Below are 56,289 nucleotides of genomic sequence, written 5' to 3'. Positions count from 1 at the left end.
AAGCGTTGGAGCCGAGGCGCAGCGTGCCCGAGCGGCCGGGATGGTACCAGGACGGCGCATCCGCCGTGACCTGGAGGTTCGCCACCGGCGCGCCGCAGGCGGCGAGCGCGGCGAAGGCGTCGGCCTTGGCGTCGAACGCGTCCACCGCGCCCGCCGCCCCGGCCCAGAAGCGGCCGGCGCCGCCGGGCTTGGCGGTGCCGCGGCGGATGCCGGAGGCGGACTGGCGCTGGTCGCCCGGCCCGTCGCCGAGGAACACCTGGCCCACCTCGAACAGCGCCACATCGGCAAAGCCGCGGTCGGCGTTAGCCTGGGCCGCGCGGATCAGGCCCGGCAGCAGGCTCGGGCGCATGTCGGAGAGATCGGCGGCGATCGGGTTGGAGAGCGCCAGCTCCGGCTTGCCGCCGCCGAACGCCTCGGCCGCGCCCTTGGAGACGAACGACCAGGTGACCGCCTCCACGAGGCCGCGTGCGGCGAGCGCGCGCCGCGCCTTGCGGGTGCGCAGCTGGAGCGCGGTCAGGACCGGCTTCCGGGCATCGGCGTCGCGCGGGAACTCGGTCGCGGGCACCCGCTCCAGGCCGAGGATGCGCACCACTTCCTCCACCAGGTCCGCCTTGCCCTCGATGTCGCCGCGCCAGGAGGGCGGCACCACGTCGAGCACCGGCGTCGAACCGGAGACCGCGAAGCCGAGCTTTTCCAGCACGTCGCGGATTTCCGCTTCCGAGGCGTCGAGACCGGAGAGGCGCTTCACCTCGGCGAGCGGGAAGGCGATGGTGCGGGCGGTATCCGGGATCGCGCCGGCGAGCACGACCTGCGACGGCTCGCCGCCGCACATCTCCAGGATCAGGTGGGTGGCAAGGTCCAGCCCCGGCAACGTGAAGGCGGGGTCGATGCCCCGCTCGAAGCGGAAGCGGGCGTCGGAATTGATGCCGAGCCTGCGCCCGGTCTGGGCGATGTTGATGGGCTCCCAGAGCGCGCTCTCGATCACCACGTCGACGGTCGCCGCGTCGCAGCCGCTCTCCTCGCCGCCCATGATGCCGGCGAGGCTCTCGACGCCCTTCTCGTCAGCGATCACGCACATGCTCTCGTCGAGCGTGTAGGTCTTGCCGTCGAGCGCCAGCAGCGTCTCGCCCGTCTTCGCGCGGCGCACCACCAGGTCGCCCGCGACCTTCTTCAGGTCGAAGACGTGGAGCGGGCGGTTGCGGTCGAAGGTCATGAAGTTTGTGACGTCCACCAGCGCGTTGATGGGGCGCAGGCCGATGGCGCGCAGGCGATCCTGCAGCCATTGGGGGGAGGGGCCGTTCTTCACGCCCTTCACCACGCGCAGCGCGAAGGCCGGGCAGAGGGACGGCGTGTCGCCGAACTCCAGCGTCACCTTCAGCGGGGCGGGGAAGGTGCCTTCGACGGGCTTCACCCGCGGCGCCATCAGCTCGCCGAGGCCGGCGGCGGCGAGGTCGCGGGCGACGCCGGAGACGCCGAGGCAGTCGGCGCGGTTCGGCGTGACGGCGATCTCGATCACCGGATCGTTCAGCCCCAGCACCTCGGCGAACGGCGCGCCCACGGGCGCGTCTTCCGGCAGCTCGATGATGCCCTCATGTTCCTCGGACAGGCCCATCTCGCGCGCCGAGCACAGCATGCCGCGGCTCTCCACGTCGCGGATCTTGCCGATCTTCAGCTCGGTGCCGGTGGCGGGGATGACCGTGCCGGGGGCGGCAAACACGGTCTTGAGGCCGGCGCGCGCGTTCGGCGCGCCGCACACCACCTGGATGGGATCGCCCTTGCCGATGGAGACGGTGCAGACCTTGAGCTTGTCCGCGTTGGGATGCTTCTGCGCAGTCAGCACCTCGCCCACCACGAAGGGCGCAAGCTGCTTCGCCTTGTCCTCGACGCCCTCGACCTCCAGGCCGATGAGGGAGAGGCGCTCCACGATCTGGTCGAAGCTGGCGGTGGGCTCGAGGTGATCCTTAAGCCAGGAGTAGGTGAATTTCATCGTCCACTGACTGTGTTCGAGGGGAGGTGTCCTCAGCGGCGGGAGCGCAGGATGAGGCTGGTGGCGATTTCCAATTTCACTTCGGGCGGAAGGCCCGAGACCGCATCGATTCCGAGCCGGGCCATTTTGATGCAGGACCCGCTGGCGCCGTCTTCGTAGGCGCCGTGAGGATCGTAGTCCGCGTCGTGCCGAAACTGCTGCAGGGCGACAAAGACCTCGCTGAGCAGCGTGACGGCATCGTCATTGGACCGGCGGGCCAGTTCCAGCAAAGCGGACTTTGCAAATCCATGTTCCAAGGCGCGATAGGTTCGCTGCCAGGCCGGCGTTTCCGATTTGCGTGCGCCGACGAGCGTGTCGGCGCACATGCCGGCCAGGCGGTGGAATAGCGCATAATAGGCGGTGCTGATGGCGCGCCGGCGGTAGACCTGCTTCAGCTTTCCCCGTGCGGGATGCTCGGCAAGCGAGACGGCCACGTCGAGCAGCTCGGAGGGGTTCAATTGACCGTCTCGCGACGCAGCTGCGCGCCGAAGCGCAGATAGGGAAGGCGGGGATCCCCCTTCTCCCGCAGGCGCTCGCGAATCCGGCTGGTGCTCTCGATCACCGCCGAAGCGTCGATCTCCCGCGATGCCCCGAAATGCGCGATGATGAACAGCGCGGGATCGCCGTCGTGATCCTCGCCCGTTTCAAGATCGAAGCTCTCGAAGCCGGAGCGCGCAAGCTGCTTGCGCAGGATCGGGCCGATGAGCTGCTTCAGTTCCGCATCGCCGAGCATGGTGATCGCTCCTTGATCGCAATATAGCGCGTCATCAACCGCGCGCCATCGCCGCTACGCGCTCAGGCCCCCCGCCAGCGTCGGGAAATCCAGCGGGCGGAAGCCGTAGTGGGAGAGCCAGCGCACGTCGGCCTCGAAGAAGGCGCGCAGGTCGCTCATGCCGTACTTGAGCATGGCGATGCGGTCGATGCCCATGCCCCAGGCGAAGCCCTGGTACTCGTCCGGGTCGATCCCGCAATTCCTCAGCACGTTGGGATGCACCATCCCGCAGCCGAGGATCTCCAGCCAGTCATTGCCCTCGCCGAAGCGGATCTCGCCGGGGCGGGAGCGGTCGCACTGGATGTCCACTTCCATCGAGGGCTCGGTGAAGGGGAAGAAGGAGGGGCGGAAGCGCATCTTCACGCCCTCCACCTCGAAGAAGGACTTGCAGAACTCTTCGAGAATCCACTTCAGGTGGCCGAGATGAGCGTGTCTGTCGATCACCAGCCCCTCCACCTGATGGAACATGGGCGTGTGGGTCTGGTCCGAATCGCAGCGATAGGTGCGGCCGGGGCAGATGACGCGGATCGGCGGCTTCTTCGCCTGCATGGTGCGCACCTGCACCGGCGAGGTGTGGGTGCGCAGCACCTTGCGCTCGCCGTCCGCGCCGGGGGGCAGGAAGAAGGTGTCGTGCATCTCCCGAGCCGGGTGGCCGGCGGGGAAGTTCAGCGCGGTGAAATTGTGGAAGTCGTCCTCGATGTCGGGGCCTTCCGCCACCGAGAAGCCCATGTCGGCGAAGATGGCGGTCAGTTCCTCCATCACCTGCGAGATGGGGTGCACGCGGCCGATCTCGGCGGGCGCCTCGCGCACCGGCAGCGTCACGTCCACCTTCTCCGTGGCGAGGCGGGCTTCCAGCGCTGCCGCCTTCAGCGTCTCGCGGCGCGCGGCCATGAGCCCCTGGATGCGGTCGCGCAGGCCGTTGATGGCGGGACCCATCACCTTGCGCTCGTCCGGGCTCATGGCGCCGAGCGACTTCAGGAGTTCCGACACCGAGCCCTTCTTGCCGAGCGCGGAGATGCGCACCTGCTCCAGGGCCGCCTCGTCGGCGCTCGCGAGGATGGCGCTCGCGATCTCGCGCTCCAGGGCGTCGAGGGCGGGGTGGTCGGTCAGGACGAGGTCGGACATGGTCGAAGCCTTCGGATTCCAGCCGGCTGAAAGAAGCCGTCATCCCCGGGCTTGGCCTGGGGATCCACGCCGAACCGCCAGCGCGGCGCCCGGATCGCGTGGATGGCCGGGGCAGGCCCGGCCATGACGACACGTGGTGTTTCGGCGCCGCTTATAGACGCGGGCCCCCGAAAGGCAAAAGCCCCGCACGGCAAGCCGTCGGGGCTGATGGGGTCTCGGAAAAGACGGGAGGGAAGCGGCCGCGCCCGGTGGGCACAGCCGTACGGCCTCGGCCGCTCTCAGGCGAGAGCTGCCTTGGCCTTCTCCACCAGGGCCTTGAACGCGTCGGGCTCGTGGATGGCGATGTCCGAGAGCACCTTGCGGTCGACCTCGATCCCGGCCTTGCCGAGACCGTCGATAAATCGCGAATAGGTCAGGTCCAGATCGAGCGCGCGCACGCCGGCATTGATGCGCTGGATCCAGAGCGCGCGGAAGTTGCGCTTCTTCACCTTGCGATCGCGGTAGGCATACTGCATCGACCGTTCGACGGCCGACTTCGCAGCGCGGATGGTGTTCTTGCGGCGGCCGTAAAAGCCCTTGGCGGCTTTGAAGACCTTCTTGTGCTTGGCGTGGGAAGTAACGCCACGTTTCACGCGGGCCATGGAAAAGCTCCTTCAGATCGCGGTGCGGCGTCAGCCGTTCGGCAGGAACGACTTGCGGATGACCCGCCCGTCGCACTCGGCGAGGATGGTCGTGCCGCGCTGGTTGCGGATCTGGTTGTTGGTCCGCTTGATCATGCCATGGCGCTTGCCCGCCTGGCCGGCGATCACTTTTCCCGTACCCGTGAGGCGGAAGCGTTTCTTCGCTCCCGACTTGGTCTTCATCTTGGGCATTTGGCTCTCCGTGGCACGGGTCAAGGTCGCCTTGCGGCGCCGACCCCCAGCCTCTTGTTGCTGTTGAGCGGTATGAGAAGGCGCGGCAGCCCGATTGGCCGGCTCTCTCGAAGGCGGCAGTCGTTACAGGAGCCGAGGCCGAAAGGCAAGGCCCCAGCCACTGCCCAGCCGTTTCCCGGCCCAGCGACGGCGCAGCCCCCCGTTTCCCGGCCAAGCGACGGCGCAGCCGGAGCGCCGAGCCGGGACCCAGCGCAAAAGTCCTGCGACAGCAGGCAATGCCTCTGCCGCTACCAGACTATAAAGCCGCCTTCGGCGTACCCCTTGCGCTGGGCCCCGGCTCTCCTTCCTCTGCGCTGAGGGTCCGTTGCTGTCGGCCGGGGGACGGGCGGGCTTGGCTTGCCCCTCGCGGCGGCGGCTGCTAAGAGCCGCCATCCCGCGCGCCTGCGCGGTTTCCTTATCCAAGCAACAGACAGGACGGTCCCCTATGGCGATCGAGCGCACCTTCTCGATCATCAAGCCCGACGCCACGCGTCGCAACCTCACCGGTGCCGTGAATGCGGTGATCGAAAAGGCCGGCCTGCGCATCGTCGCGCAGAAGCGCGTGCTGATGACCAAGGCCCAGGCCGAGACCTTCTATGCCGTGCACAAGGAGCGCCCGTTCTTCGGCGACCTGGTCGCCTTCATGACCTCCGGCCCGGTGGTGGTGCAGGTGCTCGAAGGCGAGGACGCGGTGGCCAAGTATCGCGACGTGATGGGCGCCACCAACCCGGCGAACGCCGCCGAGGGCACCATCCGCAAGCTGTTCGCGGAATCCATCGAGGCGAATTCCGCCCACGGCTCCGACAGCGTCGACAATGCCAAGGTGGAGATCGCCCAGTTCTTCGCCGGCAACGAGATCGTCGGCTGACGTAGCGTCAAGCGACAGTTTCGGGGGCGCGCCTGCGCATCCCGATACTGTCGCGTCCGCGCCCGATGCATGCGCCGCGGCCCGGCTGCGGCGCATTTGTGCAGTGCGCAACTGAATTTGCGCACCGCGAAGTCCAGTTTTGGTTGAGACGGCCTGTCCCTTTGGGTAACGTCCGAGCGCCGAAATTCAGAATACGGCGCACCAGACGCCAAATACCAGGCTCTCCAATATCGGGCTCTCAAGCCGAGCCTTCCCAACGGGGTGGAAACCATGTCGCTCGACTCGCCGGTCCTGTGGCTCGCGCTGCTGCAGATCATCTGGATCAACATCCTGCTGTCCGGCGACAACGCCGTGGTCATCGCCATGGCGTGCCGCTCGCTGCCCGAGAAGGCCCGCAAGTGGGGCATCATCCTCGGCGCCGGCGTCGCGGTGGCCCTGCGCATTCTCTTCACCGGCATCGTCGCCACGCTTCTGGGCCTGCCCTGGCTGAAGCTCGTGGGCTCGCTGGCGCTCATGTGGATCGCGGTGGACCTCGCGGTGCCGAGCGAAGGCAATGACGAGGCGGTGGAGGCCAGCGACAGCCTGTGGAAGGCGGTCGGCACCGTCGCCCTCGCCGACATCGTCATGAGCCTCGACAACGTGGTCGCGGTGGCGGCCATCGCCAAGGACAACTGGTATCTCCTGGTGTTCGGCCTCGCCATCTCGATCCCGCTCATCATCGCCGGCTCGTCCATCGTCATGGCCCTGCTCGACCGCTTCCCGATCCTGGTGTGGGCCGGCGCGGGCCTGCTCGGCTGGGTCGCCGGCGAGATGCTGCTGGGCGATCCGGCCATCACCGAGCGCGTCAGCCACGAACTGGTGGAGAACCTGCATTATGTCGCGCCGGCGGTCGGTGCGGCGCTGGTGCTGGTGATCGCCTTCGGCATGCGCCGATGGAAGGCGCGCCACGCGGAGGTGGCCGGCGGCCACTGACCCGGCAGCCCCGCCGCAAGCGCGAGCGGGGCACGAAAGGGGGCGCCCATCGCCCCCTTTTTTCTTGCCATCGACATGACCTAGGGTAAATTTTACCTTAGGAAATATGACGTTAGGGCAACAAGGCCCGCACAACGAAAAAGCCAAACCACGCAGCAGGGGTAGACGATGGACTTTGCTTCACCGACCTTCTGGGTCTCGCTGCTTCAGATCATCTGGATCGATCTTCTGTTGTCGGGCGACAACGCGGTGGTGATCGCGCTCGCCTGCCGCTCGCTGCCGCCCAATCAGCGCAAATGGGGCATCCTGCTCGGCGCCGGCGCGGCGGTCGGCCTGCGCATCATCTTCGCGCTGATGGTGTCCTACCTGCTCGGGATCCCGTTCCTGAAGGTGGTCGGCGGCCTGCTCCTGCTGTGGATCGCGGTCAAGCTCATCACCGACAATGAGGGCGAGGCGCACCACGTCGAATCGTCCGACAGCCTGTGGAAGGCGGTGCGCACCATCGCCATCGCCGATGCGGTCATGAGCCTCGACAATGTGGTGGCGATCGCCGCGGCCGCGCGCGGGCACTGGGAGCTGTTCGTGTTCGGCCTGCTGCTGACCATCCCGCTCATCATCTTCGGCTCGCAGCTCGTGCTGTCGCTGCTCACCCGCTTCCCGGCGCTCATCTGGGCCGGCGCGGCGCTGCTCGGCTGGATCGCGGGAGAGATGCTGGTGGGCGACGTGGTGTCGCTGCAGTACCTCCAGCAGTTCAACCCCGCCTTCGTGGTGCCCGATGCGGACTCGCCCATCGGCATCAAGACCGCGGCGATGCCCCATTACGTCGCCAGCGTGATCGGCGCCCTGGTGGTGCTCGCCATCGGCTACGTGCTGCGCGGCCGGCGCAGCGCCGAGAAGGCCGAGCACCACGCCTGACGGCGCGCTGACCGCCGATCGCAGGAACCAGTGAAAAGGGGGCGACGGCATCCGTCGCCCCCTTTAAGTTCGGGCCATGAACACCCACGTCGCCCCGCTCAGCCCGCAGCTGCCGCGCACGGACGTCAAGGTCCGCGCCTCCGTCTGCCCCCATGACTGCCCCTCCACCTGCGCCCTGGAGGTGGAGGTGGGCGCCGACGGCCGCATCGGCCGGGTGCGCGGCGCCAGGGACCACAGCTACACGGCCGGGGTCATCTGCGCGAAGGTGGCGCGCTATGCCGAGCGGGCGCACCATCCCGACCGGCTGACCCGGCCGCTGGTCCGCACCGGCCCCAAGGGCTCGGGCCAGTTCGCCCCGGTCTCCTGGGACGAGGCGCTCGACCGGGTGGCGGACGGCCTCGCGGACGCCGAGCGGCGCCACGGCGCCGAGGCGGTGTGGCCCTATTATTATGCCGGCACCATGGGCCTCGTGATGCGCGACGGCATCAACCGGCTGACCCACGCCAAGAAATACTCCCGCTTCTTCTCCTCCATCTGCGTCAACCCGGCCTGGAGCGGCTACCTCGCCGGCGCGGGGCGGCTCTCCGGCGCCGACCCGCGGGAGATGGCGCAGTCCGACCTCGTGACCCTGTGGGGCACCAACGCCGTCTCCACCCAGGTCAACGTGATGACCCATGCGGTGCAGGCGCGCAAAGCGCGCGGGGCGAAGATCGCGGTGGTCGACGTCTATCGCACCCCCACCATGGAGCAGGCGGACATCCCGCTGCTGATCCGCCCCGGCACCGACGGCGCGCTCGCCTGCGCGGTGATGCACGTGCTGTTCCGCGACGACCTCGCCGACCGGGACTATCTTGCCCGCTTCGCCCGCGACGCGGACGAACTGGAGGCCCACCTTTCCACCCGCTCGCCCCAGTGGGCGGCCGCAATCACCGGCCTTCCGGCGGAGGAGATCGAGGCCTATGCGCGCCTCGTCGGCACCGTGCCGCGCGCCTATTTCCGCATCGGCTACGGCTTCACGCGCTCGCGCAACGGGGCGGTGGCCATGCATTCGGTGGCCTCCATCCCGGTGGTGTCGGGCGCCTGGCAGCATGTGGGCGGCGGCGCCGCGCACTCGCTCTCCGGCATCTATGGCTGGCACAAGCGGATGATCGAGGGCCTCGATCTGCGCGACCCCCGGACGCGGGCGCTCGACCAGTCGCGCATCGGCCCGATCCTGGTGGGCGAGGAGGACGCGCTCGCCGGCGGGCCGCCGGTGCACGCGCTGTTCATCCAGAACACCAACCCGGTGGCGGTGGCGCCGGAGCAGGACAAGGTGCGCGCCGGCTTCGCCCGCGAGGACCTGTTCGTGGCGGTGCACGAGCACTTCATGACCGACACCGCGCGCATGGCGGACGTGGTGCTGCCGGCCACCATGTTCACCGAGCACGACGACCTCTACCAGGCCGGCGGGCACCCCCACATCCAGTTCGGGCCGAAGCTGGTCGAGCCGCCGGGCGAATGCCGCTCCAACCACGACGTGGTGTGCGCGCTCGCCGCCCGGCTCGGCGCCGCGCATCCCGGCTTTGACATGAGCGCGCGCGAGATCATCGACTGGACGCTGCGCGAGACCCGCCGCGGCACGCTCGACGAACTGGAGGCGGCGCGCTTCATCGACATCGCGCCGCCGTTCGAGGAGGCGCATTTCCTCACCGGCTTCGGCCACCGCGACAAGCGCTTCCACTTCGCGCCCGACTGGAGCGCCACCGGCCTCCCGGCGCCCGGTCTGTTCGGCCCGTGGCAGGAGATGCCGGCGCTGCCGGACCACTGGGCGGTGATCGAGGAGGCGAATGCGGACTATCCGTTCCGCCTGGTGACGGCGCCGGCGCGCTCGTTCCTCAACACCACCTTCACCGAGACCGCCACCTCCGCCGAGCGCGAGGGGCCGCCGGCGCTGATGATCCATCCCGACGACGCGGCCGGCCTCGGCCTCGCGGCGGGCGACGGCGCACGGGTGGAAAGCGCGCGCGGCGCGGTGGTGCTCAAGGTGCGGCTGTTCGACGGGCTCCGGCGCGGCGTGGTGGTGTCGGAGCAGATCCAGCCCAACCGCGCCCATGCCGGCGGGCGCGGCATCAACACGCTGACCGGCGCCGATCCGGTCGCGCCGGTGGGCGGCGCGGCGTTCCACGACAACCGGGTGCGCATCGCGAAGGCGTGAGGCGCAGCGCGCCTCAGACCGCCGGCGCCACCAGCGTCGGCAGGCCGCCGCGCGCCCCGGCGATGGCGACGCGCTCGTCCTCCACCGCGAGACGGCCGGCGGCGAGCAGCTCCAGGCCCTTGGGGTAGATCACGTGCTCCTGCACCAGGACCCGGGCGGCGAGCGTGTCAGGCGTGTCGTCGTCTTCCACCGGCACCGCCGCCTGGAGGATGATCGGCCCCTCGTCCATCTCGGCGCGCACGAAATGCACCGTGCAGCCGTGAAACCGCACCCCCAGCGCCAAAGCGCGGGCGTGGGTGTCGAGCCCCTTGAAGGCCGGCAGCAGCGAGGGGTGGACGTTGATCATCCGGTCGCGCCAGCGCTCCACCAGCCAGGGCGTGAGCAGGCGCATGAAGCCGGCGAGGCAGATGATGTCGATGCCGGTGACGCGCAGTTGCGCGTCGAGCGCGGCGTCGAAGGCGAGGCGGTCGGCATAGTTCTTGTGGCTCAGCACCACGGTCTCGATGCCGCGCTCGGCGGCGAAGGCGAGGCCCGCCGCATCCGCCCGGTTGGACAGGACGAGCGAGATCTCGGCCGGGAAGTCCGGCCGCTCCGCCGCCTTCACCAGCGCCGCCATGTTGGAGCCGCGCCCGGAGATGAGCACGGCGACGCGCTTCTTGGTCATGCCGGGAACCCGAAATCGGCGGCGCCGTCATAGGCGACATGGGCGACATGGGCGACATGGGCCGCGCCCGCGCCGGGCTCGATGACGCCGAGGCGGATCACGCTCTCGCCCTGATTGGCGAAGGCGTCGGCCACCTCCTCCGCGCGCGCGGCGTCCGCCACCACGGCCATGCCGACGCCGCAGTTGAAGGCGCGCAGCATCTCCTCGCTCGCCACGGCCCCGGTGGCGGCGAGCCAGCGGAACACCGGCGGCACGATCAGGTTGGAAAGGTCGATGCGGGCGATGGTGCCCGCGGGCAGCACGCGCGGCAGGTTCTCGGTGATGCCGCCGCCGGTGATGTGGGCGAGCGCCTTCACCGCGCCGGTGGCGCGGATCACGCTGAGCGTGCTCTTCACATAGAGCCGGGTCGGGGTGAGCAACGCCGCGCCGAGGCGCTCGCCCGGCGCGAACGGCGCCGGGTCGCCCCACACGAGGCCGGAGCGCTCGACGATGCGGCGCACCAGCGAATAGCCGTTGGAATGCACCCCCGCCGAGGCGAGGCCGAGGATCACGTCACCCGGACCCACATCGGCGCGCGGCAGCAGGCCCGCGCGCTCCACGGCGCCCACCGAGAAGCCGGCGAGGTCGTAGTCGCCGTCCTGGTACATGCCGGGCATCTCGGCGGTCTCGCCGCCCACCAGCGCGCAGCCGGCCTCCTTGCAGGCCCGCGCGATGCCCGCGACGATGTGCGCGCCGACCTCGGGCGCGAGCCGCCCGGTGGCGAAATAGTCGAGGAAGAACAGCGGCTCGGCGCCCTGGACCACGAGGTCGTTGACGCACATGGCGACGAGGTCGATGCCGATGGTGTCGTGCACCCCGGTCTCGATGGCGATCTTGAGCTTGGTGCCGACGCCGTCGGTGGTGGCGACCAGCAGCGGATCGTTGAAACCCGCCGCCTTGAGGTCGAACACGCCGCCGAAGCCGCCGATGTCCGCGCCCGCGCCCGGCCGGGCGGTGGCCTTCACCAGCGGCTTGATGAGATCGACGAGCCGGTTGCCGGCGTCGATGTCGACGCCGGCGTCCCGATAGGAAAGTCCGTCCTCAGCCATGGGCTCCTCGCGCTCGGGCCGCTTGGAGCCGGCCGGCTGCACAGAAGACGGCGCTCTAGCCGCGAATGAAGGGCAAGGCAAGGCGGGAGGGGTGCGCGCCGGGCGCAGGGCACCGCGCAGCCAGTGTCGTTCCCCGGCCAAGCGACGGCGTGAGCCGGAGCGCCGAGCCGGGGTCCAGGGGAGACTTCCGCGCAGCGGGCAAAACCCAAGGCGCCCCGCCTGCGGCGGGAGATGCCGCCTTCGGCGACCTTTTGCGCTGGGCCCCGGCTCTCCTTCCGCTGCGCTGACGCTCCGCTCCAGTCGGCCGGGCACGAGGGTGGTTTCCCGGCCCAGCGACGGCAGAGCCGTCGTTCCCCGGACAAGCGACGGCGCAGCCGGAGCGCTGAGCCGGGGTCCAGGGGAGACTCCCGCGCAGCGGGCAAAACAGGCGGCGCACCGCCTGCGCCGGAAAATGGCCTACCCGCCTGCCTCCTCCAGCTCGGCGCTGGCGGCGAGCCAGGCCTCTTCCGCGCGGCCCAGGGCGGCCACCGCCTCCTCGCGCGCCTTGGCGAAGCGGGCGGCGTCGAAGGGCTTCCTGGCGTGCATGCCGGGCTCGGAGAGCTTGAGATCGATCTCGGCGATCTCCTTCTCCAGCTTGTCCACCTGGCCTTCCAGCTCGCGGATGCGCTTCTTGATGGGGCCTGTGGCGGTGCGCCGCTTCGCCCCGCCCTCCGCCGCCCGCGCCTCGGCGCGGTCGCGGCGGCCGTCGCCGGTCATGCGGTCGCCGTCGGACTTGGAGAGCACCTCGCGGCGATACTGGTCGAGGTCGCCGTCATAGGGCTTCACGGTGCCGCCGGCGACGCGCCACAGCCGCTCGGCGCACGCCTCCAGCAGATGCCGGTCGTGGGAGATCAGGATCACCGCGCCGGGAAAGTCATTCAGCGCCTCGATCAGCGCCGAGCGCGCCTCGATGTCGAGATGGTTGGTCGGCTCGTCGAGGATCAGCAGATGCGGGCCGTTGAAGCAGGCGAGGCCGAGCAGCAGGCGCGCCTTCTCGCCGCCCGAGAGGGCGGAGACCTTGGTGTCGGCGGCGCCACCGGAAAAGCCCATCTCGGCGGCGCGCCCGCGCACCCGCGATTCGGGCGCGTCCTTCATCAGGCGCCGCACATGCTGGGCCGGGCTCTCGTCCGCGTGCAACTCGTCGAGCTGGTGCTGGGCGAGATAGGCCACTTCCAGCTTGTCGGCGCGCACCACGTTGCCGCTGTCCGCCTTCAGGCGGTCGGCCAGGAGCTTGGCGAAGGTGGACTTGCCGTTGCCGTTCGGCCCGAGCAGGGCGATGCGGTCGTCCTCGTCGATGCGCAGATCGAGCCCGCGCAGCACCGGCTTGCCCGGCACGTAGCCCACCGCCACGTGGTCGAGCACCACGATGGGCGGGGAGAGCAGCCGCTCGGGATGGCGGATGGAGATGGAGGCCGCCTCGTCGGACACCTCGGCCGAGAGCGGCTCCATCTTGGCCAGCGCCTTGAGGCGCGACTGGGCCTGCTTGGCCTTGGTCGCCTTGGCGCGGAACCGGGCGACGAAGGATTCCATGTGGGCGCGCTTGGCGTCCTGCTTCTTGCGCGCCTTCTGGTCGAGCAGCAGCCGCTCGCGCCGCTGGCGGTCGAAGCCGGTGAAGCCGCCCTTGTAGAGGGTGAGCTTCTGGTTCGCGAGGTGGAGGATATGGTCCACCGAGGTGTCGAGCAGATCGCGGTCGTGGCTGATGAGGATGACCGTGCGCGGATAGTTCGCGAGGTAGTCCTGCAGCCAGAGCGTGCCTTCGAGGTCGAGATAGTTGGTGGGCTCGTCGAGCAGCAGCAGGTCCGGCTCGGTGAACAGCAGCGCGGCGAGCGCGACGCGCATGCGCCAGCCGCCGGAGAATTCCGCGCACGGGCGCGACTGCGCGCTCTCGTCGAAGCCGAGGCCGGCCAGGATGGTGGCGGCGCGCGCCGGGGCGGAATGGGCGTCGATGTCGATCAGGCGGGTCTCGATCTCCGCCATGCGGGTGCCGTCGGTGGCGCTCTCGCGCTCGGCCATCAGCGCCGCGCGCTCGGTGTCGGCGGCCAGCACCCGCTCCAGCAGGCTGTCGGGGCCGGCGGGCGCCTCCTGGGCGACGCGGCCGATGCGGGTGCGGCTCGGCAGGCGGATGGCGCCGCTCTCCAGCTCCAGCTCGCCCACCAGGGCCTTGAACAGCGTGGTCTTGCCCGAGCCGTTGCGGCCGACCACGCCCACGCGCGCACCCTCGGGGATGGCCACGGAGGCATGGTCGATGAGCAGGCGCCCCGCGAGGCGCAGCGAGATTTCGTCGAGAACGATCATGGGCGCGCCTTTTCGCAGGTGCGCCCGGCCTCCGCAAGGCTCGGCGGTCCGGCGGGGTGGGTCAGGACCGCGCAGTTCCGCGCGTGCCCGCGGTTTCTCCCCCCGTCATGCCCGGCCTCGTGCCGGGCATCCACGCCATGCCGCGCGCGCCGCGTCCGATGGAGAGCGCCCGGCCGCGGGGCGTGGATGGCCGGGACAAGCCCGGCCATGACCGGTCTGGAGACGGTGTTTCAAGGAGGCGCAGCCCGCCTCAGGCGGCGTCGAGCACCTTGCCCACCTCGGCGACCAGGTCGCGCAGGTGGAACGGCTTGGACAGCACCTTGGCCTCGGTGGGCGCGTGCGCGTCCGCGTTCAGCGCCACGGCGGCGAAGCCGGTGATGAACATGACCTTCAGGTCGGGATCGAGCTCGGTGGCGCGGCGCGCCAGCTCGATGCCGTCCATCTCGGGCATGACGATGTCGGTGAGCAGAAGCTCGAACGGCTCCTCGCGCATGCGCTCATAGGCGGACTTGCCGTTGTCGTAGGACGCCACGGAATAGCCCGCATTCTGCAGCGCCTTCACGAGAAAGCGGCGCATGTCGTTGTCGTCTTCCGCGAGCAGGATCTTGGCCACGCCCCGTTCCCCTCAAATTCAGTGTGCCGGCCGTCCCGGATCGGCGGGGACGCATGGGCCTTCTTCGCGCCAACGGGTAAATTCGAGGTGAAAGCCGCCGGGGGTCATCGCCCTCCGGCTCGCGCCCGAAGCCCGGCAGCGCTCGCGCTTGGCCCACGCTAACCCTGCGGGACGCAATATGCCATCTGGCCTTTCCAGCCGCGCGAGGCGCCGTTAAGGTCTTCTTTCCCAAGTATCGAAGGAGCCGCCGGCGCGCGATGACTGCCTGCCTCGCCGACACCATCGACCCCGCCTTCGAGATCCTGGCGCCGGACGAGGCTGCAACGCCGCTCGTCTTCAACTCCCCCCATTCGGGGCGCATCTATCCGCGCGCCTTCGTCGAGCAGGCCAAGCTCGACTTCCCGACCCTGCGCCGCTCCGAGGACAGCTTCGTGGACGAGCTGTTCCTGCCGGCGGTGGAGGCGGGGGCGCCGCTGATGCGGGCGCTGTTTCCCCGCGCCTTCCTCGACCTCAACCGCGAGCCCTACGAGCTCGACCCGCGCATGTTCGAGGGCCGCCTGCCGCCGTTCGCCAACACGCGCTCGATCCGCGTTTCCGGCGGGCTCGGCACCATCGCCCGCGTGGTGGGCGACGCACAGGAGATCTATCCGCGCCGGCTCGCCGTGGCCGAGGGGCTGGAGCGCATCGAGGCCTATTACAAGCCCTATCACCAGGCGCTGCGCCGGCTGGTGGCGCGCACCCAGCGGCGCTTCGGCGTCTGCGTGCTGGTGGACTGCCATTCCATGCCCTCGGTCTCCACCCGCGACGACGCCGCGCGCGCCGACTTCGTGATCGGCGACCGCTACGGCACGAGCTGCGCCGAGGCGGTGACGGATGCGCTGGAGCGCGAGCTCTTGGCCCTCGGCTATCGGGTGGTGCGCAACAAGCCCTATGCGGGCGGCTACATCACCGAGCATTACGGCAACCCCTCCGCCGGCCTGCACGCGGTGCAGATCGAGATCAACCGCGGCCTCTACATGGAAGAGGCGATCTATGAGCGCAGCGCCGGCTTCGGCGCCCTGCGCACCGACATCGGCACGCTGGTTCCGCGCCTGATGGCGGCGGTTTCCGAAGCGCTGGAGCCGCCCCGCGCCGCCGCGGAATAGGTCTGTCGGAAATTCGTCAAAAAGGTGCCTTGCGTTTTTCGAATGGCAGATATACCAATTTGCCGTGGACCGACGAGGGCACCTGCTTGCCCCGTGATTGCCGGCAAATGACCGGGTCTCCGCGCCAGGGGAGACGTTCCAGAAGGACAGGGCCATCTGCTTCCGCGAAGGCCGCAGTGCGACACCCGCTCTCTTGGAGCGGCGGTTGGCGTCCTTTGCGTCGGGGAGGTCCCAGAGGGGAGAGCAGCCCTCGTCTGCGCGGGCTGAACAACAGGCAGAAGCTGAAGAACGGCTCAAGTCTAGGGATGGATGCCAAGTCGAAGGCCGGCAAGGTCTGGGGCAGGTAAAGTCTGGGGCGGGCAAGGTCCGGGCCGGCCATGTCCGGAAATGGACGGCAGGCCTCATTTGGACGCCAAGTTTAAGAACAGACGTCAAGTCTAAGCATGGGCGCCAAGTCTAGGGAAAAAACGCAAAAGGCCAGGCAGCAGACGCGGGATCGGCGGTTCCAGAACCGTCAGACCTTCACAGCGACCCGCATGACAGCGATTTGACAGGGGAGCCGGCCGCAAGAGCCGAGCCGGCGGAAAGCCGGGAGCCGGGGTGAACACCGGTCTTGAAAAAGAAAGGGGCCGTCCGCGCGAGCGAACGGCCCAAGTCTAGGGAGGAAACGCCCAAGGAGGGCAGCGACACAGCGACGCCAATCGCCATGTCGCAGTGCAGCAATAGCCCATTGCGCTGCCAGAAAGCAAGTGTCTGGATGTCGCACGGGCGGGATTTTTTGCAATCGCTTGATCCCATGAGAAGAATTTCCGCGCCGCCCAGGCAGCGGAACGCTGCTGCACCGCCCGCCGGGGCGCTTTGAGTCGAAATCGGGGCGTGCACCGCGGGATACCGGCTCGACGGCCGGTAGCGCCCCGCCGTTTTGCGTTGGCGGGCCCGATGATCTGAGGGCACCGGCCGCCGGCCGGGCGTTCGGGCTTCCGATCGGTCGCGCTTGGGTTATGGGTCGGCCGAGGTGCAGTCGCGCTCAGGATGCCCTCCCTTGGTGTGCGCGCCTGCGGATCGCGTCTTCCAAGCCCTCTCCCATCCGCACGCCGCGAAACGGCCAAGCTGAAGCCTGCGAGCCTCGTCTCCGAATCGGAGCGGGGCACCCGAACGAGATTCCTCCCCCGAGCGCCTCCCCTCCGAATCGGATCGGAGAGCTCGAACCCGACTCCCTCTCTCGCATGCGGGGGAGCAGGGGCAGGGAGCACCGAGGAGAATGGGGAGAGGGCACGGAGGAGGATGGGCGAGGGGTGCATGTCGCCTCTTGATACCTCCCTCTGGGAGCGAATCGTGCCGTGCCCTTGCTGCCCCCGACCGGGACCGGCGTGACCAGGGAAACCGGGACCGGACTCGGCGAGATTCGCGTCGGATCGCGCGGGATTCAGGTGGATTTCGCAGAATTCTCCGGGACCGGCGGGCCGCGGCCCGACGCGCAGCCTCGGCCCGCTCCAGACCCCCAAAAAGAAAGGGGCCGCTCACGAAATCGGAGCGGCCCAAGTCTAGGGAGGAAACGCCCAAGGAGGGCAGCGGCACTGCAACAAGCAATGCCGCGCCGCACTAATATGCGGTTTCCCCCCTTGTGCCGCAAGATCACCCAGCGGTGATTGTTTAGGCAGCTTTGGGCATAAATAAAACCATTTAAATCAAAACCTTGAGCGCATTCTGCCTGCCGGACGGGCGGTGCCGGTGCGTGCGCCTGCCCGCGTTTGAGCCAGTGCCCCCGGCGGCGGGGGGTCCCGCTTGGCCGGCGGCTGAGGCTTTGAAATCAATGGGCATTCATCTTTAGTCGTAGCCGCCGTGCCGTCTCCCGCACCTGCGAACGATCCCGCCCCCGAAATCGTCTTCCGCCCCCGCCCCCCACTTGGCACAGCCCCCCTCCCGCGCTTACGTGCCGCCGCTGGCAACCGGCGCACGCAATCTTCCGACCCCGAGGTGGACCTTCATGACGGCCGTGGCTTTCGATACCTTCGTCCATCAGCTGGCCACCGTCTCGGGGGAGGCGATCCTGCCCTTCTTCCGCACCGCGCTCAGCATCGAGGACAAGAGCCGCGGCCGCGCCTTCGACCCGGTCACCGAGGCCGACCGCGCCGCCGAGCAGGCCATGCGCCAGCTCATCACAACGACCTTTCCGGACCACGGGATCATCGGCGAGGAGTTCGACAACCTGAACCCCGACGCCCCCTACGTCTGGGCGCTCGACCCCATCGACGGCACCAAGTCGTTCATCGCCGGCCTGCCCGCCTGGGGCACGCTGATCGGCCTCCTGAAGGAAAGCGCGGCGGTCTACGGCATGATGCACCAGCCCTTCATCGGCGAGCGCTTCTTCGGCGACGGCCGGAGCGCGCGCTATCAAGGCCCGGCCGGCGAGCGCGCGCTGTTCACCCGCGACTGCGAGCGCCTTGAGGACGCGGTGCTCTACACCACCAGCCCGCGCCTCATGGACGAGGCCGACCGCGCCGCCTTCGAGCGGGTCGAGGCCAGGGTCCGCCTTTCGCGCTATGGCGGCGACTGCTACGCCTATTGCATGGTAGCGGCCGGGCTGATCGACCTCGTGATCGAGACCAATCTGCAGGACCACGACGTGATCGCCTTGGTGCCGATCATCGAGGGGGCGGGCGGCGTCGTGACCAATTGGGAGGGCGGCTCAGCCGTGGCCGGCGGGCGCGTGGTCGCAGCCGGCAGCCGCAAGGCCCACGCGGCGGCGCTGAAGGCGCTCGGCGCCTGAGCCTGCGGCCCGCCGCCGGCTGTTCGGAGCACGCGCCGATCAGCTTGTACGGCAAGCTGATCGGATAACGCGTTCTCTGCCAATGATTCAGAGCGGCGTTCCGGGAATGAAGGCGTCGAAGGCGGCCCAGAACTGGGCGCGGAACAGCTCGCGCTCCATCAGGATCTCGTGCCGGCTCGCCGGCACCACCACGTGGGCGCCGGCGATCAGCCGCGCCGAGAGCTTCTCGATGGCGTCGTTGGTCACCAGCCGGTCGGCACCGGCCACCACCATCAGCAGCGGCTGGCGGATGCCGACCACGGTCTCGGGGTGGGCCAGCCGACCCATGCTCTCATAGGCCGCCGCGAGCCAGCCGATGGTGGGTGATCCCAGGCCCAGCTCCGGGTGGGCGCGCACGATCTCGGCGGTGCGGGTGTAGCGCGCGGCGTCGGAGGTGAGGATGTTGTTCTGGAACGGCATCTCGGTGACGGCGGCGGATCCGCCGCCGGGCACATAGGCGCGCGCGAAGCCGACCAGCGAGAGGCCGCGCGCCAAAGGGCGCACCAGGCCCTCCATGGGCACCACCTCCAGCCCGAGCATCGGCGCGCACAGCACCATGCGGTCGAACCAGCGCCGCCCGGCCACCACCGCCTCCAAGAGGATCGTCCCGCCCATGGAATGGCCGAGCGCGAAGTGCGGCGCCGGGCAGTCGGGCAGAAGCACCTGCTTGGCGAAGGCGTCGAGGTCGGCGAGATAGTCGGAGAAGCGCCGCACATGGCCCTTGCGCGGGTTGCCGGCGAGGCGCTGCGAGCCGCCCTGGCTGCGCCAGTCCAGCACCGCCACCGCGAAGCCGCGCGCCTGGAGGTCGCGCACCACCTCGAAATACTTCTCGATGAATTCGGTGCGCCCGGGCAGCACCGCCACCGTGCCGCGCAGCGTGTCCTGCGCCGGAAAGCGCGCGAACCTCAGGCGCACGCCGTCCGAGGTGGTGATGTCGCCCGTGACGGCGCCTTCCGGGACGGGATTGCTCGGGGTCGGATGAAGGGTCATGAAGGCTCGACGGCGTGCGAGGCGGGGCGGGCGCGATCCCGCGCCCACCGTTACATAAGGATGGCGCCGGCGACAACGCGGCCCTGCCGCAGCCGGGGACCCTGGATCAGGCTCCGCCATCGCTCGGCCGGGAGAGGGCCCCGCCTTGCCGGCGCGGGGCGGGCCATCGCCGCCCCGCGCCCGGCGGATCACGCCTCGCGGATGTCGTTCGCCGCGCGGGCGAGGATCTCGACGATGCGGGTCTCGGCGCCGCGATTGGCGGCGAGGCGCTGCTGGGCGACATCGCGCAGGTTTTCCAGCGCGGCCTCCACGAGGCGCGGCAGCTCGGCGCCGTGGCTCGGGCCGTCCTCGCTCCAGCCCATCCACTTGCGCACGCGGCCCATCTTGAGGCCGATCTCCGACAGGCGCCCGGTGATGGCGTCGGCGAAGTCGCGGTTCTGCGCGAGATAGGCGCGGCCTTCCTCGGTGATGGCGTAGCGCTTCTTCGCGCCGTCCGCCTCGGCGGTGACGTAGCCCGCCTCCTCCAGGAAGGTAAGGGTCGGATAGACCACGCCGGGGCTCGGCGAATACCAGCCGGCGGTCTTCTCCTCGACCAGCTTGATGATCTCGTAGCCGTGCCGCGGCTGCTCGGCGATGAGCGACAAAGCGAGCAGCTTGAGGTCGCCCTGGGCGAGCATCCGGCCGAGGCGGAACATGTCGCCCCCGCCGCCGCGCCCATGGCGTCCGCCGCCACCGCCGCCGCGATGGCCCCAATCGCCGCGGCCGGGGCCGCCGGCGAAGCGCTCGGGATTCCAGCTGGACCTGCATCCGAACATGATTTCGTCTCCTGAGATATGTCGAAAGATATGACTGCGGATTTTATATCGTAAGATATATCTGGAATGCAAGAGGCTGAGCGGGACGCGCGAACGCAGACCGGCCGGATCGCAAGCGCGATCCGGCCGGTCTGGTCTCGACGGATGAAAGACGGGGACGGTGGGCGATCAGTGCCCCAGCGCGGCCATGCCGGCGGGCGCATAGCGCGGGCCCGCCACCTTGTCCGGCGCGAACAGGGTATCGAGCGCGGCGATCTCCGCGCCCGAGAGGCGGATCGTGGTCGCTGCGATGTTTTCCCTGAGGTACTTCTCCCGCCGCGTGCCGGGGATGGGCACCACGTGGTCCTGCTTGTTCAGGATCCAGGCGAGGGCGATCTGCGCGCTGGTCACGCCCTTTTGCGCGGCGAAGTCTGCGAGCGCCTCCACGAGGCGGCGGTTCTGCACCAGCGCCTCGCCCTGGAAGCGCGGATTGGCGCGGCGGAAGTCGCCCTCCGCCAGATTGTCCGTGCTCGCCACCGCGCCGGTCAGGAACGAGCGCCCGAGCGGACTGTAGGCGACGAAGGCGGCGCCGATCTCCTGGGAGGCCGCCAGCATCCCACCCTCGTGATCGCGGGTCCACAGCGAGTACTCGCACTGCACCGCGGTGATGGGATGGACCTTGTGCGCGCGCTTCAGGGTCTCCACGGCGCATTCGGACAGGCCGAGGAAGCGCACCTTGCCGGCCTCCACCAGGCCCTTCATGGCGCCCACCGTGTCCTCGATGGGTGTCTTGGGATCGACCCGATGCAGGTAATAGAGGTCGATGGTGTCGACGCCCAGCCGGGCGAGGCTGGCGTCGCAGGCCGACCGCACATAGTCCGGCGCGCCGCTGACGCCGAGGCGCTCGCCGTTCGGCCCACGCACGAGGCCGAACTTGGTGGCGAGAACCACCTTGTCGCGCCGCCCTTTCAGGAAGCGCGAAAGCAGGCGCTCATTCTGACCGGAGCCGTACATGTCGGCGGTATCGAAGAAATTTATGCCGAGATCGAGCGCCGCTGCTAGGGTTGCGAGCGACTGCTCATCGTCGCTGGGGCCGTAGAATTCGGACATGCCCATGCAGCCGAGGCCGATGGCGGACACGGAAAGACCCGAGCGACCGAGGGGGCGGTGGTCCATGGGGGACCTCCTGGAGATTGGATGGATGAAAGGCCCGGCTGGGGAATTCGGCCGGGCTGGTCAAAAAGTACACCGAATAGTTTACATAAGTCAATGAGCGACGCGCCTGCATCTCCCGCCGCCCCCGGCATCGGCCTGCGCGCGGCCCGCCGCCGCGACCCGCGCGGCACCGGCGCGCGCATCCTTTCCGCCGCGCGCGTCCTGTTCCTGGAGAAGGGCTACGGCGCCACCTCCATGGATGCGGTGGCCGCCGCCGCGCCGGTCTCCAAGCGCACGCTCTACCAGCACTTCGAGAGCAAGGCGGACCTGTTCGCGGCGGTGATCGACGAAGCCTGGTCCCACCTCACCCGCGCCCCGCCGCTGCCGGCGGAGACCGCCGGCTGCCCGCGCGCTGTGCTGCGCGCCTATGTGGATGGGCTGAAGGACCACTGGGACCGGCCGGACGTGATCCCGCTGCTGCGCCTCGTCATCGCCGAGGCGCCGCGCTTCCCGGAACTGTCGCAGGCCTATTTCGCCGCCGGCAAGGAGCCTGTGGTCAAGGCGCTGCACGGCTATTTCTCGACGCTCGCGCAGGAGGGCCGCCTCGCGCCGGGCGCCGATCCCGAATTGGCCGCGGCCCAGTTCCTCGGCGCCATCAAGGAGCCGCTGTTCTGGCCCCGCGTGCTCGGCGTGCCCGTGGCGTTTGACGCCGACGCCACGGTCGAGCGCGCCATCACGGCGACGCTGAAGCCCTGAGGGGCGCATGCGGAGCATGACGCCTTCACGCGGGCAGCGGCGTCATCCGGCCGGCTTGTCCTGCGCCATCCCCGCCTGCGCCGCCTCCACCAGCCGGAACAGGCGCTCGGGCGTCGCCGGCAGGGTGTCGATCTCGATGCCGAGGGGGGAGAGCGCATCCGAGATCGCGTTGGCGATCGCCGCCGGCGCGCCGATGGTGCCGCCCTCGCCCATGCCGCGGAAGCCGCCGAGATTGTTCGGCAGATCGGCCTCGATATGGACGATGCCGATGTCCGGCATGTTGGTGGCCACCGGCACGAGGTAGTCGGCAAGGCTCGCGGTGAGCAACTGCCCGGTCTCGTCGTGCACCACCTCTTCCAGCAGCGCCGCGCCGATGCCCTGCGCCACCGCTCCGTGCACCTGCCCCTCGACGATCAGCGGGTTGATGATGCGTCCGCAATCCTCCGCCACCACGAAATGGGTGACGGTGACGCCGAACGTGTCGCGGTCCACCTCCACCATGGCGAGGTGGGTGGAGGCGCAGGCCGTGCCGAGATAGGGGTCGTAGGTCTCCTCGGCGACGAGGTCCTCGCGCTGGTCGTAGGGGATGCGGCCCATCTGCGAATAGACCGCCCGCGCCACCTCCTTGAAGGTCATGGTGGCGTTGGAGGAGCGGGCGCGGATGAGGCCGTTCCCGGCCTCCAGCTCCTCCATCGGCACGTCCATGAGGTGGGCGGCGGCCTTCAGCACCTTGGTCTTCACCACGCGGGCGCTCTTGGTGGCGGCGCCGCCGCCGAGCACCGCCGAGCGGCTGGCATAGGTGCCGGTGCCCATGGGCACGAGGGCGCTGTCGCCGTGCAGGATCTCCACGTCCTCGAACCGGCAGCCCAATTCGTCCGCGACGATCTGGGCAAGCGTCGTCTCCAGGCCCTGGCCATGGGAGGAGATGCCGAACGCGGCCGTCACCGCGCCGGTGGCGTCGATGCGGATGGCTGCGGTCTCGGTGCCGGTGTTGATCGGCATGCCCGGCGCCACCGCGATGCGCGAGCCGATGCCGGTCAGCTCCGCATAGCTCGCAAGGCCGATGCCCACCCAGCGCCCCTCGGCGCGAGCGGCGTCGCGCGCCTTCACCAGCGCCGGATAGTCCGCGCATGCGCCTTCCAGGCACTCCTGGAACGCGGACTTGTCCCAGATGATGCCGGAGCCGGTGCGGTAGGGAAATTCTTCCGCCGTCACGAGGTTGCGCCGGCGCATCTCCGCCGGGTCCAGGCCGAGCTTCCGCGCGGCCATGTCGATCAGGCGTTCCATGGCGAAGGTGGAGGAGGGCCGCCCGACGCCGCGATAGGGGCCGGTCGGCGGCTTCGGCGTGAGCACGCCGCGCACCCGTCCGCGATAGTGCTGCATGCGGTAGGGGCCGGGCAGGAAGCTGACCACCTGCACCGGCTCCAGCGCCCCGGTCCAGGGATAGACGGAATAGGCGCCGATATCGCCGATCACGTCCGCGCGCAGGCCGATGAGCCGGCCCTCCGCGTCCACCGCCAGCTCGGCGTCGATCAGCTCGTCGAACGCCTGGCTCATGGCGGTGAGGTCCTCCATGCGGTCGGCGGTGAACTTCACCGGACGCTCCAGCTTCTTCGCCAGCACGCAGACCAGCATCTCCTCGTGGTTCAGCGAGCCCTTGCCGCCGAAGCTGCCGCCCACGTCCGGCGCCACCACCCGCAGGCGGTTGCCGGGCAGATCGAGGCAGTCGGCGAGCACGTCGCGCACGATTCCTGGGATGTTGGAGGAGGTGTGGAGCGTGAGCGCGCGCTTCCTCTTGTCCCAGTCGGCGAGATAGGAGCGGTTCTCCATCGGCACCGGGGTCTTGCGCGTCATGCGGAAGCGCCTGCGCACGGTGACCGGCGCCGCGGCGATGGCCGCGTCCACGTCGCCACGCTGGAACTGGCGGGCGATGATGACGTTGCTGCCCGCCTCCTCGTGCAGCAGCGGCGCGCCGGGCTCCACCGCGTCCACCTGCCGGATCGCGAAGGGCAAAGGCTCGTAGGCGATGGCGATCTGATCCAGCGCGTCCTCGGCGGCATAGCGGCTCTCCGCCACGACCGCCACCACCGGCTCGCCGGTGTAGCGCACCTTGTCCTGCGCCAGCGGGCGGATCGGCGTCGCGTAATAGCCGTCCATGCGCGAGGTGGGGATGGCGGGGCGGATGTCGCCGGCAATGTCACGCGCGTCGAAGATGGCGACCACGCCGGGGATGGCGAACGCATCGCCCACGTCGATGGAGAGGATGCGCGCATGCGGCTGGTCCGAGCGGCGCACCGCCACGTGCAGCATGCCGGGCAGCGCGATGTCGTCCACATAGCGCCCGGAGCCGGTCAGCAAACGCGGGTCCTCGGTGCGCCTGATGCGCTGGCCGACGAGCTTGGGGCGCAGCTCGACCGAGGCGTCGGCGGTCCTGGGAGCGTCGGTCACTTGAGCGGCCCCCGCTCGCGGGCGAGTTCGCGCACCGCGTTCACGATGTGCTCGTAGCCGGTGCAGCGGCAGACATTGCCGGAGAGCGCCTCCCGGATCTCGGCGTCGCTTTCCAGCGGGTGGTGCCGCAGCATGTCGGTGATGGTCATGAGGAAGCCCGGCGTGCAGAAGCCGCACTGCAGCGCGTGGTGGGCGCGGAACGCCTCCTGGACGCGGCCGAGCCGGTCCATGGCGCCGAGGCTCTCCACGGTCTCGATGGCGGCGCCGTCGAGCTGCACCGCCAGAAGCAGGCAGGAGCGGGCGCTGCGCCCGTCGAGCAATATGGTGCAGGCGCCGCACACGCCGTGCTCGCAGCCCACATGCGTGCCGGTGAGGCCGATCTCCTGCCGCAGGAAGTCGGACAGCAGCAGGCGCGGGTCGACCGCGCGGGTGTAGGCGATGCCGTTGACGGTGACGGTGATCTCGGCGCGGGCGCTCACTGGGCCGTCTCCGTGGCGCGGGACCATGCGTCGGCGAGCGCGCGGCGGGCGAGCGCGCCGACCAGGTGCCGGCGGTAGTCGGCCGAGGCGTTGAGGTCCGAATTGGGCGCAACCGCCGCCCGCAGCAGGTCCACCGCGCCGTCGAGCGCGCGGTCGTCCATGGCCGAGCCTTCGAGGGCGGCTTCCACCGTGTCCATGCGCGCCGGCATCTCGCCCACGCCCATGGTGGCGACGCGCACGTTGCGGGCGTGGCCGCCCTGGCGTTCCAGCACGACGGCGACGCTGGCGAGCGCGTAGTCGCCGTGGCGCCGCGCGAACTCCTCGAAGCCCCAGCCGGCGCCGGGGGGCAAAGCGTCGATCTCGATGGCGGTGACCATCTCGTGCGGCTCCAAGGCGGTGACGAGCGAGCCGACGAAGAAGTCGCGCGCCGCGACCGCCCGCGTTCCCCGCGACGAGGCGGTGTGCATCAGCCCGTCGAGCAGCAGGGTCATCATGGGCATCTCGGCGGCGGGATCGGCATGGCAGACGCTGCCGCAGAAGGTGCCGCGGTTGCGCACGGTGAGATGCGCCACGTGCTTCATGGCGTGATGGAGCACAGGGACGTGCGCCTTCACCAGTCCGTCCTCCGCCGTCATGCGGTGCCGCACCAGCGCGCCGAGCCTGAGGCGGCCGCCATCGAGCGCGATCGTGTCGAGCCCGGCGATGTGGTTGATGTCCACCAGCACCGTGGGCTTGACCAAGCGGAAGTTGATCATGGGCATGAGGCTCTGCCCGCCGGCCAGCACCTTGCCGTCGCCCCCGGCCGCCGCCAAAATCTCGCCCGCATGGGCGACGGTTTCGGCGCGGACATAGTCGAACCGGGCGGGCTTCATGCGTCGAGTTCCGGCATCTGCGCTTTCATTCCAGAGTTACTTGCATTATTGAACTATGTTAGAGGGTGTCAAGCCGCCGCGCCGATCAGCGCGACCGGGCGGCATGCGGAATCCACGGAGGAATTCGCCGCAATGAAGATCAAAGCCGCCGTCCTGCGCCAGATGGGCGCGGAGCATCCCTACGCCAAGAGCGAGCCCCTCAAGATCGAGGAACTGGAGCTGGACCGGCCCGGCGCCGGCGAGGTGCTGGTGAAGATCGGCGCCGCCGGCCTGTGCCATTCCGACCTCTCGGTCATCAACGGCTCGCGCCCGCGGCCCATGCCCATGGCCATCGGCCACGAGGCGGCGGGCACCGTGGTGGAGGTGGGCGCGGGCGTCGAGGACCTGGTGCCCGGCGACCATGTGGTGATGGTGTTCATGCCGAGCTGCGGCCACTGCCTGCCCTGCGCCGAAGGCCGCCCGGCCTTGTGCGAGCCGGGCGCGGTGGCGAACGGCAAGGGGCGTCTGCTCACCGGCGCCATCCGCCTGCACATGTGCGGCCACGACCATTCCGACGTGCACCACCATCTCGGCTGCTCCGCCTTCGCCGACCATGCGGTGGTCTCGCGCCGCTCGCTGGTGAAGATCGACCGCGACATCCCGCTGCCCATCGCCGCTCTGTTCGGCTGCGCGGTGCTCACCGGCGTCGGCGCGGTCATCAACACCGCGCGGGTGCAGCCGGGCGAGAGCGTCGCGGTAATCGGCCTCGGCGGCGTCGGCCTTGCCGCCGTGCTCGGCGCCATCGCCGCCGGCGCCACCAAGGTGGTGGCGGTGGACCTTTCGCCGGAGAAGCTCGAACTCGCCAAGGCGCTCGGCGCCACGGCCGTGGTGGATGCCCGCGCCCCCGACGCGGTGGAACAGGTCCGTGCTCATGCGGGCGGCGCCGGGGCGGACTTCGCCTTCGAGTTCGCCGGCTCCGCGCGGGCGCTGGAGAACGCCTACAAGATGACCAAGCGCGGCGGAACCACGGTCACCGCCGGCCTGCCGCCGCCCGAAGCGACGCTGCCGGTGAACATCGTCAGCCTGGTGGCGGAGGAGCGCACGGTGAAGGGCAGCTATATCGGCACCTGCGTTCCGGTGCGCGATCTGCCGCGCTATGTGGACCTCTACAAGTCCGGCCGCCTGCCGGTGGACAAGCTGATGAGCGGCGCGATCCCGCTTGACGAGATCAACGCTGGCTTCGACCGGCTGCACGACGGCTCGGTGGTGCGCCTCGTGGTGGATTTCGGCGGCTAGAGCGCGATCCGATCAAATTGAACCAATTTGATCGGTGAATCGCCTTCTCATTTGATGATAGAGCACGCGCCGAACGGGAGACGACTTCATGGACATGACCGGCGAGCAGCGCATTCCCGCCCCGCGGGACGCGGTGTGGCGGGCGCTGAACGACCCCGAGGTGTTGAAAGCCTGCATTCCCGGCTGCCAGGAGCTGAACAAGCTCTCCGACACCGAGATGACCGCGACCGTGGTGCTGAAGGTCGGCCCCGTCAGCGCGCGCTTCTCCGGCGCGGTGACGCTGCTCGACCTCGACCCGCCGAAGAGCTACCGCATCTCGGGCGAGGGCCAGGGCGGCGTCGCCGGCTTCGCCAAGGGCGATGCCAAGGTGAGCCTGGAGGAGGACGGCGCCGAGACCATCCTGCGCTACGAGGTGGAGGCGCAGGTGGGCGGCAAGCTCGCCCAGTTGGGCGCGCGCCTCATCGACGCCACGGCGAAGCAGATGTCCGGCGCCTTCTTCAAGCGCTTCGCGCAGGAGGTGCTGGCCCGGCAGGCCCAGGACGCCGCGCCTGCGCCGCAGGAATCCCCGCAGGAGCCTGCTTCGGCAGCCGCCGCCCCTGCCGGCACGCCCGCTCCGGCAGCGACCGCATCCGAGCCGCCGCCCGCCATCGCACCGGCGCAGGCTCCGCGCGCCGCCGCGCCGGCCGCTCCTCCGGCCGCGCCGGAGACCGGCGCGCTGCGGCCGCTGGCGCTCGGCGTGCTCATGGGCGTCTTCGCCATCGCCGGCTTCGTCTTCGGCGGCATGTCGCAGTCGGCGGGCGGGGGGCTGCCGGTCTCAGGCGCGTTCCTGCTCGCGGTCCTGCTGATCGTCGTCGCCGCCATCGGCTACCTGTTCGGGCGGCTCGACGGCCGGCGCGCCTGAGCCGCGCGCCGGCCCTACCTGAACCAGGCGCCGGAGCGCACCGCGGCGAGGATGGTCAGTCCGTACGCGACCAGCGCTACGGCGAGCGCCGCGAACAGAGCCAGGAGCGAGCCGGTGAGCGCGAGGGCGAGCCAGCCCCCGCCCAGCGCCAGCGCGACGCGCAGGAAGCCGCTTGCCAGCGGCCAGAACAGCCGCCCCGCGCCCTGCGAGGCGAAATAGAGCGACAGGCCGAGGCCGAAGAAGCCGTAGGCCGGCCCGACGATCCGCAGATATTGGCTGCCGGCGGCGATCATGGCCGGGTCGTCGCTGAACAGCGACAGCCACGCGTGCGGCCACAGCGCCGCGGCGATGCCGATCGCCTCGGTGACCAGGAAGGCGAGCCCGCCGCCGAGCAGCGCGATGGAGAGCGCCCGGTCGCCGCGCCCGGCGCCGATATTGGTGCCCACCAGCGCCACCAGCGGCGCGCCGATGCCGAAGATGAGAGGGATCAGCAGGTATTCGAGCCGCGCGCCGGTGCCGAACCCCGCCACCGCCTCGACGCCGGCCGCCGCCGCCACGAGCGCAGTCGCCCCGGCGATGGTGAGGTTGGTCTGGATGGAGGCGATGGCCGAGACCGCGCCGACCTTCAGGATGCCCTTCATGAGCGCCCAGCGCAGGCGCACCCAGCGGAAGCGTGCGGGGTTGCGCCCGGAGGCGACGCGCCACGCCATGGCGAGCGTGCCGACCGCGTAGAACAGCGTCAGCGCCACCCCGCCGCCGGCCACGCCGAGGCCGGGAATGGGGCCGAGCCCGAAGATCAGCACCGGCGAGGCCGGCACCAGAAACACGACGCCCACGCAGATGACGATGGCGGGGAACAGCATGTCGCCCGTACCGCGGATCACGCTCGCCAGCGCATTCATGAGCCACACGAAGACGATGCCCGCGAACACCATGTTGGAATAGACGAGCGCCGCCTCCAGGGCGCCTCCGGTGCCGCCGAGCGCGGTGTAGATGGGCCGCCCGAACAGGAGGAAGACGAGCGAGAAGGCGATGCCCAAAGCGGCGTTGATGACCAGCGCGTGCAGCACCAGCGCATCCGCCTCGTCGCGCCGTCCGGCGCCCAGCGCCCGGGCGACGGCGGAGGAGATGCCGCCGCCCATGGCGCCGGCGGAAATCATGGTCATCAGCATCACCGGCGGAAACACCAGCGCCATGCCGGCGAGCGCGTCGGTGCCGAGGTGCGCGATCCACCAGGTCTCGATCAGCCCGGTGGCCGCCTGCGCCACCATGATGAGCATGTTGGGCCATGCCATGGAGAGCAGCAGCGGCAGCATGGGCGCTTCCACCAGGCGGCGGGTGCGGCCTTCGAGCGACGGAGCGCCGGGGGCGGGCGGAGAGACGGTCGCGTCGGTCATCTTCGGCCTTTCGTGGCGGCTCAGGCGGTTTCGAGGGCGAGGGCGATGCCCTGGCCGCCGCCGATGCACAGCGTGACCATGCCTCGGCGGATGCCGTCGCGGCGCATGCCGTGGAGCAGCCGCGTCACCAGCACGGCGCCGGTGGCGCCGATGGGATGGCCGTGCGCCACCGCGCCGCCCTCCACGTTGACGATGTTTTCCGGCAGGCCGAGCGTGCGCGCCACGGCCAGCGGCACGGCGGCGAACGCCTCGTTGATCTCGATCCGCTCGATATCGCCCAGCGACCAGCCGGCGCGGTCCAGCGCCTTGCGCACGGCCGGCACCGGGCCGAGGCCGAACAGCCCCGGCTCCACCGCCGCGACGCCGTGGCCGGCCAAGCGGCCGAGCGGCGCGAGGCCGTTGGCATCGGCGAAGCCGCGGCGCGACACCACCATGGCCGCCGCGCCGCTGTTGAGCCCCGGCGCGTTGCCGGCGGTGATGGTGCCGTCGGGCCGGAAGGCGGGCTTCAGCCGGGCGAGGATGTCCCGGGTGGTCTCCGGGCGTGGCGCCTCGTCGGTGTCGAAGCGCTCCGGACCCTTGCGGCCCTTCACCTCCACGGCGACGATCTCATCCGTGAAGCAGCCCGCCGCCTGGGCTGCGGCGAAGCGCTCCTGCGAGCGTGCGGCGAAGGCGTCCTGGTCGGCGCGGCTGATCTGCATCTGCGCCACGAGGTCCTCGGTGTGCCAGCCGGAATGCGCGCCGGAGAAGGCGTCGTTGAGGCCGTCCGTCAGCATGCTGTCGAGGATGGTCGCCGGACCCATGCGGTAGCCCCAGCGCCCGCCGTCCATCAGGTAGGGCGCGCGGTCCATGTTCTCCATGCCGCCGGCCACCGCGGCCTCGATGTCTCCGGCACCGATCTCCTGGGCCGCGGTGAGGATCGCCTGCGCCCCGGAGCCGCACACGCGGTTGACGGTCATGGCCGGCACCGAAACCGGGAGGCCGCCTCCGATCGCCGCCTGGCGGGCCGGGTTCATGCGGTTTCCGGCCTGGATCACGTTGCCCATGATGACCGAGCCGATGCGGTCCGGAGCGAGGCCGGCACGGCGCAGGGTCTCGCGCACCACCACGGCGCCGAGCTCGGTGGCGGGGGTGCCCTTCAGCGCCCCGTTATAGGCGCCGATGGCGGTGCGCACCGGCTGGGTGATGAGGATGTCGGCTGAGGTTGTCATCGGAAGTTCTCCTTCGGTCGCGCGAGCAGGGCTCAGGCGACGGGAACCGCGCCGGCCGGCGGGCGGTCCGCGAATTGGGGGGCAACCTCCGGCAGGAACGATCCCTCAAGCGTGCTCGCGGCGTCGAGACGGGAGAGCTCGTCGCCGGAGAGCGCAAGCGACAGCGCGGCGAGGTTGCTCTTCAGCTGGTCGAGCGTCCGCGGCCCGATCATGGGCACGCTCGGATGGCTCGCGGCCCACGCGATCGCCACCTGGTCGGGCGGCACGCCGCGGGCGCCGGCGATGTCGAGCACGGTGTCGACGACCGCCGAGCGCTGCGCCGAGTTCTCGGCCTGGAACACGCGCCCGCCCAATGCTTCGGCACGGCCGGTCTCGCCGCGCCGGTACTTTCCGGTGAGCACGCCGCCGCCGAGCGGAGACCAGGTGACGATCCCCATCCCGAGTGCGCGCGCGGCGGGAAACAGGTCAGCCTCGGGGGCGCGATGGACCAGGGAATGCTCGAACTGGGCCGCGGCGATGGGCGCCGCGCGGCTCATCTCGGCGAGCGTCGCCGCACGGGCGAGGCGCCAGGCGGGAAAGTTCGACAGGCCGCCGAACAGGATCTTGCCGGCGCGGGCCAGGTCGTCGAGCCCGCGCACGATCTCCTCGGCCGGCGTCACGCCGTCGGGATGGTGCACCCAGAACAGGTCGACGCGATCCGTCCTGAGGCGCTTGAGGCTCGCTTCGAGCGAGGCGACCATGGCCTTGCGGCTATTGCCGGTGACAAGCCGGTCCGCGCCCGCTTTGTCGCCGTTCGCGAACTTGGTGGCGAGCACGAACCGCTCCCGGCGGCCGTCGAGCAGACCGCCGAGCATCTCCTCGGACTGGCCGAACTGGTAGACGTCGGCCGTGTCTATGAAGTTTCCGCCCGCCTCGTCATAGGCGTTGAAGATGGCGGCGCCGGTCGCGGCGTCGGCGCCATAGCCCCAGCCGGTACCGAAGGTCGCGGTGCCGAGGGCGATCTTCGAGACCATCAGGCCGGTGCGTCCGAAGGGGATATAGTCCATGTGTCTGTTCACCATGCGGGGTGCGGCGGGGCAGCAACCCAGGGGGATGAGGAAATGCCTGCCCGGCCTGAGGCCGCGCAGGGACGAGCGATTTGCGGGCATATACCTGCAAAAGGGCGAAAAACGAGCGGTCAGAGGGCTTCGAGGGCCTCCTGCAGCAGCTTCAGATTGTCCGGGCCGAAACGGTCCTCCACCTCCTTCTGGCAGGCCTGCCAGAGCGGTGTCGCAGCGGCGAGCGTCGCCGATCCGGTCTCGGTGAGCCTAACGACCGCCTCCCTCTGGTCCTTGCCGCGGCCCGACTTCACCAGCTTCATGCGCTCCAGCACCCGCACGTTCCGGCCGATGGTGGAGCGGTCGAGCCCGGAAAGGGCGCCGAGTTCCGTAAGGCTGATGCCCTCGGTGCGGGCAATCCGGCGCAGCAGCCCGTACTGGGCGACGTTGATGCCGGAGGGCGCCAGGCCCTCGTCATAGCGCGCCGAGATCTTCCGGGCCGCCATCCTCAGATTGGCACAATAGCAGGGAGACGTCATGAATGTGGGTATATGCCCGGAAGCGCCCTTTGTCCAGCCCGCCTGTGCCGCCTCCGCCGGAAGCGGCGCCGGGCCGCGCCTCAGCCTGGGCGGGCCGAGAGCAGCCGCAGTGCGTTGAGCGTCACCAGCACGGTAGCCCCGGTATCGGCGAGGATGGCCGGCCACAAGCCGGTGATGCCGGCGATGGTGGTCACCAGGAACACCGCCTTCAGCCCGAGCGCGATGGCGATGTTCTGGTGGATGTTGCCCATGGTGCGACGGGAGAGGTCGATGATCGCCGCCACGTCCTTCACCCGGCCGTGCAGCACCGCGGCGTCCGCCGTCTCCAGCGCCACGTCGGTGCCGCCGCCCATGGCGATGCCGATGTCGGCGGCCGCGAGGGCGGGGGCGTCGTTGATGCCGTCGCCCACGTTCGCCACCACCGCGCCTTGGCGCTTCAGCGCGCCGACCGCGTCGAGCTTGTCCTGCGGCAGCAGCTCGGCGCGCACCTCGATGCCGAGCGCCGCGCCGATGGCCTCGGCGGTGCGCCGGTTGTCGCCGGTGAGCATGAGGGTGCGGATGCCCTGCGCCGCCAGCGCGCTTATCCCGTCGGCGGCGTCCGGGCGCGGCTCGTCGCGCATGGCGATCACGCCCGCGACGGCGCCGTCCGCCACCACCACGGAGCAGGTCTTGCCCGCGCTGTTGAGGTCGGCGATGCGCGCCTCCAGCTCCGGGCCGAGCGGCGCCAGCGCGGCGGCGGCGCGGGGCGAGACCAGGAACACCTCCCGGCCCTCGACCAGGCCCGAGACGCCCTTGCCGCCCATGGCCTTCGCCGCCTCGGCCGGAACCGGCGCGATGCCCTCGGCCTCGGCACGGGACAGGATGGCGTGGGCCAGCGGATGGCTCGATCCCGCCTCCAGCGCGGCGGCGAGCGCCAGGACCTCGACCTCGGGCCGTCCGGCGGCGAGGATGTCGGTCACCTGCGGCTTGCCCGCGGTGAGGGTGCCGGTCTTGTCGAAGCACACGACCGTGACCTTGCGCGCCGTCTCCAGCACCGCGCCGCCCTTCATCAGGAGCCCGCGCCGGGCACCGGCGGCAAGGCCGGAAGCGATGGCGGCCGGGGTGGAGATGACCAGCGCGCACGGGCAGCCGATGAGCAGGATGGCGAGGCCCTTGTAGATCCATTCGTCCCAGCCGGCGCCGAAGGCGAGCGGCGGCGCCACCGCCACCAGCGCCGCCACCGCCACCACCGCGGGCGTGTAGTAGCGCGCGAAGCCGTCGATGAAGCGCTCGGTGGGCGCGCGCGCCTCCTGCGCCTCCTCCACCAGGCGGACCACGCGGGCAATGGTGTTGTCCTGCGCCGCCGCGGTCACCCGGATGCGCAGCGCCGCCTCGCCGTTCACCGTGCCGGCGAACACCGCGGCGCCGGGCTCCTTCGCCACCGGCGCGCTCTCGCCCGTGACCGGGCTCTCGTCGACGCCGCTCTCGCCGGACAGCACCACGCCGTCGGCGGCGATGCGCTCGCCGGGACGGACCAGGACGACGTCGCCCAAAACAAGCCGGTCTGCCGGGATTTCGCGCGTGGTCCCGTCGCGCTCGACCAGCGCGGTCTTGGGCACCAGCGCCGCCAGCGCGCGGATGCCGGCGCGGGCGCGGCCGGCCGCAACCCCTTCCAGCAGCTCGCCCACCAGGAACAGGAACACCACCGCCGCCGCCTCTTCGGCCGCGCCGATGACCACCGCGCCGACCGCGGCGATGGTCATCAGCATCTCGATGGTGAACGGCATTCCGTTGCCCGCCGCCGCGATGGCGCGGCGGGCGATGGGCACGAGGCCGACCAGCATCGCGACGATGAAGATCCAGTCCTTCGCGGCCGGCAGGAGGAAGCCGGCGCCGAACGCCGCTGCCAGCGCCGCGCCGCTCGCCAGCGTCAGGCGCGCCTTGGCGGTGGTCCACCACCGCCCGTCTGCCGGCGCGGCATGGTCGTGGCCGCCCGGCGGGTGGGCATTGGCCGTCACATCCGCATCGCCTGCCGCAGGCGGCGTCCGATCGTCATGGGCGTGCCCCGCGTGTCCGTGGTCGTGGCCATGATGATCGTGCCCACAGCAGGCGCCCGCCTCCGGCTGTGCCTCGGCCGGAGCGCCGGTCGCGGGCAAGGGCGCGAGCGTGTAGCCCATGGGCGCGAGGCGGCGCGTCAGAGCCGTCAGGTCGAGCCCTTCCGCGTGCCGCACCGACACCGTGCCGGCCGCCACCGAGACGGAGATCTCGGTGATGCCCTCCACCCGCTGCCCCGCGCCCTCGATCTTGGCGGCGCAGGAGGCGCAGTCCATGCCCGTGACGCGGAACCGGCTGAGAACCTGCGGAGCGTTCATCCTGCGGCCTTTCTGCTCGCCCTTCCATTCCTTCGGCCGGCACCCTAAATGCTCTAGCGACTAGAGGAGCAAGTCCCATGTCCAACCGCACGGCAGGACCGGCACACCCGGCCAGCGCGAACAAACCGCCGGATGCGCTCCAGAGCATCGGCGCTGCGGCGCGGGCAAGCGGCGTGAAGGTTCCCACCATCCGTTTCTACGAAGAGGCCGGCCTCCTGCCGCCGCTGCCGCGCACCGAGGGCAACCGCCGGCTCTACGGGGCGGACGCGGTGAAGCGGCTCGTCTTCATCCGCCATGCGCGCGAACTCGGGTTCGAGCTCGACGCCATCCGCACGCTGCTGCAGCTCCAGGACCGCCCGGACCAGTCGTGCGCCGAGGCCGACGCCATCGCCGGCGCGCGGCTCGGAGAAGTGCGCCGGCGCATCTCGGCGCTCAAGGCGCTGGAGGCGGAGCTGGCGCAGATGGTCGAGGCCTGCGCCCACGGCCGGGTGGCCGACTGCCGGGTGATCGAGACTTTGGCCGACCATGCCCATTGCCGCTTCCATGCAGCGGCCGCCGGGCCGGCGGAAATGCCGGTCCGGGCGGCGAAGCGGCGGCAGCCGCCCAAGGGGTGAGTGCGCGACGGCAGCCTACGTCCGGTTCGGCCGCTTGGCGGCTTTGTCCTCCATCAGCTCGTACCACATGGCGTTGAGCACCGCGAAGGCGGCCGCGAGCGGCAGCCCGAGCATCCAGGCGAAGTACCACATGACGCGTCTCCCTCAGTAGGCGTGGCTGCTGTCGTCGGCGATCGCGCGCGCGTCCACCTTGCCCCAGAGCACGCGGTAGACCCACGCGGTGTAGGCGAGGACGATCGGCACGAAGATCGCGGCACAGACCAGCATGATGAACAAGGTGAGATGGCTCGACGAGGCATCCCACACCGTCAGGCTGGAGCGCAGGTCCACCGACGACGGCAGGATGAAGGGGAACATGGAAAGTCCCACCGTCGAGATGATCCCGAAGATCGACGCCGAGCTTGCGAGGAACGCCCCGCCCTGGGAGCGCGAGCCGAGCAGCGCGAGACTTCCCAGCGCGCCGAGGACGCCCAGCGCCGGCCCCGCCAGCATCCAGGGATGGGCGGAGAAGTTGGCGAGCCAGGCCCCCGGGGCGAGTGCCACCGTCTTGGCCAGCGGGTTGGAGGGGCCGTCCGCCGGGATCGTGCCGACGATGTGATAGCCCATGCCGGCGAGCCACAGCCACGCGCCGCCGAGGGCGAACAGCGCGACGGTGGCGACCGCGGCGATGCGGCCGACGGCGCGGGCGCGGCCGGCGACCGCGCCGTCGGTCTTCAGCGCCAGCCAGCCGGCGCCGTGCATGGCGAGCATCGCCACCGACAGCAGCCCGCACAGAAGGCCGTAGGGGTTGAGCAGCTCGAACAGGGTGCTCCCGTCGTAGAAGATCCGCAGGTCGGTGTCGAAGTGGAAGCGCACGCCCTGAAGCACGTTGCCCACGGCCACGCCCATCACCAGCGCCGGCACGAGGCCGCCGACGAACAGCGCCCAGTCCCAGCCGCTGCGCCATGAAGCGCTCTCGCGCTTGGAGCGATACTTGAAGCCCACGGGCCGCAGGATGAGCGCGAACAGGATCGCGAACATCGCGAGGTAGAAGCCCGAGAACGAGACCGCATAGAGCGGTGGCCAGGCGGCGAAGATGGCGCCGCCGCCGAGGATCAGCCACACTTGGTTGCCTTCCCAGACCGGGCCGACGGCGTTGATGACCACGCGCCGTTCGAGGTCGGTCTTGGCGACGAACGGCAGCAGGATGGCGGTGCCGAGATCGAACCCGTCCATAATGGCGAAGCCGATCAGCAGCACGCCGAGCAGCAGCCACCAGATCACGCGCAGGGTGTCGTAGTCGATGAGGGTGTGAAGGATCATGGGTCCTACTCCGCAGCGGCGAAGGCTTGGGGGATCAGCTCGGCCTCCGGCGCGTCGTCCGGCTCGGGGCCCTTGCGGACGGCGCGCAGCATCAAAGACATCTCGATCACGAAGAGCACCGTGTAGATCGCCACGAAGCCGACCAGCGTGGCGAGCACGGTGGTGGCGCCGAGGCTGGAGACGCCCGCCACGGTGGGCAGCACGCCCTCGATGTTCCAGGGCTGGCGGCCGACTTCCGCCACCACCCAGCCCAGTTCCGCCGCCAGCCACGGCAGCGGGATGGCCAGCACCGCGAGGCGCAGCAGCAGCGGGTAGCGGTCGAGCCTGCGCCGGGCCGAGAGCACGAAGAACAGGGCGAGGAAGGCGATGAAGAAGAAGCCCAGCCCCACCATGACGCGGAACGACCAGAACAGGGTCGGCACGCTGGGCACGGTGTCCCACGCGGCGGCCTTGATCTGCGCCGGCGTCGCCTGCCGCGGGTCGTCCACATAGCGCTTGAGCAGCAGCGCATAGCCGAGATTGTGCCCATCGGCCTCGAAGGCCTGCCGCGCGGCGGGCGGAATGGCCTGCGAGCTGCCGGCGGAGCGGATCTGCTGCAGGGCGTCGAACGCCTTGATGCCGGAGGCGATGTTGCGCTCGGCGCCGGCCACCAGTTCCTCGATGCCGGGGATCTGCTGGGTCAGCGAGCGGGTGGCGATCAGGCCGAGCACCCAGGGAATGCGCACGGCATAATGGGTCTCGCGTGCGCTCTCGCTCGGGAAGCCGAACAGGGTGAAGCCGGCGGGAGCGGGCTCGGTCTCCCACATGGCCTCGATGGCCGCGAGCTTCATCTTCTGGTGCTCGGTGGTGAGGTAGCCGCTCTCGTCCCCGAGCACGACCACCGACAGCGCCGACGCCAGGCCGAACGAGGCGGCGACCGTCATCGAGCGCTTGGCGAGGTCCGCATGGCGGCCCTTCAGCAGGTACCAGGCCGAGACGCCGAGCACGAAGATGGAGGCGGTCACGTAGCCCGCCGAGACGGTGTGCACGAACTTCGCCTGCGCCACCGGGTTGGTCAGCACCGCGAAGAAGTCCACCACCTCCATGCGCATGGTCTGCGGGTTGAAGGCCGCCCCGACCGGATTCTGCATCCAGCCATTGGCGACGAGGATCCACAGCGCGGAGAGGTTCGAGCCCAGCGCCACCGCCCAGGTGGTGACGAGGTGGCCCACCTTGGTCATCCTGTCCCAGCCGAAGAAGAACAGGCCGACGAAGGTCGCTTCCAGGAAGAAGGCCATTAGGCCCTCGATCGCGAGCGGCGCGCCGAAGATGTCGCCCACATAGTGGCTGTAATAGCTCCAGTTCATGCCGAACTGGAATTCCATGACGATGCCGGTGGCGACGCCAAGCACGAAGTTGATGCCGAACAGGGTGCCCCAGAACTTCGTCATCTGCCGCCAGATCGGCCGCCCGGTCATCACATAGACCGTCTCCATGATGGCGAGCAGCACGGAGAGGCCGAGGGTGAGCGGCACGAACAGGAAGTGGTAGAGCGCCGTCATCGCGAATTGCAGACGCGAGAGATCGACTACGTTGAGTTCCATGGTGTGGTTCCGGTGTCGTCCGGTCTCCTGGCTTGGACGCCGCCCCTGCGGCGCCGAAAAAAAGCGTGTTCAGTCGGGCCTGAGCGCATCGAGCGCGCGGGCAAATCCGGGTTCTCCGCGCCGCGCCGCGCCGGCGATGCGGCCGCCGTCGACGCGGAGGATGCGGCCCGCCACCGCCGCCTCGCGGCGCAGGTGGGTGGCGATCACGAGGGTTCGCGGGCCGGCGCGGGCACACAGGCGCGCCAGGACGTCTCGCGCGGTGGCGCCGTCGAGGCCCTCCGTGGGCTCGTCCAGCAGCCACAGCGGGGTGTCGCGCAGGAACAGCCGGGCGAGGGCGAGGCGCCGCGCCTGCCCGCCGGAAAGGCCGACGCCGGCCTCGCCGAGCCGCGTGTCGAGGCCGCGCGGCAGCGCCGCGACGAAGGCGTCCAGTCCGGCGGCCGCCAAGGCGTCGCGCAGCCGGCGATCATCGGCCTCCGGAGCGGCGAGCCGCAGATTGTCGCGCAGGCTGTCGCGGAACAGCGTGGTGCGCTGCGTGAGGAGCGTTCCGCCCACCGCCGCGAGGCGTCCCGCCGCCGGTGACATCTCGCCGGCGATGGCGGCAAGCAACGTCGACTTGCCGGCGCCGCTGGCACCGACCAGCGCGAGCCGCTCCCCGTCCGCAACGGCGAGGTCGACGGCTGCGAGCGCCGGACCGGCGGTGCCGGGATAGACGAAGGTGGCCGCCTCGAGCCGCACGGCGAGGCCGGGGGCGGGCATCGCAGGCGGCGGGGGCAGCAGCGGCGGCGCGAGCCGCGGCGCGGTGCGCCGTGCGGCGATGACGGCGCGCCCCAGCTCGCTCGCGCCCCGGCGCAGGGCGGCGAACGGCTCGAACGCCGCGAGCGCCAGCAGGAGCAGCAGCGCCGCCATCGGCGCGTCGATCGCGGCGCGCGCGCTCAGCCCGGCGCCGGCCACCAGCATCGCCGCCAGCAGCAGGGCGCCGGACACGGCGAGCGCCGCGGCAAGGCGGGTCTCGATGCGGTTGAGGGCGTCGTCGGCGGCGGCGAGCGCGCGGTCGGCCGCGGCGCAGGCCTCCCGCTGGCCGGCGAGGCGGCCCGCCATCAGCAGCTCGGTCTGGCCGCTGACGGCATCGATGACGCGTGCGCGCAGCACCTCCAGCCCATGGGCGCGCCGGCGCGCCGGCCGCCGCGCCGCCCGCACCGCCAGGGCCGGCAGGCCGAGGCCGGCGGCGAGCACGAACAGCGCGAAGGCGAGCGCGGTCGTCCCGTCGACGAGGCCGATGAGGAGGCTGGCGCCGAGTCCCACGCTCAGGGCGGCGGCGAGCGGCACCAGCACCCGCAGATAGAGCGCGTCCAGCGCGTCGATATCGAGCGTTAGGCGGAACAGCAGCCGCGCCGGCTGCCCGGCGAGGCGGCCCGCCGCCTCCGGCGCGGCCCAGCCGCGGAACAGGCGCTCGCGCAGGCGGGCGAGCACGGCGAGCGTCGCGTCGTGGGTCACGAGCCGTTCGCCATAGCGTCCCGCGGTGCGGGTCAGCGCCAGGAGGCGGATGCCGGCGGCCGGCATGAAGACGTCGAAGGCGATCGCCGCCGCCGAGAGGCCGGCGAGGGCCGAGGCGGTGATGAACCAGCCCGACAGCGCGAGCAGTCCGGCGCCGGCGAGCGCCGTCAGGGCCGCCAGCAGCGCCCCGCCGATGAGCGCGCCACGCCGCTCGGCGAGGAACAGCCGCAGGATCGCCGCGAGCGCGGCCATGCGCGGGCTCATGCCGCCGCCTCCTTCAGGCCGGGGGAGAGGCGGATGATCCGGTGGGCGCGCGCGGCGAGCGCCGGATCGTGGGTGGCGAGGATGAGGGTGCGCCCGCGCGCCAGCCGGAACAGGGCATCCGCCACCTCGCGCGCCGTCGCGCCGTCGAGGTGAGCGGTGGGCTCGTCGGCCAGGATGAGGCCGGCGTGCGGTGCCGCCGCGAGCCGCGCCACCGCGAGCCGGAGCGCCTCGCCGCCCGACAGCCCATGCCCGCCCTCGCCGATGGGAGCGGCACCCCGCGCCGCGGCGACGGCGTCGAGCCGGGCCGCGCCGAGCGCCCGGCGGGCGGCGGCGAGATCCACCTCGGGGCGGCCGAGGCGGACATTTCCGGCAAGCGTGCCGGCGAAGATGTGCGGCCGCTGCGCGATATGGGCCATGCGGGCGCGCAGCCGCGCCGCGCTCTCTTGCGTGAGCGGCTCGCCGCCGATGAGGATGCCGCCGGCGTCCGCCGCCACGAGCCCGGCGATCAGCGCGAGGAGGCTCGACTTGCCGCCCCCGCTCGGCGCCAGCAGCGCCACGTGTTCGCCCGCCGCGATGTGCAGGCTCAGGCCGTCGAATACGGCCTCGGCCTGCCCGGCATGGCGCAGGCGCACAGCCTCCAGCCGCACGGCCGGCGCTCCGGCCGGCGCCGGAGCGGCGCCCGCGTCCGACCCCTGGATCTGCGGGCCGGCCGCGCCCAGCGCCGCGAGCGCCGACAGGGCGGCCTCGCCGGCGGCGCGCTCGTGCCAGGCGGCGGCGAGCTCGCGCAGGGGCTCGAAGAAGGCCGGCGCCAGCAGCAGGATGAACAGCCCGCGCCCGAGGTCGAGCGGCTGGCCCCAATGGCCGAAATCGATCACGCCGAGCAGGCTGAAGCCCACATAGACGGCCACCATGGCGACGCCGAGCGCGGAGAACAGTTCCAGCACCGCCGAGGACAGGAAGGCGATGCGCAGCACCGCCATGGTGCGCCGGCGCAGGCTCTCCGCCTCGGCGCGCAGCCGGCAGGCGGCGGCATCCACCGCGCCGAGGGTGCGCAGCGTGGCGAGGCCGCGCAGGCGGTCGAGCAGCGCGCCGTTGAGGCTGCCCAATTCGACGAGCTGCGCCGCGCTCACCGCCTTGGCGCGCCAGCCCACCAGCGCCATGAACAGCGGGATCAGCGGCGCCGCCGCGGCGAGGATCAGCGCCGCCGTCCACGATACGGGAAGGACCGCCACCAGGATCGCCAATGGCACCACGGCCGCCCGCCAGCGCGCCGGCTGGAAGCGGGCGAGATGGGGCACCACCGCTTCCGCCTGCTCCACGACGACGCTCGCGGCCAGTCCCGAAGGCGGGCGAGCGGCATCGAGCGGCGAGCGGCGCGCCAACGCTTCGAGCGCGTTCGCCCTGAGCGCGCTCAGCCGCTGCCGCGCCATGCGGAAGGCGAGCCGGCTGCCCGCGGCATCCAGCAGCGCGCGGAGGATGCCGAACCCCGCCACGGCGGCGGCCGGCATCAGCATGTCGGCCGCGCCTTGGCCGGCGGCGATGCCGCCTACCGCGAAGGCGAGCAGGGCCGCCTGCGGCAGCCACAGCAGCGCCGCCGCGGCCTGGACCACGGCGGCGGGCCGCAGGTCCGCCATTGCCGCTTCGGGGGCTATGCGAGGGGCGCGGCGCATCTCATTCCGGCGCCCGGCGGCGGGCCGCGCCGGGATGTCCTGGGCGCAAAGGGGCCGACGCGCGCCGCAGCCGGCAGGCTGGCGGCGGCTTCGCATGCAGGACCGGGAGGGGAAGGTTCACGGCACCGACCTATCTCGCTGTTTCGAGCCGTCCTGGAGCGTGTCGGCAGACGGAACGGCACGGCCATGGCCAGCGCGCTGCTGCCGCCTCCCGCCGTCTCGCCCGTCTTTCAGGAAGGACAACCCGTGGATGCCTGTAACTCAGCAGCGGCAGGGCGCCATTGACATTGGACAAGGCGTCCGATGTGACGCCGGAACGCGTGCGGCAAATGCCCGCCGGCTGCGGATGCCGCACGCGCCGGGCCGGGCGCGGCGGCCTCAGGTCACGCGGCGCTTGGCGAGCTTGCGGGCCAGCGTGCGGCGATGCATGCCGAGCCGTCGCGCGGTCTCCGATACGTTGAAGTCGGCATCCACCAGCGTCTCGTGGATGCGCTCCCATTCCAGCGTCTTGATGGAACTGGGGCGCACGCCGAGCGGCACCTCCGGATCGCCCTCGGCACGCTGGAACGCGGCCTCGATGTCGTCGGCGTTGGAGGGCTTGGCGAGGTAGTGGCAGGCGCCGAGCTTGATCGCCTCCACGGCGGTGGCGATGCTGGCGAAGCCGGTGAGCACGACGATGCGCATGTGCGGGTCGCGGGCATGGAGCCGGCGCACGCAGTCGAGGCCGGAGGCGCCGGCGAGCTTCAGGTCCACCACCGCGCATCCGGGGTCGATGTCCTGCGTCATGAGGTCGAGCTCCTCGGCGCTGGCGCACAGCGCGACGCGGTAGCCGCGGCGCTCGAACGAGCGCTTGAGCGCACGGGCGAAGGAGGGGTCGTCCTCCACCAGCAGCAGGCGGCGCCCGGGGGGCATTTCCTCAGGCTGCATCGGCATCCTCCACCGCGAGCGCGGCGACCGGCAGGCGCAGCTCCACGCACGCCCCGCCGCCCGCGAGATTGCGGGCCGAGAGCCCGCCGCCGAGCTTGCGCAGCACGTTGGTGGAGAGGAACAGCCCCAGGCCGCGCCCCGGCTGCGGCTTGGTGGACTGATAGGGCTTGCCGATCTGCGCCAGCGCCTCGGGCGCAAACCCTGAGCCGGCGTCCCTGACGCGCACCAGGATGTCGTCGCCCTGCTGGAGCGCCTCCACGTCGACGTGCCCAGGCGAGGCCTCCAGCGCGTTGTCGAGCACGTTGAACAGCATCTGCTGCATCATGCCGTCGCAGGCGACCACGAGGTCCGGCCGCACGCCGTTGCGATAGCTGAGCTCGGCGGGGCGGCGCGCCTCGCGCCAGCGCGCGACCATCTCGTCGAGGAAGCCGGCGAGCGCGGCCCGCCGCGTCTCCTCGGGACGCGCCTCGCCGGCCGCGAGCAGGATCTGCGAGACGATCGACTTGCAGCGCGCGATCGCGGCCTGCATCTCCTCCAGGTCCTCGGCGAGTTCGCCGTCGCCGTCGATCGGCTGCAGGTGCTCCCAGTCGTTGAGGATCACCGAGAGGGTGGCGAGCGGCGTGCCCAGTTCGTGGGCCGCGCCGGTGGCCAGCAGGCCCATGCGCACGATGTGCTCCTCCTCCGCCGCGCGCTGGCGCATCTCGGCGAGGTGCGCGTCGCGCTCGCGCAGGTTGCCGGTGATGCGCGTCACGAACAGCACCACGAGGACCGCCGCCAGGAGGAAGCACAGGAACATGCCCTGGAGGTGCAGGTCGAAGAAGGTGGACGCTCCGTGGGCATGTCCCGTCGTCCCGAGGTCCAGCGGGCGGTAGAAGCGCGACAGCCAGACGAAGGCGAGGCTGGTGACGGCGACGATGGCCCACGAGGCGGCGGGCGGCAGCAGCACCGCCGCCAGAATTACCTGGAGCAAATAGAGCGAGATGAACGGATTGGTGGCGCCGCCGCTGAGATAGAGCTGGAGCGTGAGCGCCGCCACGTCGAGCAGCAGCTCGACGCACAGCTCGCTGTCGCTGACCTCCAAGCCGGAGGCCACACGGTGCAGGCTGATGAGGTTGAGCCCCACCAGGAAGACGATCACGAGACCCATCTGCTGCAACGGCAGCGCGAGGTCGAGCGCGAGGTCGGCGATGGCGATGGTCGCGACCTGGCCCGCCACCGCCAGCCACCGCAAGGTGATGAGCAGCAGCAGGTTGCGCCGGTTGGCATCGGCCTCGATCGCGCCTGCGCCCGTCACGTCGGCTGTCCCTTTCGCTTCAGCGCCGTCCCGCCATAGCCCTTAGCGCGGCGGCGCGGCGCGCGGAACGGTCACGCTGTCGCGGCCCCCGCCGCCTCCGCCGCGGACCGCGTCCATGGAGGTTGGTCCGGCCGACCTCACGGCCGCACGCTTGCCGGTGCGCCGTCGCGGGCCTGCGCGGCGCGCCTCGCCTCGTCTGCCCGGCGGATATAGTCCTTGGTCTTGGCCTCGACCTGCGCGCGGTGGGGGGCGACCGCCGCCTCGCGGTAGAGGTGACGCCCGACGCCCATCAGCGCGACCACCGCCAGCATCAGCGCGCAGGTGGTGCCGAAGCGGCGGCCGATGCTGCCGTCCGGCCCGCGGATCTCGCGGATCATCACCACGCACAGGGCGAAGGCCAGAAGGAAGCTCAGGCCGAAGGCCGCGATCACCCCGCCGATCGGCGATGCGACGTGCGGCAGCGTGAAGAACGCGATCGGACCGACGATGAACTGCGCCATGGTGGGCCAGAACGCCCAGCGATAGCCGAGCCGCACCAGCTCGGCGCGGGAGAAGCCCATCTCGGCGATCTCGGCCTCCGGCCGCCGGCGGAACAGCCACACCAGCAAGAGGCCCGTCATGGCCGGACAGGCGAGGATGAAATGGGCGTAGCGCGGCAGCACGTTGGGCAGGGCGAGCGCCGAGAAGAAGCCCTGCACGCTGCCCCATTTGTCGGGGAACAGCATGAGGTTGACGTTGGTGAGGAAGATCAGCGGGATGAACAGGAATAGCAGGCACGCCGCGGCGGCCACCGCGATGTGCAGCCACCTCACCCGCTCCATCTGGTGCCACAGATACTTGTGCACGTAGGTCAGCACGAAGGCGACGATCACCAGCGGCACGATGGCGATCCAGAACGCGCCGGTCAGCGCGTTCGCGGTGTAGAAATAGACCGTGTAGAGCGTGTTGATGGCGAGCAGCGGCCCGACGCCCAGCACCACGGCGATGCTCTTGTTGGCGGTGATGGTCGCGGCGATCTCGTAGGCGAGGCGGTCGTAGCGCTTTTCCTTCAGCCCGCGCAGCTCGTAGTAGAGCGACATCAGCGCGCCGCCCACCATCAGGTTCACGAACACGATGTGCATCAGGAAGAAGACGATGAGCACCGCCACCAGAAGCGGCTCCGGCGCCGGCATGGGCAGCGGGATGTCGTGGGGAACGGGCGTGGTCGGGCTCATCGCGCGGCGGTCTCCGAAGTGCGGGGCATGGCGGCGGCGCGGGTCGCCGGCGGCCGGCCGGTGGCGGCGGCGGCGCGCGCCTCGGGCGTGACCACGACGACACCCGCCTGCTGCGCGCCGGGCACCGGCGCGTCGTTGGTCTGGAGGTGGTGCAGGTAGGCGCCCAGCAGCTTCAGCTCGCGCCGGTTGCCGGGGAAGGGCGGCATGTAGGGCTGGGCGTCGTGCATGCTCTCGATGTAGCCGGCGGTCAGCTCCGGCTCCCACGGCCGGTCGCCGAACATGCGCTTGAGATGGGCGGTGACGGCATTGACCCCGTGCCCGGTGTGGCAGCGCGAGCAGGTGGTCATGAACACGTCCTTGCCGAGCTGGATCTCGGCGAGGCGCGCCGTGCGCTCGGCCTCGGAGAGGCCTTGCGGCAGACCGGCCTGCTCGGCGGGCGTGAGCGGGTTCGAATAGGTGGCGTAGGCCAGAACGCCGTCGCGCTGGAGGAGGGGATAGTCCTCCACCCGGAAGCCGTTGGCATACATGTAGGAGCCGATGACGTAGGGCTTGCGCACGAACTCGCGCACGCGCTCGAAATGGCCGGTCATCCAGAGGATGGCGACGAACGGCACCAGCAGCGCCACGCGCGGCAGCAGGTTCGGCCGCGCGATCGCCACCTGCACCACCACCAGGATGGCGATGACGGTGAGCGCCGCGATCTCCAGGAAGCGCTGCTGCCACTCGGCGAATGCGAGGCTCGCCAGCGCGACGCCGAAATTCTCGCGCATGGCCTCGGGCACCACCGAGAAGTACCAGAGCCCGCCGGCGAGCACCAAGGGCGCCGCCACCAGCGTCCAGACCGCGATGGCGCGCAGCGCGGTGGCGCGGAACGGGTCCTCCCGCTTCACGAAGAACGGCACCAGGAACATGGCGATCACGCCCGCCATGGCGGCTGCGAGCGGCGTGCGGAAGGCGAGCTGCGGCAGGTAGATGGGGTTGGCAAAGCCGCTCCACAGCGTCTGCTGCGACAGCCAGTTGCCGGGGTCCATCATGAAGCCCAGGATCGAGACGATGATCGCCATCGTCACCCAGGAGAAGAAGGCGAGCGCGAAGCCGAGCCGGATGTGGCGCACCTTCGCCGCGCCGGTGCTCCAGCGCTTCCAGGTGAGCGTGTAGGCGAGGATCAGCAACACCTCGGTGATGAACACCAGCCACTCGACGAACCACGCCCAGAAGAACACGCGGATCAGGCTGCCGATGGAATAGGGATTGACCAGCGACACCGACAGCCAGATGCCGACGCCGGTGAGCGCCCCCACCGTGGTGGTGATGAGGAAGCAGACGAACAGGATGCGGTAGGCGAGGCGGTCCCAGCGCGCATCGCCGCGCCTGTGGCCATACCATTCCATGGCCGCCACCAGCGGCATCATGCCGACCGCGAGGCCGTGGTTCACCAGCACGTGCAGGGTGGCAATGACGGCGATGAGGCCGCGATTGCCGAGGATGTCGAGGTGGAAGACGGGAAAGTCCATCAGGCGGCTCCCGCCGGCAGATCGCGCGCGCCGCTTTCGCCGGTCGCGAGGGCGAGCATCGCGAACTCGATGACGAACAGGCCGAGGCCGACCAGATGCGGGAAGCTGCCGGCGGGATAGGCGGCCATCAGCATCAGCGCCGCCGCCGCGAGGGCGATGGCGATGGCGCCGGGTGCCCACAGCACCACCAGGTCATAGGGATGGGCCCGGGCGCCCACCCGCATCGAGCGGCGCGCCGTCCGGCCGGCGAAGGCGAGGCCGCAGAGCACCACCGCGACGCCGCCGACGAAGCGGAACAGCTCGGTGCTGCCGATCATCGCCAGCACGCCAGCCAGAAGCAGCGCGTTGAGAACCGTGAGCCGGGAGGGCTTGCGCGCCAGCCAGGCGCCGGCGGTCGAGAGTGTTTCGGCCAGCATGATCGTCGTCCATCGTGCGGTGGTCGCAGGGCGACCTGCTTATCCGCGGGTGGTTCGACGACACGATTGGACAAACGGTCCAAGCCGGCAGGCGCGGGCGCTCAGAAGCGCCGGCGCGCGCGGCGGGGAGGTCACTCCGGCAAGGTCCGCCCGAGCTTGCGCGCCGCATCCTTGAGGTGCGGCACCAGCGTGAGCGCCTTGTCCAGGGTGAAGCGGGGCAGGGGCCCGTGGCACGCCACGGCGGCGACGACGCCGCCGCGGGCATCCTTCACCGGAACGGCGATGGCGACGAGGCCTTCCAGGAATTCCTGGGCATCCATGCTGTAGCCCTCGGCGGTGATGCGCTCCAGCTCGGCCTCCAGCGCCGGAACGCTGGTGAGGGTGTTGGGCGTGTGCGCCTTCAGGTGCAGCGTCTCGATGATGCGCCGGCGCTGCGAGGGGCGCATGGTGGCGAGGAAGAGCTTGCCGCTGGCGGTGCAGTGCATGGGCACGCGCGAGCCGACTTCGAGGTGCATGCGCAGCGGCCAGCTCGCCTCCACGCGGTCGAGATAGATCGCCTGGCTGCCGGCGCGGGTGACGAAGTTGCACGTCTCGCCGGCCACCTCCACCAGCGCCTCCAGGATGCTGCGGCGCTCGGAACTGACGGTGTTGCGCAGCATGTCGAAGCCCATGCGCAGGAAGCGCGGCCCGATGGCGAAGCGCCGGCCGTCCGGCTCGCGCATCAGGTAGTTCTCCGCCTCCAGCTTCTGGCAGAGCCGGTGCACGGTGGGCTTCGGCAGCGGCAGCCGCGCGCACAGATCGGGCACGCTCAAGGCGGTCTCGGAGCGCGCCACCTCGCTCAGGAGATCGAGCGCCCGCAGCATGGCCGAGCCGTTGTCGCGCTCGTCGAGGCGCGGCGCCGGCGCCTCCGCCGCCTCGGCCTCAAGCGGGCCGGCCTGAAGCTCATCCGTTTTGCGCGCCGCTCGTCTCTGCGCCATGTCCGCCCGTGCCGTCCGCCGTCTGAAAGGTGGCTGTCCGGCCACCCTTATCGGCTTGGGGAGGCAAGTCAAATGCCCTGGAAGAGGGTGCAGGCGCAGCATGACGTCTTCTGCGATGCACAACAAAAATCTCATTCAGTGAGCCATTAAAGCTCAAATTATGAATTGACTCGTTTCATCCTTTGGTCGCATCGTCGTGCTCGCAGAGAGGAAACTGCCAATGCAAGGCGAGGAAACCTTCGACTTCGTCGTCATCGGCGCGGGGTCGTCCGGATGCGTCCTGGCCAACCGCCTGAGCGAAGACGGCAAAAGCCGCGTGGCTCTGGTGGAGGCCGGTCCGAAAGACAGCAATCCGTGGATTCACGTGCCGATCGGCTACGGGAAGACCATGTGGAACGACCGCCTGAACTGGCGCTTCCACACCGAGCCGGAGCCCACCATGGGCGGCCGGCGCATCTACTGGCCGCGCGGGCGCGTGCTGGGCGGCTGCTCGTCGATCAACGGGCTCATCGTCGTCCGCGGCCAGAAGGAGGACTATGACGGCTGGGCGCAGAACGGCGCCGACGGCTGGTCCTACGACGACGTGCTGCCCTATTTCGTGAAGCTGGAGGACAATGCCCGCTTCGCCGGCGATCCGCTGCACGGCACCGGCGGGCCGGTCACCATCAGCTCGATCCCGCGCAAGCACGAGCTGATCGAGGTCATCAAGGCGAGCGCCAAGAAGCTCGGCGTGCCCGAGACCGAGGACTTCAATGGCGCCGCGCAGGAAGGCGTCGGCTACTACCAGCTGACCACCCGCAACGGCCTCAGGGTGAGCGCGGCGAAGGCCTATCTCTCCCCCGCCGCCGGGCGGCCGAACCTCTCCATTCTCACCGAGACCCGCGCGCGCCGTGTGGTGTTCGAGAACGGCCGCGCGGTCGGCATCGAGGTGAGCGTCGACGGCGAGGTGAAGCTGCTGAAGGCGCGCCACGGCGTGATCCTGTCGGCCGGCGCGGTGCAGTCGCCGCATCTGCTCATGCTGTCCGGCATCGGCCCGGCGGAGCACCTGCGGGCGAACGGCATCGGCGTCTACATCGACAGCCCCGGCGTGGGCGGCAACCTGCAGGATCACCTGCAACTGCGGCTGCTCTACCGCTGCAGCAAGCCCATCACCACCAATGACGCGCTGAACTCCCTCATCGGCCGCCTGCGCATGGGGCTGGAATACGCGCTGTTCCGGGGCGGGCCGCTCGCCATCGGCATCAACCAGGGCGGGCTCTTCACCCGGGTCCTGCCGGAATCGAAGACCCCCGACATCCAGTTCCACATCGGCACGCTCTCCGCCGACATGGCGGGCGGCAAGGTGCACGATTATTCCGGCTTCACCCTGTCGGTGTGCCAGCTTCGGCCGGAGAGCACCGGCGAGATCCGGCTCGGCTCGGCCGATCCGCTCGACGCGCCGAGGATCACCGCCAACTATCTCGCCACCGAGACCGACCGCCGCTGCGCGGTGGAGGGCATGAAGTTCGCCCGCCGGCTCGCCGCCACCGCGCCCTTCAGCGACTACGTCGCGGAGGAGAAGCTGCCGGGTCCCGGCATCACCGACGACGAGGGCCTGCTCGGCTTCGCCCGCGAATACGGCGCCACCATTTTCCACCCCGTCGGCACCTGCCGGATCGGCCGCGAGGACGACCGCGAGGCAGTGGTGGACCCGCGCCTTCGGGTGCGCGGCGTCGACGGCCTGTGGGTGGTGGACTGCTCCGTGATGCCGCGCCTCGTGTCCGGCAACACCAACATTCCCGCGATCATGATCGGCGAGAAGGCCGCCGACATGATTCGCGAGGACACGCTGAACAACAGCATCGGGCGAGACAACGCCCAGAACTCGATCAATGACGGGAGGACACAATGGCTGGGCAAGCGGGAGCTTCAAATCGTGAACTGAGGCGGGTGGTCGGCGCCAGCGTGATCGGCGCCACCATCGAATGGTACGACTTCTTCCTGTACGGCATCGTCGCCGGCATCGTCTTCAACAAGCTTTACTTCCCCGCCGACGATCCGGTGATCTCGATCCTGCTCGCCTACACCACGTTCGCCATCGGCTTCGTGGCGCGGCCGGTGGGCGGCCTGATCTTCGGCCATTTCGGCGACAAGCTCGGCCGCAAGAGCATGCTCATCATCACGCTGATGATCATGGGCGTTGCCACCGTGGCCATCGGCCTCCTGCCGACCTACGCCCAGATCGGCATCGCCGCGCCGATCCTGCTCCTGATCCTGCGCATCGCCCAGGGCATCGGCATCGGCGGCGAGTGGGGCGGCGCGGTTTTGATGGCGTATGAATACGCGCCCGAGGGCAAGCGCGGCTTCTTCGCCTCGATCCCGCAGATCGGCCTCGCGCTCGGCCTGTGCCTCGCCTCCGGCGTCACCGCCATCGTCTCCATGCTGCCGGAAGAGCAGTTCATGAGCTGGGGCTGGCGCGTCGGCTTCGTCGGCTCGATCGTGCTGGTCTTCGTCGGCATGTACATCCGCCTGAAGGTGCACGAGACCCCCGAGTTCGAGCAGGTGAAGGCGGCCAACAAGGCGCAGGCCATCCCGTTCGTGACGATGATCAAGGAGTATCCGCGCAACATCCTGCTCGGCATGGGCGTGCGCTACATCGACGGCGTGTTCTTCAACGTCTTCGCAGTGTTCTCCATCGTCTATCTCGCGAACTACGTGAAGGTGCCGCGCACCACGGCGCTGTGGCTGGTGACGCTCGCCGCGTTCGTGATGGTGTTCACCATCCCGATGTTCGGCAAGCTCTCCGACAAGTGGGGCCGCCCGCGGACCTACGCGATCGGGTCGCTGCTGCTGGCGCTCGTCGCGTTCCCGGCCTTCTGGCTGTTCTCGACCGGCTCGCTGCCGCTGATCGCGCTCGGCATCGTGGTGCCGTTCGGGGTGCTCTACGCCATGTGCTACGGGCCGGAGGCGGCCCTGTTCTCGGACCTGTTCGACGCGAGGGTGCGCTACACCGGCATCTCGTTCGTCTACCAGTTCTCCGGAATCTTCGCGAGCGGCATCACCCCGATCATCGCCACCTACCTGCTCGCCCGCGGCGACGGGCAGCCCTGGCAGGTCGCCGGCTACGTTGTGTTCGCGGCGCTCGTGTCGATGCTCTCCGCGATGGCCATCAAGGCACCGGCGCCCCGCCTGTCCGATGTCGCCCAGAGCTCATCGGCGGAAGCCGTGCGCCAGCCCGCGCGCTAGCGCCCGCCTGGACCGGAGGCGGCGCGACGCCGCCGCCTCCTTCTTCCCCATAGTTTCCGAGAGGATTGCTCCGTCATGAAGATGACCACCGAAGAGGCGTTCATCAAAGTCCTGCAGGCGCACGGCATCAACGAGGCGTTCGGCATCATCGGCTCGGCCATGATGCCCGTGTCCGATCTGTTCCCGAAGGCCGGCATCCGCTTCTGGGACTGCGCCCACGAGACCAATGCGGGCCTGATCTGCGACGGCTACACGCGCGCCACCGGCCGCATGGCCATGGCCATCGCGCAGAACGGCCCGGGCGTGACCGGCTTCGTCACCGCCATGAAGACCGCCTACTGGAACCACACGCCGATGCTGCTGGTGACGCCCCAGGCGGCCAACAAGACCATCGGCCAGGGCGGGTTCCAGGAAGTCTCCCAGATGGCCATGTTCGAGGACATGGTCTGCTACCAGGAAGAGGTGCGCGACCCCTCGCGCGTGGCCGAGGTGCTCAACCGCGTGATCGAGAAGGCCTGGCGCGCCAGCGCGCCGGCGCAGATCAACGTGCCGCGCGATTTCTGGACCCAGGTGATCGACATCGAGCTGCCGCAGATCGTGCGCCTGGAGCGCCCCGCGGGCGGCAGGCAGGCCATCGCCGAGGCGGCGCGGCTGCTGTCGGAGGCCAAGTTCCCGGTGGTGCTGAACGGCGCCGGCGTGGTGATCGGCAACGCCATTGGCGAGGCCATGACGCTGGCCGAGCGCCTGGAGGCTCCGGTCTGCTCGGGCTACCAGCACAACGACGCCGCGCCCGGAAACCATCCGCTCTCGGTCGGCCCGCTCGGCTACAACGGCTCGAAGGCCGCCATGGAGCTGATCGCCAAGGCCGACGTGGTGCTGGCGCTGGGCACCCGGCTCAACCCGTTCTCGACGCTGCCCGGCTACGGCATCGACTACTGGCCGAAGCAGGCCAAGATCATCCAGGTGGACATCAACCCGGACCGCATCGGCCTCACCAAGAAGATCACGGTGGGCATCTGCGGCGACGCCAAGGAGGTGGCGACCCAGCTCCTGGCGCAGCTCGGCCCCGGCGCCGGCGATGCCGGGCGCGAGGAGCGCCGCGCGCTGATCCACCAGACGCGCTCGCGCTGGCTCCAGCAGCTCGCCTCCATGGACCATGAGGACGACGATCCCGGCACCCGCTGGAACGAGGAGGCCCGCGCGCGCGACGCCAACCGCATGTCGCCGCGCCAGGCCTGGCGCGCCATCCAGTCGGCGCTGCCCAAGGACGTCATCATGTCCACGGACATCGGCAACAACTGCGCCATCGGCAACGCCTATCCGAGCTTCGAGCAGAGCCGCAAGTATCTCGCGCCCGGCATGTTCGGGCCGTGCGGCTACGCCTTCCCGGCGATCATCGGCGCGAAGATCGGCTGCCCCGACGTGCCGGTGTTCGGCTTCGCCGGCGACGGCGCGTTCGGCATCTCCATCAACGAGATGACCTCCATCGGCCGCGAGGAGTGGCCGGCGGTGACCATGGTGGTGTTCCGCAACTTCCAGTGGGGCGCCGAGAAGCGCAACACCACGCTCTGGTACGACAACAACTTCGTCGGCACCGAGCTGGACCCGAAGCTCTCCTACGCGAAGATCGCGGAGGGCTGCGGCTTCAAGGGCGTGCGGGTCGAGAACGTGGACAGCCTCAAGGACGCCATCCATACCGCGGCCGACGACCAGAAGAAGGGCATCACCACCTTCATCGAGGTGGTGCTCAACCAGGAGCTGGGCGAGCCGTTCCGCCGCGACGCCATGAAGAAGCCGGTGCCGGTGGCCGGCATCGAGCGCTCGGACATGCGCGAGCAGCTCGCGCGCTGAACCGCGACCGGGCGGGGGCGCGCACGCTTCCGCCCGGCCCGTCCCGCCCCACGGGAGGCCCGCCATGCTTGCCCTCGACCGGATCATCGACGCCGCCCGCGCCGCCCCACGCGCCATCGTGCTGCCGGAAGGCGCTGATCCGCGCATCGCCGCCGCCGCGCGGCGCGCCGTGCGGGAGGGCATCGCCCGACCTATCCTCCTCGGCCCCGCGGCCGAGGTGGTGGCGGCCCTCGGCGGGGATGCGCGGGGCATCGCCGTCGAGGATCCCGCCACGTCCCCCCGGCTCCAGGCCTATGCCGAGGCGCTCCACCTTCTGCGCCACGACAAGGGCATGGATCTTGCCGCCGCGCACCGGCGCATGCGCGAGCCGCTCGCCTTCGCCGCCATGATGGTGCGCCAGGGCGATGCCGACGGCACGGTGGGCGGCGCCGTCGCCACCACGGCCGAGACCGTGCGGGCGGCGATCCAGATCATCGGCCTCGCGCCCGAGGCCAAGCTGGTCTCCAGCTTCTTCCTGATGCTGCTGTGCGAGGACCACCACGTCCAGAAGGGCGCCTATGTGTTCGCCGATTGCGGACTGGTGATCGACCCCGATGCGGCGGAGCTGGCCGACATCGCCCGCGCCTCGGCCGCCTCCTTCACCGCCATGACCGGCGAGCGGCCCAAGGTCGCCATGCTCTCCTTCTCCACCGCCGGCAGCGCGCGGCATGCGCGCGTCGACAAGGTGGTGGAGGCGGTCAGGATCGCGCGGGCGGCGAGCCCGGACCTCATCATCGAGGGCGAGCTGCAGTTCGACGCCGCCTTCGTCGCCGCCGTGGGCGCCGCCAAGGCGCCCGGCTCGGCGATCCGGGGCGACGCCAACGTGTTCGTGTTCCCGAACCTCGACGCGGCGAATATCGGCTACAAGATCGCCCAGCGCATCGGCGGGGCGCGGGCCATCGGCCCGGTGCTCCAGGGCCTCGCGAAGCCCGCCAACGACCTCTCGCGCGGCTGCTCGGAGGAGGATGCCTTCCACATGATCGCGCTCACCTGCGCGCAGGCCTCCGCGCGCCTCGCCGCCGGCGCGGCGGGCGAGATCCGGGCCGCCGCGCTGCCGGGCGCGGCCGGCTCCGCCTGGTCGGCGGCCCCGGCCGGCCTGCCGCCGCGGGCGCCGCTCGCCGACCCGGAGGCGCGGCAGCCCCCGGCCTGAGAGACGCGCGATTGGCCGTGCAGGGCCGGTCCGGCCTTGCGCGCCTGCGGCGATCACGTTTGCGCGAAGCGGGCGCGCGGCGGACGGGGAAGGTCGGGACGGCTCAGTTTCCGAGCCCGATCAAGGGCTGGGCGGCCACGGTGGCCTCGCGCCACTGGGCGACAGCCTGGGGATCGAGGCGGGGCAGCGGCGCCGGCTTCATCATCGGCCCGGTGGTGGCCGCCGAGGCCAGAAGAGCGGTCAGGAGGATGAGCGGGAGAACCAGCTTCCTCAAGGTGTCATCGGGATACATTGCGCGTCACGCTTCTTGCCAGCCCGCCAGTCGGGGCTCCGGCACGGAGCCCGCTCGTCGCCGGTCCGGGCCGCCCTGAAGGGCAGGCGCGTCCCGGCGCTTTTGTTGCAGCGCAATGTCTATCGCAGTTCCAATCGGCCGCCAAAGCGACCAGAGGACGCTGCTGCAGCATTTGTGGCAATATAATACGTACAGTGACCGATGGGCCGCATCCTGCGCCCGACAGCGTCCGGCTCAGTCGGCCGTTGGCGGGCCCACCGCTGCCTCCTGCTCCATCACCCGCTTCATGGCGGCGATCAGGGCCGTCATGCGCGGCTGGCCCTCCTGCGCCCTGCGGTAGACGAGGCAGACGGGCGGCACTTCGGGGCGCGGCACGACGGGGCTCTCCTGGAGTCGTGCGGCCATCCCCATGCCCTCGGGTGAGTTCGCGGCCTTCCTGAAGACGGAATACGCGCGCTGGGGCGATCTCATCGGCGCGTCGGGCATCCCGCGCCAGTGAATGCGTGAGGCGGCGCGGAAGGTGCTATGGCTGGAACAGTTCCGGCGCGACCTCGGACAGCGCGCCGCGCGTTGCCGCCATGGCTCTCAGGGCGACCTCGGTCGGGTCGCCCGCCCGGCAATGGGCGTTGAACACCTCGACCGAGTAGCAGCCGGTGTAGCCGGTCGCCCGAACGCGCTGGACGAACTCCGCCATCTGCGAGAGTCCTTCGCCCGGAAACAGGCGATAGTGCCGCGCGATGTCGATGAATGGAAGGGCGCTGCGGGCGAAGTCCGACAGCTCCACCAGGAAGATCTTGCTCCCATCAATATCCGACAGTGCGGCGAGGGGCGTGTCGAGGATGAAGCTGTGAAATGAGTCCAGCAGCAGTCCGACCTGAGGATGACCGGCGGCACGCACCACCGCCCAACCATCCTCGAAGCTGCGCACATGCCGGCCCCAGGCGATGGGCTCATAGGCGATCCTGACGCCGCGCGCGGCAGCGAGGTCGCCGAGCCGGGCGAGATCGTCCGCCATCCGCGCACGGTCCGCGCTCGTCTCTTCGGACGTGTTGGACGCGACCACCAGAAGGTCCGCCCCGAGCAGCGCCATCTGGTCCATCATCTGCGTGGCAATGCCGCTTTTGCGCGCGCGCTCCTCCGGCGGCGCGCCTTCATAATTGCGCAGCGCCTGATAGGCCGAGACCTCGAGCCCGTAAGCCTTCAGCTGCGCCACGGCGGCATCCGGCCCGTCCGGATGCTCGAACAGGTCCTTGGGCCAGAACTCGGTGGCGCCGAAGCCCGCCGCGGCCATGGCGCGCAGCTTGCCATCGAGCGCGCCGCCGAAGGTGGAGGTGGTCATGCTGAGCCGCTTCAGGCGGTGAGGGTGGCTATCGCGGGTGCTCACGGCAGGATTCCTGCGCTGCGGTATTGGGCGAACAGGCGCGCGAACATCTCGCTGCTGTCGACCACCTCGTGGAAGCCGTGGCGGTGCGCCTTGACCAAGGAGGGAACCACGTCCCAGGCAAGGCCGAACACGTTGTTCTGTGCAAAGTGCCAGTCCGCCAGATGGTCCATCGGCAGGGGCCTGAGCCCGTGGCGCGCGGCGAGCCGCTCCCAGACCGGTCCCTTGTCTGCCATGTAGGCCGGAAGATTCGTGGTCCGCACCTGTCCCGGCCGCAGGCCGAAGGTCTCGGCGATCAGGGGCCACACATCGCGCCAGCGGAAGACGTCGCCATTGCCGATGTTGAAGGCGTTGTTTGCGCAGCCCTCTTCGGAGGCGGCCCACAGCATCGCGGAGGTGACGAGATTGATGTCGGCGCATCCCGTGACGGCGTCGAACGCGTCC

Annotated in this window: 50 protein-coding genes (2 of these 50 cut by a window edge); 14 read left to right on the top strand and 36 right to left on the bottom strand. The window is 70.4% G+C overall.

Annotation, left to right across the window (positions count from 1 at the left end; genetic code table 11):
- The 6 genes from pheT to rpmI form a co-directional block, all read right to left on the bottom strand.
- Positions 1-1,987: the 5' portion of a phenylalanine--tRNA ligase subunit beta gene (gene pheT / locus D9R14_RS06590; RefSeq protein WP_121622526.1), read on the bottom strand. Its footprint begins 428 nt before the window's first position; only the first 1,987 of its 2,415 coding nucleotides appear in the window; the start codon lies at positions 1,985-1,987; the stop codon falls past the left edge of the window.
- Between the two features lie 32 nt (positions 1,988-2,019).
- Positions 2,020-2,484 carry a hypothetical protein gene (locus D9R14_RS06585; RefSeq protein WP_121622525.1) on the bottom strand — a complete coding sequence of 155 codons (465 nt, stop codon included), beginning with the start codon at positions 2,482-2,484 and terminating at the stop codon, positions 2,020-2,022.
- Positions 2,481-2,759 carry a hypothetical protein gene (locus D9R14_RS06580; protein ID WP_121622524.1) on the bottom strand — a complete coding sequence of 93 codons (279 nt, stop codon included), beginning with the start codon at positions 2,757-2,759 and terminating at the stop codon, positions 2,481-2,483. The genes D9R14_RS06585 and D9R14_RS06580 overlap by 4 nt, the downstream gene beginning before the upstream one ends.
- A 54-nt stretch (positions 2,760-2,813) precedes the next feature.
- Positions 2,814-3,923 (bottom strand): phenylalanine--tRNA ligase subunit alpha, encoded by a 1,110-nt coding sequence (gene pheS / locus D9R14_RS06575; RefSeq protein WP_121622523.1) that lies wholly within the window; start codon positions 3,921-3,923, stop codon positions 2,814-2,816.
- 278 nt (positions 3,924-4,201) lie between these two features.
- A complete protein-coding gene (gene rplT, locus D9R14_RS06570) occupies positions 4,202-4,564 on the bottom strand; it encodes a 50S ribosomal protein L20 (RefSeq protein ID WP_121622522.1) in 363 nt (120 codons plus the stop codon).
- A gap of 30 nt (positions 4,565-4,594) precedes the next feature.
- Positions 4,595-4,795 (bottom strand): 50S ribosomal protein L35, encoded by a 201-nt coding sequence (rpmI, locus tag D9R14_RS06565; protein ID WP_121622521.1) that lies wholly within the window; start codon positions 4,793-4,795, stop codon positions 4,595-4,597.
- 484 nt (positions 4,796-5,279) lie between these two features.
- Between rpmI and ndk the strand changes: the two genes are divergently transcribed.
- The 4 genes from ndk (at position 5,280) to D9R14_RS06545 (ending at position 9,783) form a co-directional block, all read left to right on the top strand.
- Entirely contained in the window at positions 5,280-5,702 is a 423-nt protein-coding gene (gene ndk, locus D9R14_RS06560; protein WP_121622520.1) for a nucleoside-diphosphate kinase, read from the top strand.
- 270 nt (positions 5,703-5,972) lie between these two features.
- The gene (locus tag D9R14_RS06555; RefSeq protein ID WP_121622519.1) at positions 5,973-6,674 is read left to right on the top strand and encodes a TerC family protein; all 702 of its coding nucleotides are present in this window, start codon (positions 5,973-5,975) and stop codon (positions 6,672-6,674) included.
- 168 nt (positions 6,675-6,842) lie between these two features.
- On the top strand, positions 6,843-7,589 hold the full coding sequence (locus D9R14_RS06550; RefSeq protein ID WP_121622518.1) for a TerC family protein: 747 nt from the start codon (positions 6,843-6,845) through the stop codon (positions 7,587-7,589).
- 76 nt (positions 7,590-7,665) lie between these two features.
- Positions 7,666-9,783 carry a molybdopterin-containing oxidoreductase family protein gene (locus D9R14_RS06545; protein WP_121622517.1) on the top strand — a complete coding sequence of 706 codons (2,118 nt, stop codon included), beginning with the start codon at positions 7,666-7,668 and terminating at the stop codon, positions 9,781-9,783.
- A 13-nt stretch (positions 9,784-9,796) separates the two neighbouring features.
- Here the strand turns inward: D9R14_RS06545 and purN are convergent, their stop codons facing one another.
- The 4 genes from purN to cpdR form a co-directional block, all read right to left on the bottom strand.
- Entirely contained in the window at positions 9,797-10,447 is a 651-nt protein-coding gene (purN, locus tag D9R14_RS06540; protein ID WP_121622516.1) for a phosphoribosylglycinamide formyltransferase, read from the bottom strand.
- Entirely contained in the window at positions 10,444-11,535 is a 1,092-nt protein-coding gene (gene purM / locus D9R14_RS06535) for a phosphoribosylformylglycinamidine cyclo-ligase (RefSeq protein WP_121622515.1), read from the bottom strand. The genes purN and purM overlap by 4 nt, the downstream gene beginning before the upstream one ends.
- 456 nt (positions 11,536-11,991) lie before the next feature.
- Positions 11,992-13,869 (bottom strand): ABC-F family ATP-binding cassette domain-containing protein, encoded by a 1,878-nt coding sequence (locus D9R14_RS06530; RefSeq protein WP_121622514.1) that lies wholly within the window; start codon positions 13,867-13,869, stop codon positions 11,992-11,994.
- A gap of 250 nt (positions 13,870-14,119) precedes the next feature.
- The gene (gene cpdR / locus D9R14_RS06525; RefSeq protein ID WP_121622513.1) at positions 14,120-14,482 is read right to left on the bottom strand and encodes a cell cycle two-component system response regulator CpdR; all 363 of its coding nucleotides are present in this window, start codon (positions 14,480-14,482) and stop codon (positions 14,120-14,122) included.
- Between the two features lie 257 nt (positions 14,483-14,739).
- On the opposite strand from cpdR, the gene D9R14_RS06520 reads away from it, so the two are divergent.
- Both D9R14_RS06520 and hisN read left to right on the top strand, forming a co-directional pair.
- Entirely contained in the window at positions 14,740-15,627 is an 888-nt protein-coding gene (locus tag D9R14_RS06520; RefSeq protein ID WP_121622512.1) for an N-formylglutamate amidohydrolase, read from the top strand.
- 1,987 nt (positions 15,628-17,614) lie between these two features.
- Positions 17,615-18,397, top strand: coding sequence for a histidinol-phosphatase (hisN, locus tag D9R14_RS06515; RefSeq protein WP_121622511.1), 783 nt, complete (start codon positions 17,615-17,617; stop codon positions 18,395-18,397).
- 87 nt (positions 18,398-18,484) lie between these two features.
- Here the strand turns inward: hisN and D9R14_RS06510 are convergent, their stop codons facing one another.
- The 3 genes from D9R14_RS06510 to D9R14_RS06500 all read right to left on the bottom strand — a co-directional run bounded on the left by D9R14_RS06510 (position 18,485) and on the right by D9R14_RS06500 (position 21,396).
- Positions 18,485-19,426: an alpha/beta fold hydrolase gene (locus D9R14_RS06510; protein WP_121622510.1), complete on the bottom strand. Its 942-nt coding sequence runs from the start codon at positions 19,424-19,426 to the stop codon at positions 18,485-18,487.
- 188 nt (positions 19,427-19,614) lie between these two features.
- Complete coding sequence (locus tag D9R14_RS06505; protein WP_121622509.1) at positions 19,615-20,241, bottom strand: PadR family transcriptional regulator; 627 nt, start codon at positions 20,239-20,241, stop codon at positions 19,615-19,617.
- Positions 20,242-20,409: 168 nt separating this feature from the next.
- A complete protein-coding gene (locus D9R14_RS06500) occupies positions 20,410-21,396 on the bottom strand; it encodes an aldo/keto reductase (protein ID WP_121622508.1) in 987 nt (328 codons plus the stop codon).
- A 93-nt stretch (positions 21,397-21,489) separates the two neighbouring features.
- Here D9R14_RS06500 and D9R14_RS06495 point away from each other — a divergent pair, with 93 nt between their 5' ends.
- Positions 21,490-22,131: a TetR/AcrR family transcriptional regulator gene (locus D9R14_RS06495; protein WP_170168530.1), complete on the top strand. Its 642-nt coding sequence runs from the start codon at positions 21,490-21,492 to the stop codon at positions 22,129-22,131.
- A gap of 42 nt (positions 22,132-22,173) precedes the next feature.
- Here the strand turns inward: D9R14_RS06495 and D9R14_RS06490 are convergent, their stop codons facing one another.
- Genes D9R14_RS06490 through D9R14_RS06480 form a run of 3 tightly spaced genes read right to left on the bottom strand, consistent with a single transcriptional unit; the run spans position 22,174 to position 25,930 of the window.
- Positions 22,174-24,579: a xanthine dehydrogenase family protein molybdopterin-binding subunit gene (locus D9R14_RS06490; protein WP_121622506.1), complete on the bottom strand. Its 2,406-nt coding sequence runs from the start codon at positions 24,577-24,579 to the stop codon at positions 22,174-22,176.
- The gene (locus tag D9R14_RS06485; RefSeq protein WP_121622505.1) at positions 24,576-25,085 is read right to left on the bottom strand and encodes a (2Fe-2S)-binding protein; all 510 of its coding nucleotides are present in this window, start codon (positions 25,083-25,085) and stop codon (positions 24,576-24,578) included. Before D9R14_RS06485 ends, D9R14_RS06490 begins: the two co-directional genes overlap by 4 nt.
- Positions 25,055-25,930 (bottom strand): FAD binding domain-containing protein, encoded by an 876-nt coding sequence (locus D9R14_RS06480; RefSeq protein WP_121622504.1) that lies wholly within the window; start codon positions 25,928-25,930, stop codon positions 25,055-25,057. Before D9R14_RS06480 ends, D9R14_RS06485 begins: the two co-directional genes overlap by 31 nt.
- A gap of 132 nt (positions 25,931-26,062) precedes the next feature.
- On the opposite strand from D9R14_RS06480, the gene D9R14_RS06475 reads away from it, so the two are divergent.
- The gene (locus tag D9R14_RS06475; protein WP_121622503.1) at positions 26,063-27,205 is read left to right on the top strand and encodes a zinc-dependent alcohol dehydrogenase family protein; all 1,143 of its coding nucleotides are present in this window, start codon (positions 26,063-26,065) and stop codon (positions 27,203-27,205) included.
- Between the two features lie 88 nt (positions 27,206-27,293).
- The gene (locus D9R14_RS06470) at positions 27,294-28,106 is read left to right on the top strand and encodes an SRPBCC family protein (RefSeq protein WP_121622502.1); all 813 of its coding nucleotides are present in this window, start codon (positions 27,294-27,296) and stop codon (positions 28,104-28,106) included.
- Between the two features lie 14 nt (positions 28,107-28,120).
- Here D9R14_RS06470 and D9R14_RS06465 read toward each other — a convergent pair whose 3' ends face one another.
- The 5 genes from D9R14_RS06465 to D9R14_RS06445 form a co-directional block, all read right to left on the bottom strand.
- Positions 28,121-29,503, bottom strand: coding sequence for an MATE family efflux transporter (locus D9R14_RS06465; RefSeq protein WP_121622501.1), 1,383 nt, complete (start codon positions 29,501-29,503; stop codon positions 28,121-28,123).
- 20 nt (positions 29,504-29,523) lie between these two features.
- A complete protein-coding gene (locus D9R14_RS06460) occupies positions 29,524-30,711 on the bottom strand; it encodes a thiolase family protein (RefSeq protein ID WP_121622500.1) in 1,188 nt (395 codons plus the stop codon).
- 32 nt (positions 30,712-30,743) lie between these two features.
- A complete protein-coding gene (locus tag D9R14_RS06455) occupies positions 30,744-31,757 on the bottom strand; it encodes an aldo/keto reductase (protein WP_121622499.1) in 1,014 nt (337 codons plus the stop codon).
- Between the two features lie 131 nt (positions 31,758-31,888).
- Positions 31,889-32,254 carry a MarR family winged helix-turn-helix transcriptional regulator gene (locus D9R14_RS06450; RefSeq protein WP_245420603.1) on the bottom strand — a complete coding sequence of 122 codons (366 nt, stop codon included), beginning with the start codon at positions 32,252-32,254 and terminating at the stop codon, positions 31,889-31,891.
- A 113-nt stretch (positions 32,255-32,367) separates the two neighbouring features.
- Positions 32,368-34,638: a heavy metal translocating P-type ATPase gene (locus tag D9R14_RS06445; RefSeq protein ID WP_121622497.1), complete on the bottom strand. Its 2,271-nt coding sequence runs from the start codon at positions 34,636-34,638 to the stop codon at positions 32,368-32,370.
- A gap of 77 nt (positions 34,639-34,715) precedes the next feature.
- Between D9R14_RS06445 and D9R14_RS06440 the strand changes: the two genes are divergently transcribed.
- Positions 34,716-35,252 carry a MerR family transcriptional regulator gene (locus tag D9R14_RS06440; protein WP_121622496.1) on the top strand — a complete coding sequence of 179 codons (537 nt, stop codon included), beginning with the start codon at positions 34,716-34,718 and terminating at the stop codon, positions 35,250-35,252.
- A 15-nt stretch (positions 35,253-35,267) separates the two neighbouring features.
- Here D9R14_RS06440 and cydX read toward each other — a convergent pair whose 3' ends face one another.
- The 11 genes from cydX to D9R14_RS06385 form a co-directional block, all read right to left on the bottom strand.
- Entirely contained in the window at positions 35,268-35,384 is a 117-nt protein-coding gene (gene cydX / locus D9R14_RS06435; protein ID WP_121622495.1) for a cytochrome bd-I oxidase subunit CydX, read from the bottom strand.
- Between the two features lie 12 nt (positions 35,385-35,396).
- Positions 35,397-36,554, bottom strand: a complete 1,158-nt coding sequence (gene cydB / locus D9R14_RS06430) for a cytochrome d ubiquinol oxidase subunit II (protein WP_121622494.1) — start codon at positions 36,552-36,554, stop codon at positions 35,397-35,399.
- Positions 36,555-36,559: 5 nt separating this feature from the next.
- Complete coding sequence (locus D9R14_RS06425; RefSeq protein WP_121622493.1) at positions 36,560-38,137, bottom strand: cytochrome ubiquinol oxidase subunit I; 1,578 nt, start codon at positions 38,135-38,137, stop codon at positions 36,560-36,562.
- A 69-nt stretch (positions 38,138-38,206) separates the two neighbouring features.
- On the bottom strand, positions 38,207-39,895 hold the full coding sequence (cydC, locus tag D9R14_RS06420) for a thiol reductant ABC exporter subunit CydC (RefSeq protein WP_121622492.1): 1,689 nt from the start codon (positions 39,893-39,895) through the stop codon (positions 38,207-38,209).
- Positions 39,892-41,565 carry a thiol reductant ABC exporter subunit CydD gene (gene cydD / locus D9R14_RS06415; RefSeq protein WP_121622491.1) on the bottom strand — a complete coding sequence of 558 codons (1,674 nt, stop codon included), beginning with the start codon at positions 41,563-41,565 and terminating at the stop codon, positions 39,892-39,894. The genes cydC and cydD overlap by 4 nt, the downstream gene beginning before the upstream one ends.
- 378 nt (positions 41,566-41,943) lie before the next feature.
- Positions 41,944-42,477: a response regulator transcription factor gene (locus D9R14_RS06410; RefSeq protein WP_121622672.1), complete on the bottom strand. Its 534-nt coding sequence runs from the start codon at positions 42,475-42,477 to the stop codon at positions 41,944-41,946.
- A 4-nt stretch (positions 42,478-42,481) separates the two neighbouring features.
- Positions 42,482-43,786 (bottom strand): ATP-binding protein, encoded by a 1,305-nt coding sequence (locus D9R14_RS06405; RefSeq protein WP_245420600.1) that lies wholly within the window; start codon positions 43,784-43,786, stop codon positions 42,482-42,484.
- A gap of 137 nt (positions 43,787-43,923) precedes the next feature.
- Entirely contained in the window at positions 43,924-45,000 is a 1,077-nt protein-coding gene (locus D9R14_RS06400) for a cytochrome C (protein ID WP_121622490.1), read from the bottom strand.
- Positions 44,997-46,514: a c-type cytochrome gene (locus D9R14_RS06395; protein ID WP_121622489.1), complete on the bottom strand. Its 1,518-nt coding sequence runs from the start codon at positions 46,512-46,514 to the stop codon at positions 44,997-44,999. The genes D9R14_RS06400 and D9R14_RS06395 overlap by 4 nt, the downstream gene beginning before the upstream one ends.
- On the bottom strand, positions 46,514-46,930 hold the full coding sequence (locus D9R14_RS06390; RefSeq protein ID WP_121622488.1) for a hypothetical protein: 417 nt from the start codon (positions 46,928-46,930) through the stop codon (positions 46,514-46,516). The genes D9R14_RS06395 and D9R14_RS06390 overlap by 1 nt, the downstream gene beginning before the upstream one ends.
- Positions 46,931-47,061: 131 nt before the next feature.
- Positions 47,062-47,907: an IclR family transcriptional regulator gene (locus D9R14_RS06385; RefSeq protein WP_121622487.1), complete on the bottom strand. Its 846-nt coding sequence runs from the start codon at positions 47,905-47,907 to the stop codon at positions 47,062-47,064.
- Between the two features lie 220 nt (positions 47,908-48,127).
- On the opposite strand from D9R14_RS06385, the gene D9R14_RS06380 reads away from it, so the two are divergent.
- The 4 genes from D9R14_RS06380 (at position 48,128) to pta (ending at position 54,172) form a co-directional block, all read left to right on the top strand.
- Positions 48,128-49,831: a GMC family oxidoreductase gene (locus tag D9R14_RS06380; protein ID WP_121622486.1), complete on the top strand. Its 1,704-nt coding sequence runs from the start codon at positions 48,128-48,130 to the stop codon at positions 49,829-49,831.
- Positions 49,795-51,132, top strand: a complete 1,338-nt coding sequence (locus tag D9R14_RS06375; protein ID WP_121622485.1) for an MFS transporter — start codon at positions 49,795-49,797, stop codon at positions 51,130-51,132. The genes D9R14_RS06380 and D9R14_RS06375 overlap by 37 nt, the downstream gene beginning before the upstream one ends.
- A 75-nt stretch (positions 51,133-51,207) precedes the next feature.
- On the top strand, positions 51,208-52,983 hold the full coding sequence (gene xsc, locus D9R14_RS06370) for a sulfoacetaldehyde acetyltransferase (protein ID WP_121622484.1): 1,776 nt from the start codon (positions 51,208-51,210) through the stop codon (positions 52,981-52,983).
- Positions 52,984-53,047: 64 nt separating this feature from the next.
- Positions 53,048-54,172 carry a phosphate acetyltransferase gene (gene pta / locus D9R14_RS06365; protein WP_121622483.1) on the top strand — a complete coding sequence of 375 codons (1,125 nt, stop codon included), beginning with the start codon at positions 53,048-53,050 and terminating at the stop codon, positions 54,170-54,172.
- A gap of 103 nt (positions 54,173-54,275) precedes the next feature.
- On the opposite strand, the gene D9R14_RS06360 is transcribed toward pta, so the two are convergent.
- The 4 genes from D9R14_RS06360 to D9R14_RS23055 all read right to left on the bottom strand — a co-directional run.
- Entirely contained in the window at positions 54,276-54,464 is a 189-nt protein-coding gene (locus tag D9R14_RS06360) for a hypothetical protein (protein ID WP_121622482.1), read from the bottom strand.
- Positions 54,465-54,698: 234 nt separating this feature from the next.
- Positions 54,699-54,869 (bottom strand): hypothetical protein, encoded by a 171-nt coding sequence (locus tag D9R14_RS23060; protein WP_170168529.1) that lies wholly within the window; start codon positions 54,867-54,869, stop codon positions 54,699-54,701.
- A gap of 118 nt (positions 54,870-54,987) precedes the next feature.
- Positions 54,988-55,848, bottom strand: a complete 861-nt coding sequence (locus D9R14_RS06355; RefSeq protein WP_170168528.1) for a sugar phosphate isomerase/epimerase family protein — start codon at positions 55,846-55,848, stop codon at positions 54,988-54,990.
- Positions 55,845-56,289 carry the 3' end of an SDR family oxidoreductase gene (locus D9R14_RS23055; protein WP_170168527.1) on the bottom strand. The gene runs 689 nt beyond the window's last position, so the window shows 445 of its 1,134 coding nt (coding positions 690-1,134); its start codon lies beyond the right edge, outside the window; the stop codon is at positions 55,845-55,847. The genes D9R14_RS06355 and D9R14_RS23055 overlap by 4 nt, the downstream gene beginning before the upstream one ends.

It is taken from the genome of Xanthobacter tagetidis (assembly GCF_003667445.1).
GTDB classification, from domain to species: domain Bacteria; phylum Pseudomonadota; class Alphaproteobacteria; order Rhizobiales; family Xanthobacteraceae; genus Xanthobacter; species Xanthobacter tagetidis.
This window is presented reverse-complemented; position numbering and strand designations above follow the sequence as displayed.

Excerpts from the sequence above, each read along its gene's own strand:
- purN (WP_121622516.1), bottom strand. The coding sequence starts at position 10,447 with ATGACCAAGAAGCGCGTCGCCGTGCTCATCTCCGGGCGCGGCTCCAAC.
- D9R14_RS06505 (WP_121622509.1), bottom strand. The coding sequence starts at position 20,241 with ATGTTCGGATGCAGGTCCAGCTGGAATCCCGAGCGCTTCGCCGGCGGC.
- D9R14_RS06445 (WP_121622497.1), bottom strand. The coding sequence starts at position 34,638 with ATGAACGCTCCGCAGGTTCTCAGCCGGTTCCGCGTCACGGGCATGGAC.
- D9R14_RS06395 (WP_121622489.1), bottom strand. The coding sequence starts at position 46,514 with ATGGACTTTCCCGTCTTCCACCTCGACATCCTCGGCAATCGCGGCCTC.
- rplT (WP_121622522.1), bottom strand. The coding sequence starts at position 4,564 with ATGGCCCGCGTGAAACGTGGCGTTACTTCCCACGCCAAGCACAAGAAG.
- D9R14_RS06470 (WP_121622502.1), top strand. The coding sequence starts at position 27,294 with ATGGACATGACCGGCGAGCAGCGCATTCCCGCCCCGCGGGACGCGGTG.
- D9R14_RS06410 (WP_121622672.1), bottom strand. The coding sequence starts at position 42,477 with ATGCCCCCCGGGCGCCGCCTGCTGCTGGTGGAGGACGACCCCTCCTTC.
- D9R14_RS06360 (WP_121622482.1), bottom strand. The coding sequence starts at position 54,464 with ATGTATCCCGATGACACCTTGAGGAAGCTGGTTCTCCCGCTCATCCTC.
- D9R14_RS23060 (WP_170168529.1), bottom strand. The coding sequence starts at position 54,869 with ATGGCCGCACGACTCCAGGAGAGCCCCGTCGTGCCGCGCCCCGAAGTG.
- hisN (WP_121622511.1), top strand. The coding sequence starts at position 17,615 with ATGACGGCCGTGGCTTTCGATACCTTCGTCCATCAGCTGGCCACCGTC.
- D9R14_RS06530 (WP_121622514.1), bottom strand. The coding sequence starts at position 13,869 with ATGATCGTTCTCGACGAAATCTCGCTGCGCCTCGCGGGGCGCCTGCTC.
- cydC (WP_121622492.1), bottom strand. The coding sequence starts at position 39,895 with ATGAGCCCGCGCATGGCCGCGCTCGCGGCGATCCTGCGGCTGTTCCTC.
- D9R14_RS06390 (WP_121622488.1), bottom strand. The coding sequence starts at position 46,930 with ATGCTGGCCGAAACACTCTCGACCGCCGGCGCCTGGCTGGCGCGCAAG.
- D9R14_RS06500 (WP_121622508.1), bottom strand. The coding sequence starts at position 21,396 with ATGGACCACCGCCCCCTCGGTCGCTCGGGTCTTTCCGTGTCCGCCATC.
- D9R14_RS06480 (WP_121622504.1), bottom strand. The coding sequence starts at position 25,930 with ATGAAGCCCGCCCGGTTCGACTATGTCCGCGCCGAAACCGTCGCCCAT.
- D9R14_RS06385 (WP_121622487.1), bottom strand. The coding sequence starts at position 47,907 with ATGGCGCAGAGACGAGCGGCGCGCAAAACGGATGAGCTTCAGGCCGGC.
- cydD (WP_121622491.1), bottom strand. The coding sequence starts at position 41,565 with ATGCGCCGCGCCCCTCGCATAGCCCCCGAAGCGGCAATGGCGGACCTG.
- purM (WP_121622515.1), bottom strand. The coding sequence starts at position 11,535 with ATGGCTGAGGACGGACTTTCCTATCGGGACGCCGGCGTCGACATCGAC.
- xsc (WP_121622484.1), top strand. The coding sequence starts at position 51,208 with ATGAAGATGACCACCGAAGAGGCGTTCATCAAAGTCCTGCAGGCGCAC.
- D9R14_RS06580 (WP_121622524.1), bottom strand. The coding sequence starts at position 2,759 with ATGCTCGGCGATGCGGAACTGAAGCAGCTCATCGGCCCGATCCTGCGC.
- D9R14_RS06495 (WP_170168530.1), top strand. The coding sequence starts at position 21,490 with ATGAGCGACGCGCCTGCATCTCCCGCCGCCCCCGGCATCGGCCTGCGC.
- ndk (WP_121622520.1), top strand. The coding sequence starts at position 5,280 with ATGGCGATCGAGCGCACCTTCTCGATCATCAAGCCCGACGCCACGCGT.
- D9R14_RS06520 (WP_121622512.1), top strand. The coding sequence starts at position 14,740 with ATGACTGCCTGCCTCGCCGACACCATCGACCCCGCCTTCGAGATCCTG.
- D9R14_RS06440 (WP_121622496.1), top strand. The coding sequence starts at position 34,716 with ATGTCCAACCGCACGGCAGGACCGGCACACCCGGCCAGCGCGAACAAA.
- D9R14_RS06455 (WP_121622499.1), bottom strand. The coding sequence starts at position 31,757 with ATGGACTATATCCCCTTCGGACGCACCGGCCTGATGGTCTCGAAGATC.
- D9R14_RS06450 (WP_245420603.1), bottom strand. The coding sequence starts at position 32,254 with ATGGCGGCCCGGAAGATCTCGGCGCGCTATGACGAGGGCCTGGCGCCC.
- cydB (WP_121622494.1), bottom strand. The coding sequence starts at position 36,554 with ATGATCCTTCACACCCTCATCGACTACGACACCCTGCGCGTGATCTGG.
- D9R14_RS06510 (WP_121622510.1), bottom strand. The coding sequence starts at position 19,426 with ATGACCCTTCATCCGACCCCGAGCAATCCCGTCCCGGAAGGCGCCGTC.
- D9R14_RS06545 (WP_121622517.1), top strand. The coding sequence starts at position 7,666 with ATGAACACCCACGTCGCCCCGCTCAGCCCGCAGCTGCCGCGCACGGAC.
- cydX (WP_121622495.1), bottom strand. The coding sequence starts at position 35,384 with ATGTGGTACTTCGCCTGGATGCTCGGGCTGCCGCTCGCGGCCGCCTTC.
- D9R14_RS06400 (WP_121622490.1), bottom strand. The coding sequence starts at position 45,000 with ATGAGCCCGACCACGCCCGTTCCCCACGACATCCCGCTGCCCATGCCG.
- D9R14_RS06460 (WP_121622500.1), bottom strand. The coding sequence starts at position 30,711 with ATGACAACCTCAGCCGACATCCTCATCACCCAGCCGGTGCGCACCGCC.
- D9R14_RS06380 (WP_121622486.1), top strand. The coding sequence starts at position 48,128 with ATGCAAGGCGAGGAAACCTTCGACTTCGTCGTCATCGGCGCGGGGTCG.
- D9R14_RS06375 (WP_121622485.1), top strand. The coding sequence starts at position 49,795 with ATGGCTGGGCAAGCGGGAGCTTCAAATCGTGAACTGAGGCGGGTGGTC.
- pheS (WP_121622523.1), bottom strand. The coding sequence starts at position 3,923 with ATGTCCGACCTCGTCCTGACCGACCACCCCGCCCTCGACGCCCTGGAG.
- rpmI (WP_121622521.1), bottom strand. The coding sequence starts at position 4,795 with ATGCCCAAGATGAAGACCAAGTCGGGAGCGAAGAAACGCTTCCGCCTC.
- D9R14_RS06550 (WP_121622518.1), top strand. The coding sequence starts at position 6,843 with ATGGACTTTGCTTCACCGACCTTCTGGGTCTCGCTGCTTCAGATCATC.
- D9R14_RS06485 (WP_121622505.1), bottom strand. The coding sequence starts at position 25,085 with ATGGTCCCGCGCCACGGAGACGGCCCAGTGAGCGCCCGCGCCGAGATC.
- D9R14_RS06555 (WP_121622519.1), top strand. The coding sequence starts at position 5,973 with ATGTCGCTCGACTCGCCGGTCCTGTGGCTCGCGCTGCTGCAGATCATC.
- D9R14_RS06475 (WP_121622503.1), top strand. The coding sequence starts at position 26,063 with ATGAAGATCAAAGCCGCCGTCCTGCGCCAGATGGGCGCGGAGCATCCC.
- D9R14_RS06465 (WP_121622501.1), bottom strand. The coding sequence starts at position 29,503 with ATGACCGACGCGACCGTCTCTCCGCCCGCCCCCGGCGCTCCGTCGCTC.
- D9R14_RS06425 (WP_121622493.1), bottom strand. The coding sequence starts at position 38,137 with ATGGAACTCAACGTAGTCGATCTCTCGCGTCTGCAATTCGCGATGACG.
- pta (WP_121622483.1), top strand. The coding sequence starts at position 53,048 with ATGCTTGCCCTCGACCGGATCATCGACGCCGCCCGCGCCGCCCCACGC.